Source organism: Verrucomicrobiia bacterium, from assembly GCA_035946615.1.
In the GTDB taxonomy this organism is placed as follows: domain Bacteria; phylum Verrucomicrobiota; class Verrucomicrobiia; order Limisphaerales; family UBA8199; genus DASYZB01.
This window is the reverse complement of record DASYZB010000050.1, coordinates 1-42166: the sequence shown is the minus strand read 5'-3', so window position 1 is coordinate 42166 and position 42166 is coordinate 1. Positions and strand designations below refer to the sequence as shown.

General features: G+C 57.8%; 38 protein-coding genes. 12 read left to right on the top strand and 26 right to left on the bottom strand.

Annotated features, from left to right (window positions below; all coding sequences use genetic code 11):
• The first annotated feature begins 291 nt into the window (after positions 1-291).
• The 3 genes from VG146_08330 to VG146_08320 all read left to right on the top strand — a co-directional run bounded on the left by VG146_08330 (position 292) and on the right by VG146_08320 (position 3839).
• Positions 292-954 (top strand): carboxypeptidase regulatory-like domain-containing protein, encoded by a 663-nt coding sequence (locus VG146_08330; protein ID HEV2392356.1) that lies wholly within the window; start codon positions 292-294, stop codon positions 952-954.
• A 9-nt stretch (positions 955-963) separates the two neighbouring features.
• The gene (locus tag VG146_08325; GenBank protein ID HEV2392355.1) at positions 964-2178 is read left to right on the top strand and encodes a hypothetical protein; all 1215 of its coding nucleotides are present in this window, start codon (positions 964-966) and stop codon (positions 2176-2178) included.
• Positions 2179-2423: 245 nt separating this feature from the next.
• Positions 2424-3839, top strand: a complete 1416-nt coding sequence (locus tag VG146_08320; GenBank protein ID HEV2392354.1) for a TIGR03118 family protein — start codon at positions 2424-2426, stop codon at positions 3837-3839.
• 234 nt (positions 3840-4073) lie between these two features.
• Here the strand turns inward: VG146_08320 and VG146_08315 are convergent, their stop codons facing one another.
• From VG146_08315 to VG146_08305, 3 genes are all read right to left on the bottom strand, one after another.
• Entirely contained in the window at positions 4074-4217 is a 144-nt protein-coding gene (locus VG146_08315; protein HEV2392353.1) for a hypothetical protein, read from the bottom strand.
• Between the two features lie 69 nt (positions 4218-4286).
• Complete coding sequence (locus VG146_08310; GenBank protein HEV2392352.1) at positions 4287-5165, bottom strand: c-type cytochrome domain-containing protein; 879 nt, start codon at positions 5163-5165, stop codon at positions 4287-4289.
• Positions 5166-5436: 271 nt separating this feature from the next.
• Positions 5437-6387, bottom strand: coding sequence for a chromate resistance protein ChrB domain-containing protein (locus VG146_08305; GenBank protein ID HEV2392351.1), 951 nt, complete (start codon positions 6385-6387; stop codon positions 5437-5439).
• A gap of 264 nt (positions 6388-6651) precedes the next feature.
• On the opposite strand from VG146_08305, the gene VG146_08300 reads away from it, so the two are divergent.
• A complete protein-coding gene (locus VG146_08300) occupies positions 6652-8358 on the top strand; it encodes a c-type cytochrome (protein HEV2392350.1) in 1707 nt (568 codons plus the stop codon).
• A 126-nt stretch (positions 8359-8484) separates the two neighbouring features.
• Here VG146_08300 and VG146_08295 read toward each other — a convergent pair whose 3' ends face one another.
• From VG146_08295 to VG146_08280, 4 genes are all read right to left on the bottom strand, one after another.
• Positions 8485-8733 carry a hypothetical protein gene (locus VG146_08295; protein HEV2392349.1) on the bottom strand — a complete coding sequence of 83 codons (249 nt, stop codon included), beginning with the start codon at positions 8731-8733 and terminating at the stop codon, positions 8485-8487.
• A gap of 416 nt (positions 8734-9149) precedes the next feature.
• Positions 9150-10598, bottom strand: a complete 1449-nt coding sequence (locus tag VG146_08290) for a DUF1501 domain-containing protein (protein HEV2392348.1) — start codon at positions 10596-10598, stop codon at positions 9150-9152.
• A gap of 8 nt (positions 10599-10606) precedes the next feature.
• Positions 10607-13084 (bottom strand): PSD1 and planctomycete cytochrome C domain-containing protein, encoded by a 2478-nt coding sequence (locus tag VG146_08285; GenBank protein ID HEV2392347.1) that lies wholly within the window; start codon positions 13082-13084, stop codon positions 10607-10609.
• A gap of 136 nt (positions 13085-13220) precedes the next feature.
• The gene (locus VG146_08280; protein HEV2392346.1) at positions 13221-14390 is read right to left on the bottom strand and encodes a hypothetical protein; all 1170 of its coding nucleotides are present in this window, start codon (positions 14388-14390) and stop codon (positions 13221-13223) included.
• A gap of 155 nt (positions 14391-14545) precedes the next feature.
• On the opposite strand from VG146_08280, the gene VG146_08275 reads away from it, so the two are divergent.
• The 4 genes from VG146_08275 to VG146_08260 all read left to right on the top strand — a co-directional run bounded on the left by VG146_08275 (position 14546) and on the right by VG146_08260 (position 20502).
• Positions 14546-15784 (top strand): hypothetical protein, encoded by a 1239-nt coding sequence (locus VG146_08275; protein ID HEV2392345.1) that lies wholly within the window; start codon positions 14546-14548, stop codon positions 15782-15784.
• 3 nt (positions 15785-15787) lie between these two features.
• Positions 15788-17482 (top strand): endonuclease/exonuclease/phosphatase family protein, encoded by a 1695-nt coding sequence (locus tag VG146_08270; protein ID HEV2392344.1) that lies wholly within the window; start codon positions 15788-15790, stop codon positions 17480-17482.
• 398 nt (positions 17483-17880) lie between these two features.
• Positions 17881-19536, top strand: a complete 1656-nt coding sequence (locus tag VG146_08265; protein HEV2392343.1) for a class I SAM-dependent methyltransferase — start codon at positions 17881-17883, stop codon at positions 19534-19536.
• Between the two features lie 147 nt (positions 19537-19683).
• Positions 19684-20502, top strand: a complete 819-nt coding sequence (locus VG146_08260) for an SDR family NAD(P)-dependent oxidoreductase (GenBank protein ID HEV2392342.1) — start codon at positions 19684-19686, stop codon at positions 20500-20502.
• On the opposite strand, the gene VG146_08255 is transcribed toward VG146_08260, so the two are convergent.
• The 4 genes from VG146_08255 to VG146_08240 all read right to left on the bottom strand — a co-directional run bounded on the left by VG146_08255 (position 20503) and on the right by VG146_08240 (position 24774).
• On the bottom strand, positions 20503-21672 hold the full coding sequence (locus tag VG146_08255) for an LptF/LptG family permease (GenBank protein ID HEV2392341.1): 1170 nt from the start codon (positions 21670-21672) through the stop codon (positions 20503-20505).
• 74 nt (positions 21673-21746) lie between these two features.
• The gene (locus VG146_08250; GenBank protein HEV2392340.1) at positions 21747-22505 is read right to left on the bottom strand and encodes a SprT family zinc-dependent metalloprotease; all 759 of its coding nucleotides are present in this window, start codon (positions 22503-22505) and stop codon (positions 21747-21749) included.
• Positions 22502-23374 (bottom strand): PIG-L family deacetylase, encoded by an 873-nt coding sequence (locus tag VG146_08245; GenBank protein HEV2392339.1) that lies wholly within the window; start codon positions 23372-23374, stop codon positions 22502-22504. The genes VG146_08250 and VG146_08245 overlap by 4 nt, the downstream gene beginning before the upstream one ends.
• A complete protein-coding gene (locus VG146_08240; protein ID HEV2392338.1) occupies positions 23371-24774 on the bottom strand; it encodes an ROK family protein in 1404 nt (467 codons plus the stop codon). Before VG146_08240 ends, VG146_08245 begins: the two co-directional genes overlap by 4 nt.
• Positions 24775-24876: 102 nt before the next feature.
• Between VG146_08240 and VG146_08235 the strand changes: the two genes are divergently transcribed.
• Together VG146_08235 and VG146_08230 are read left to right on the top strand one after the other, a co-directional pair.
• Entirely contained in the window at positions 24877-25104 is a 228-nt protein-coding gene (locus VG146_08235; GenBank protein ID HEV2392337.1) for a KTSC domain-containing protein, read from the top strand.
• Positions 25105-25266: 162 nt separating this feature from the next.
• Complete coding sequence (locus VG146_08230) at positions 25267-25491, top strand: hypothetical protein (GenBank protein HEV2392336.1); 225 nt, start codon at positions 25267-25269, stop codon at positions 25489-25491.
• Positions 25492-25515: 24 nt separating this feature from the next.
• Here the strand turns inward: VG146_08230 and xylA are convergent, their stop codons facing one another.
• From xylA to VG146_08160, 14 genes are all read right to left on the bottom strand, one after another.
• The gene (gene xylA / locus VG146_08225; protein HEV2392335.1) at positions 25516-26841 is read right to left on the bottom strand and encodes a xylose isomerase; all 1326 of its coding nucleotides are present in this window, start codon (positions 26839-26841) and stop codon (positions 25516-25518) included.
• 58 nt (positions 26842-26899) lie between these two features.
• The gene (locus tag VG146_08220; GenBank protein ID HEV2392334.1) at positions 26900-27649 is read right to left on the bottom strand and encodes an RsmE family RNA methyltransferase; all 750 of its coding nucleotides are present in this window, start codon (positions 27647-27649) and stop codon (positions 26900-26902) included.
• Positions 27650-28777: a molecular chaperone DnaJ gene (gene dnaJ, locus VG146_08215; GenBank protein HEV2392333.1), complete on the bottom strand. Its 1128-nt coding sequence runs from the start codon at positions 28775-28777 to the stop codon at positions 27650-27652. It lies immediately after the preceding gene.
• Positions 28778-28786: 9 nt separating this feature from the next.
• Positions 28787-29332 carry a nucleotide exchange factor GrpE gene (grpE, locus tag VG146_08210; protein ID HEV2392332.1) on the bottom strand — a complete coding sequence of 182 codons (546 nt, stop codon included), beginning with the start codon at positions 29330-29332 and terminating at the stop codon, positions 28787-28789.
• Between the two features lie 286 nt (positions 29333-29618).
• The gene (locus VG146_08205) at positions 29619-29942 is read right to left on the bottom strand and encodes a PilZ domain-containing protein (protein ID HEV2392331.1); all 324 of its coding nucleotides are present in this window, start codon (positions 29940-29942) and stop codon (positions 29619-29621) included.
• 70 nt (positions 29943-30012) lie between these two features.
• Positions 30013-31050 carry a beta-ketoacyl-ACP synthase III gene (locus VG146_08200; GenBank protein HEV2392330.1) on the bottom strand — a complete coding sequence of 346 codons (1038 nt, stop codon included), beginning with the start codon at positions 31048-31050 and terminating at the stop codon, positions 30013-30015.
• 81 nt (positions 31051-31131) lie between these two features.
• Positions 31132-32181: a phosphate acyltransferase PlsX gene (gene plsX / locus VG146_08195; protein ID HEV2392329.1), complete on the bottom strand. Its 1050-nt coding sequence runs from the start codon at positions 32179-32181 to the stop codon at positions 31132-31134.
• Positions 32182-32219: 38 nt separating this feature from the next.
• Complete coding sequence (gene rpmF / locus VG146_08190; GenBank protein HEV2392328.1) at positions 32220-32408, bottom strand: 50S ribosomal protein L32; 189 nt, start codon at positions 32406-32408, stop codon at positions 32220-32222.
• Between the two features lie 21 nt (positions 32409-32429).
• Positions 32430-32918 (bottom strand): YceD family protein, encoded by a 489-nt coding sequence (locus VG146_08185; GenBank protein ID HEV2392327.1) that lies wholly within the window; start codon positions 32916-32918, stop codon positions 32430-32432.
• 3 nt (positions 32919-32921) lie between these two features.
• Entirely contained in the window at positions 32922-33416 is a 495-nt protein-coding gene (gene coaD / locus VG146_08180; GenBank protein ID HEV2392326.1) for a pantetheine-phosphate adenylyltransferase, read from the bottom strand.
• A gap of 64 nt (positions 33417-33480) precedes the next feature.
• Entirely contained in the window at positions 33481-35811 is a 2331-nt protein-coding gene (locus tag VG146_08175; protein ID HEV2392325.1) for an adenylate/guanylate cyclase domain-containing protein, read from the bottom strand.
• A gap of 81 nt (positions 35812-35892) precedes the next feature.
• Positions 35893-36741: a FecR domain-containing protein gene (locus VG146_08170; GenBank protein ID HEV2392324.1), complete on the bottom strand. Its 849-nt coding sequence runs from the start codon at positions 36739-36741 to the stop codon at positions 35893-35895.
• Between the two features lie 162 nt (positions 36742-36903).
• The gene (locus VG146_08165; GenBank protein ID HEV2392323.1) at positions 36904-38841 is read right to left on the bottom strand and encodes an O-antigen ligase family protein; all 1938 of its coding nucleotides are present in this window, start codon (positions 38839-38841) and stop codon (positions 36904-36906) included.
• A 13-nt stretch (positions 38842-38854) separates the two neighbouring features.
• Positions 38855-40225, bottom strand: a complete 1371-nt coding sequence (locus tag VG146_08160; protein HEV2392322.1) for an aconitase family protein — start codon at positions 40223-40225, stop codon at positions 38855-38857.
• Positions 40226-40480: 255 nt separating this feature from the next.
• Here VG146_08160 and VG146_08155 point away from each other — a divergent pair, with 255 nt between their 5' ends.
• The gene (locus tag VG146_08155; protein ID HEV2392321.1) at positions 40481-41068 is read left to right on the top strand and encodes a hypothetical protein; all 588 of its coding nucleotides are present in this window, start codon (positions 40481-40483) and stop codon (positions 41066-41068) included.
• Positions 41069-41077: 9 nt separating this feature from the next.
• Positions 41078-41317: a hypothetical protein gene (locus VG146_08150; GenBank protein ID HEV2392320.1), complete on the top strand. Its 240-nt coding sequence runs from the start codon at positions 41078-41080 to the stop codon at positions 41315-41317.
• A gap of 12 nt (positions 41318-41329) precedes the next feature.
• On the opposite strand, the gene VG146_08145 is transcribed toward VG146_08150, so the two are convergent.
• Positions 41330-42166 (bottom strand): hypothetical protein (locus VG146_08145; GenBank protein HEV2392319.1); only part of this gene is annotated, 837 nt, incomplete at its 5' end.

The following is a 42166-nucleotide window of genomic DNA, read 5'->3' as shown; positions in this document are numbered from 1 at the left end:
CCAAACGCACCCAGCCAGCGCAATCTCTACCGTTGCGGAAAATGAGCTGAAATTCTTAAAGTCGACCCGCCGTAGGTTCTTCAGATCCTTCGGAAAACCGAAGGTTCACGCTCGAATTTTGTCGCTTGTGGGATGCCAGTGGAAAAAACCGGTTTCGTGCGGGGATGCTCGCTCAGTCCCGCCTCGCCATCCAGCGTTTGCTCGAGAACAGGACCCCACGGAATTCTAAAACAGACTCTAAACCGCTTTTTTTCTATTATTTCCCAGCCGTCCAGTTGTATTTCTTTGGTCGTGAAGCACCGCGTCGCGTTTAAAGTATTATGGTCCGCCCTTGTCCTGGCCTGTGCGGGCCAGACCCACGGCCAATCCCTCATTGAGGGGAAGGTCACTTTGCCCAAGCCGCAGCCGGCGATGGAGCCACCCCCGCACTATGAGGGCCAAATAGGCCAAGTGGCCCCGCCAGACCCGCCGGTGGCAGTGGTTTATCTCGAGGGCGCATTCCCAACGGCCAGTACAAGCCCCGCATTCGTTACCAACCAGGTGTTCCAACTGGGAATGCAGTTCCACCCTGCCGTGCTGCCAATCCAGGTCGGAACGACTGTGGCCTTTCCCAATGAGGATGATTTCTATCACAACGTATTTTCGTACTCCAAGCCAAAGCGTTTCGATCTGGGACGCTATCGCAAGGATGACCGCCCGCCCCCGACAATCATCTTCGATAAACCCGGCGTGGTGAAGTTGTACTGCGAAATCCACCATTACATGCGAGGAGTCATCCTGGTCCTGGACACCCCCTATTTTACGCGCACCCAAACCAACGGCCTTTACAGATTAGAGAATCTGCCTCCAGGCAATTTCATGCTGAATGCATGGATTGACGAAAAGCACATTTTTAAGAAACCTGTGACGCTCGAGCCCGACCAGAGGCTGCATGTGGATTTCCAGTCGAAGTAAAGACAATTTATGAAGGGGGCTGCCCTGCTTTTATGGCTGATCGTCTTCGGAGCCACTGCTCGAGCCCAATCCTGGTTGGATGTGCTGCAGGATTCTTTGAGTCTCAAGAGCCCAAACGGTTTCTTCCAATCGGATTTAACAGGCCTGTTGGATTTGGAAGGCTATTACGTGGACCAGAGGCCCCCTGGATTGCTCTTTGAGAACGAAAGCTTCTTCAATCCCAGGCTCAGCCTCTTCCTGGATACAAGCCTGGGCCCCCACTTGTACTCCTTTGTGCAGGTGCGATTGGACCGTGGGTTCGACCCGGGCGAGAAGGACTTCGACGCGCGCGCCGATGAATACCTGCTGCGCTGGACACCGGGCAGCGACAGCAGGATCAGTTTCCAGTTCGGCAAGTTTGCCACTGTGGTGGGGAGTTGGGTAAAGCGACACGATTCCTGGCAGAACCCGCTGATTACGGCTCCACTGCCTTACGAAAATATCACAACCATTTCGGATGAATACCCTCCAGTCTCTCCCGCAGACTTCCTCGCCCGGCGCCACTTGCCCGATATGAAAGACGAGTGGATTCCTGCAATTTGGGGGCCGGTTTATGCAACGGGCTGGGGACTTTTGGGCGTTGTTGGGAAAATCGATTATGCATTCGATATCAAAAACGCATCCATTTCATCGCACCCGTATTCATGGGAGTTGGGCGATTCTTTATGGCAATACCCCACCCTCAGCGGGCGTTTGGGGTTCCGGCCAAATCCGGCGTGGAACCAAGGAATGTCCTTCAGCATCGGCCCTTATCTTTCGCCTGAAGCCGCGGACGCATTGCCGCCAGGCAAAGGCATCGGTGACTATAACCAATTCACCTTTGGCTATGACCTCAGTTACGCCCACCATCACTGGGAATGGTGGGGCGAGGTCTTCCTGACTCGCTTCGAGGTGCCCAACATCGGGAATGCCGATTTGCTGGCCTATTATTTGGAGCTCAAATACAAGATCAACTCGGGACTCTACGCGGCGGCACGCTGGAACCAGGAGCTCTATGGGACAGTTAACAATGGCGCCGGCGGACAGGAACCGTGGGATAACGATATGCTCCGGATTGATTTGGCCCTGGGCTATCGTTTCAATCGGCATCTCCAAAGCAAAGTCCAGTACAGCTTCGGTCACCGCAACACCTCCCTGCAGCAAGGAGAACAATTGTTAGCCGCCCAAGTCACTCTGAAGTTTTAATCCACGGCGCGAGTTCGGCTCACTCCTTATCAACTCGGACTCGATGCGGCACTGCCACATTTTCTTTCTGACGGCTCCCTGCAATGTGAAGTAACCCTACCAAACGTGGTGCTTAACGGCCTTAAGCAATTCGTGATTATTTGGATTTCGGGGAACCCGACCCCTCCCCGGCGCATCTCAGTGAAAAGGGCCGGGTTCGCGCTCTGCCCTCCAAAACGCTAATAAACATTTCCGATGATGAACGTATGAACACCAAAACACCGCTGCGCGCAGTCTTCTCATTAGGATTATCACTGGCAGTTTGCGGCCTCCTCAACGTGCCGCCTTGCCTGCATGCGGCCACCGTGAACGTCAGCGTCGTTGATTTCGCCTTCACTCCGGCGAGCGTGACCATCAATCAAAACGATGAGGTCACCTGGAACTTCAGTTCGGCCAACCAGGCCCCTCACTCGAGCACCAGCGACGGCGGATTATGGGACTCGGGCATTCTCGGCGCCGGCGCCGGCTTCAGCCACACCTTCAACTTGAGCGGCAACTTTCCATACCATTGCACCGTGCACCCGTTCATGACCGCATCGGTCACCGTGCAAGCGCCTCCTACCCCGCCGCCTCCTACAAATAACCCTCCCCCGGTAAGTACAGCGAGCGGCTACGTTGAAGGCAAGCTGGTCGCCGATATGGCCGGCAATGCCTTCCGCACCGACGCGCGGCTTGTCAATCCCTGGGGGCTGGTCGCCGGCCCGGACCTGATCGTCATCAACGACAATGGCACGGGCATCACGACCGTGTATGGCCCCATTGGCCAGCTCTATAGCTTTGATATCCAAATTCCCGCGCCTGGCGGCGGCACCTCTGCCCCTTCCGGCCTTGTCCTCAATGATACCTCCGCCTTCGTCGTCAACAATGCCGGACACCAGGCCCCCAGCCAGTTCCTCATGTCCACTGAAGACGGCGCCATCATCGCCTGGAACCACCAGATCAACGGTTCCAATGCCGTCATCGCCGTGGATAACTCGGCCTCCGGCGCCGTCTATAAAGGTCTCGACATCGCGCGCGACATGAACGGCAATCCTCAAATCTATGCCGCCAATTTCCATGTGGGCGTTGTGGACGTCTTCGATTCCAGTTTCCAATATGTCTCCTCGTTTACCGATTCGAATCTGCCGCCCAATTTTGCTCCATTCAACATCCGCAACGTCCAGGGCTACCTCCTGGTCAGCTTCGCACTCCAAAAACTGCCGGACGCCCACGACGATGCAGCCGGTCCGGGCAACGGCTTTCTGGACCTCTTCGATACGGACGGCACGCTCCTGCGGCGGTTCACATCCCAGGGCGCGCTCAATTCGCCTTGGGGCCTGGCCGTGGCGCCGGCGAACTTCGGCGAATTCAGCAACGCCCTGTTGGTCGGCAATTTTGGCGACGGTAAAATCAGCGCCTATAATCTCCTGACGGGCAAATGGCTGGGGTACCTCAAGGATACCAGTGGCAACGATGTCGTCGTTGATGGGCTGTGGGGTTTGAGCTTTCAGCGCTCATCCTGGGAAGACTCATTCAATGTCCCCCTCCCGCGACTCTACTTCTCCTCGGGCCCGAATGCGGAGGCCGATGGGCTTATGGGCTACCTGCGCCCGTTGAACACCCATTTTCCCGCAGCGCATTGAACTACCTGGTTCAGTTCGCCACACGGGCACGATAGAAACGGGCGGGAGCGGAAACGATGCATCAATTCAATCTGCGACCGGCGGTCGAATCCTTCGGCGCCACTTTTGGTCTGCAGGATGAGGAGCGTCTGTCGGTGGCAATTATACCTTCAGCTTCACGGGTGGCACGCTGAAATCACATCCGCAACCCCAACCGTTACCGCCAGCCCCAAGAGCAAGACTCATGGAATGGCTCTAACGCTTAATGACATCATAATTATAGTCGAACCAGGAATTGAATTTATGAGAAAAATTCGAGTGGCCTTTCTTGAGTGTCCGGCTCGCCCCGTACCAATTCGCCAGCGCGTTATACGGGCTGTGGCGCCATCCGATACTCACAATGAATTTTGGCTGACAAACATCTGGCCTATGAAAGCCATCTTCATCGTTCGAGTGGATTCTTCGCGATTACCTTGCTAACTCGGGCTGCTTTGAAACGACCTCCAGGAGGCGTAGGATTTCCGGCTTGGGTTGCAGGTCGTGAATATCTTCAGTGGCGGGCGCGCCTGCGTTGATCCACCACTCGATCAACGCAATCTCCTGGGCCGTCGGTTGCGGCTGGTCTTGAGGAGGCATGTGATCATCTGCGTCCAAAGGCAATAACATGCGCTGAACCGCCAGGCTGGCCTTGGCTTGGCCGGGTTTGATTACAGTACCATCCTGACCGCCTCGCAGCAAACCTTCCAAACTATCCAGTCGCAGGTCCGCCTTGTGCTTTTCCCCTCGGTGGCAGGCCACGCAGCGTTCTTGCAGAATCGGTTCGATAATGCCCGCGAAAACAGGCTGCCTGGTAAATGAGGCGCTGGGCCTTGCAGCTTCCCGAACCCTCGGTTCGCCCAGTAACGCTCGCAGAGGCCCGGGAGCATAGCGGGTAAGAAAACCCCGTCCGTGGGTAATCGAGCCGCCCAGATGACCCGTAACGGCGAGCAGCCCAAGTGTTGCAAACAGCGCAATGCGATAAGACCAAATCCGCTGCCATTGCCGTAGCAGGAAGGTTATCAGGCATGCTGCGCTTAAGGCAAATCCCAGCCGCCGATGCCAGTCCAGCAGGTGCCGATCGTAGCCACTGGCATGCCCCAACATCCAGCCACTCGCGGCGGAGACCAAAACTGTTCCGCAAACAAAGCCCAGGATCCATCGGCTGTTTTGCGCCGCGTCTTTCCAGCGAGTGAAAATGCTCACCAGTTCCAAAACTCCCAGCAGCACCAAACCGCCGATGGGCAGATGCACCAGCAGCGGATGGAAGTGGCCCAGGAACAACAGCAGGTTGCTTGGGTCGTGCCTCAAATGGAAGCTTTCCTGGTGCGCGGTGCTCGCTCACGTGGGGCGAAACCGCGTAATTGTTTCATGAACAGGCTTTAGCACCACGCGTGCCATAATAACGGCGCCCAAACTCCAACCCCATTTGAGCTGCCGCGGGTCAAAAAAGATACCGCATGGTGCGAAATCGGAATGGTTGGTCCGATTTCGGAACGCGATAAAGGACATGCCGCAGAACTAGGGCAGGCTACCCGGTCACTCTTTCGCGTGTAATCTATTTCAATCTATTTCATGAATCTCATTTGCGCAGATTCCGATAAAGCCCTTCAAAACAGTCCATGCCTCTATCCAGCAATTTGCCATCAGGGATTCCAGTGTGTGCCCAGCCGTTCAGCACGCAATTGATGCCAATGCACTCGTTGCTGTGGAACTTTTCGTCCTCCAGGTCCGCGTCATGAACCATTTCGGCCATTCTGAGCACGGCTCGGTCCACAATCCCAAAGCGCTTCACCAGCGTCTCGAATGTACAATCCTCTCCATGATGGGAGAAATCCACATCGGCCATATCGAAGGGGAGCGCTTTGGGGTGCTCTGCCGGGTCCATACCAAAGACAAATCTGGCTTTGTCATCGATAAATCGGCGAATGAGCCACGCCGAGCCGGCGCGATCAATACCAGGCCGTGGGCGAGTCAGCCAGGTCTTGCCGACAAAGGCGCTTGAATCCAACTTCCGCCCGACCTCGCTCCTTTTTCTTGGAGCCAGAGCCTTCTTGACCCGTTCAAGCGCTACCTGGGCATCGTGCACCCCGGGCGAGTTGAAATAGTCGATGGCGCGAATCTGTCTGAAACGCCGTTGACACTTTTCCAACTCCGCTGAGAACTTGGCCTCGGCTCCCTTCTTGTGCCAGACCAGCGTGGCGCGGCTCGCCACAGCCAACTCCTTATACTCTTGGGTGCGGGCCTGGTTGAACATCCCTCTGACCTCAAGGTCCGAGATCCCGTCGATCTCCCCCACTCGAACCAGAGTTGCTTCGCCGCCCGCGTCACGAACCTGCTTCGATAGCCACTGACACCGCTCGTATTGTGCTGGGTCGTCGGGCAAGACGTAGCCTGAGGTCTTAAGCTGGACCGCGCCGAATGTCTTGAGCTTGCGCCACAGGTTCACGCGTTGGCTATTGCGCGAAGCCGGCAGCGCATAGAGCAGGAGCAGCCACTGCGAAGTTTGTGTTTGAAACAATCGTTTTGTCATGTAATATGTATTACGCAAAGATGATCGGCAAAGAGTTCACCACAACCAGGAATTTCACGCGTCTATTTTCCGTTCAGAAATTCGAGCTGAAATATGCCCAAATGTCAAAGACTGCATTGGGCTCGATCCTCCGGATAATAGCTTTTCGGTCAGTCCAAAAAGCAAGAGAATCCATTTGTTGGGACCGATCATTTGGAAGTAGGCTATCAAGATAGCAGGAGCGGCGCAACCGCCGCCAGTGTTCGGCGGCGCGATTCAACTAAAGTGAGCGATTCGAATAAAGTCGATGCCAATTCTGACCTCCGGACATCCCGAAAGCGTCCGGCTCTTGGCCTTGTTGCCTTTGCCGTCCTTTGCATTTTAGGCGTTGTCGCCCTATATCACTACATCGTTACGGGCGGTTTGAGGGCCCGCCAAACCCCCTCGGCCCTCGAAACTGCCCTGGCACAGGGGTTGGTGAACTTCAGTATTCCCAACCAAGAAAAGTCCCGCAGGAATCCGCTCAATGAAAGCGCCACCGGTCCGGATACGGCTGCCGGGCAGGGATTATATCAAAAACATTGCGAAGTTTGCCACGGCTTTGATGGCGGCGGGAAAACTGTTGCCAGTGGTGGATTGTACCCGCCGCCGCTTGATCTGCGTCACGTTGCTCTTGTGAGGCGCAAACGGACGGATGGCGAACTCTTTTATTTTATTCGCAATGGCGTTCGCAACACCGGCATGCCCGGGTGGCAATTGACGGAGCAACAGATTTGGCAGTTGGTCGCCTATATTCGCGCTCTGCCCGAAACTGTTACGGCGGATGCGACTGCGCCAACTGACGAACACGGATTTACCACGCGCACCGCTCATTACGTCGGCTCGGCTGCGTGCAGAAAATGTCACGCCAGCATTTACGAAACCTGGCGCACAACACCCATGGCCAATATCGTGCGTAACCCGCGAGAGCATCCGGACGCAATCATTCCCGATCTCTCAACCAAGGACCCGTTGGTGAGTTTTACGGCCGCCGACATTGCCTTTGTTTACGGCAGCAAGTGGAAACAGAGATATTTCAAGAAGATCGGCGACGACTACTATGTGTTGCCCGCGCAATGGGACGTCACGCATCACCAATGGCGCCCCTACTTTGTCAAAGAGGACTGGTGGGCGCCCTTATATCCGCCTGATAATTTTAGGCGTCCGACCAGCGCGCTTTGCGACGGCTGTCACTCAGTGAATTATGACATCAAAACCAAGACAGTGACAGAATGGAATGTGGGTTGCGAAAAGTGTCACGGGCCGGGGAGCGACCATGTGCAGCATCCGACCAGTTCCAATATAGTCAATCCGGCCCGCCAAGGCTACGTTCCAGCCAACGATGTTTGCATCCAATGCCATTCCCAGGGCCGAGCGTTGGAGAATCCAATAGCGGGAAAGTATTATGATTGGCCCGTGGGTTACGACGTGACGCGGAAGCTGAGCGACTTCTGGAAATTAGAAGACCACAAGCTCGGAGACACATCATTTACCCATTTCGGTGACGGAACCGCGCACAAGAATCGTATGCAGGGCAACGACTTCGTCACGAGCCTGATGTATACGCATGGGGTTACATGTTTCACCTGCCACGACGTGCACGGCACCGGGAATAGCGCGAATCTGCGAAAGTCAGCCCGCGTTCTTTGCCTCGATTGCCACGGCCCTAATTCTCCCAATGGGCCTCACGCCGCCACAATCGAGCAGCATACACATCATAAGGCGGACAGCGCAGGCAGCGAGTGTATCGCGTGCCATATGCCGAAGATCGCGCAGACTATCGCCGACGTGAATGTCCGCAGTCATACCTTTCGCTTTGTTTATCCCGCCATGACCGAAGCTCTCCACATTCCAAATGCGTGCAACAACTGTCATTCTGACAAAACGACAATGTGGGCTACGGCTGCTCTGAAGACATGGGCGGATCGTTCACCGTGGCGCATCGGCCAATGAATCGAAACTCTTCACTTTCGGAACGCAATAAAGGACATTTGGCCGAATCCGCTTCATCCGGGCCGGTGCGCGCGTAAGGTGTATCCTCTGTTGTCCTGCTCGCGGTCGGTACGCGACCGACACTGGCTAGAACACAGGCGGCGGTAAGCGGCCCTTTCGGTGAGCAAGCAGGGCCAGCTTGAGGTGGGGAGGTGGTTCGATGCGGCGGAAACTCGCCTGGATCGCCTCTTGGAAAAGCTGGTGTCGCTCAAACCAACCGCCTAATTCGGGGTCATTCCGGGCAAATTCAATCGCTTCGGCAATTTGGGGGTCTTCCGCGTCCGTGGACCCAGGCCGATACAACAGCAGAACCTCCTTTGCATCTCTCCGCGTCATGCCCTCTCCCCCTGCCTGCGGGCCGGCGCATGCCTTTTTTCGGATTGAGCCATGTTCAAATTCTCAGGTCATTGCTGTTCCAGAATCGCTCGGCCAGAAGCCAGCTTTCAGACCAGGTATGACGGTTGTTTTCTGTTCGTGACCAATTACACAGCAAATCGGCGTGCGGCGCCTATTTATGCAGTTTACGCAACCAAATCACAACCTTGCAAAGTTGGCCGCTACTGCCCTTTGTATGAGTGCTGAAAGGCCGAAAAGTTTCCCAGTGGTCACCAGCAAGTGTCTGCCCCAGGACTGATAAACACTTGAGTGCGGGTTCTGGCTTCACTCGCTTGCGCTTTCCACGATTTGGCAGGGGCTGCGCACACCAGGAAAATGACAGTCACCATACTGGCTTCGAATCTAATGACGCCGTCTCACGTTAAAATGCCCCTGACAATTTGGCCTTCGACATCCGTCAGGCGGAAATCGCGTCCTTCGTACCGGTAAGTGAGGCGCTCGTGGTTGAAGCCGAGCAGGTGAAGGATGGTTGCCTGGAGATCGTGCACTGTTACCTTGTCTTTGGTAACGGCGAATCCGAGTTCATCCGTTTCACCGAAAGTGATGCCCCGTTTAATGCCGCCGCCGGCCAGGAAAATGGTAAAGCAATCCGGATAATGATCGCGCCCGAGAATGTGTCCCGTCGAAGTGCGCCCTTCCCGGAACGGGGTGCGGCCAAACTCGCCGCCCCAAACAATCAAGGTTTCATCCAGCAACCCTCTCTGGCGCAGGTCCCGGATGAGCGCCGACACTGGCCGGTCCGTTCGCGCGCATTTCTTGGTCAAACCATCCCGGATATCCTCGCTTTCGCTCACCCCGTGAAAGTCCCAGCCCCAATCGAACAACTGCACAAAGCGCACGCCTTGTTCCAGCAGCCTGCGCGCGAGCAGACAGTTATTGGCGAAGCTGGCCTCGCCGGGCCTGGCGCCGTAGGTCTCGAGCATCTCCTTGGGTTCGCGTGAGATATCCATCACTTCCGGGACGGAAATCTGCATCCGGTAAGCCAGCTCATACTGAGCGATGCGGGTGATGGTTTCCGGGTGGCCCAGGTCGCGGGCCTGTTCTTCGTTTAAATCGCGTAACAAATCCAAGGTCTTGCGCCGCATCGACCGGTCCATGCCCGGGGGGTCCGATACGTACAGGACGGGGTCCCCCTTGGAACGGCATTGCACTCCCTGAAAGACCGAAGGCAGAAACCCGCTGCCCCAGGCGGCCGGACCGGCACTGGGTTGAGTCCCGCTCGAAATGAGGACCACGAACCCGGGCAGATTCTCGTTCTCGGTTCCCAAACCGTAAGTGACCCAGGACCCCATTGAAGGGCGGCCTTGGCGGGGCGAACCGGTAAAAAGTAAGAGTTCGGCGGGTGTGTGATTGAACTGGTCGCTATTGAGCGAACGGATGACGCAGAGTTCGTCAGCGACCTCATGCAGGCGCGGGATGGCGTCAGACATCCAAATCCCGCTGCGCCCATGCTGCGAGAATTGGCGGGGTGTTCCCATAAGCTTTGGGACGCCGGTGGTGAAGGCAAAACGCCGTCCCTTGAGGTACTCGTCCGGGCAGGGCTTGTCGTTCCATTTCACCAACTCTGGTTTGTAATCGAATAAATCCAGGTGCGGTGGTCCGCCCGACATGTGCAGGTAAATGACTCGTTTGACCTTTGGCGCGTATTGAGGAGCTTTTGGAGCGAGCGGGTTGGGAGCATTCGCCCCCTCGGCCTCGTGTTCGAGCAGACTGGCAAATGCAATGGCTCCCAAACAAAAATGACCAGTGCTTCGGAGGAAATTTCGCCTGGTGACCTGCTGAATGGTTTCGAATCCCGGGTCCATAAATTAATTCAAGGTTTCATCAGGGTCTCATCCAAGTTTAATAGCACGTTAGCCACAACGGTCCAAGCGGCCAGTTCTGCAATGGGAATGCCTTCCGGGGCTGGTCCCAGGGGTTTAGTGGCGATTGTTTGGGCCTTCTGCGGCGTTCGGGCATAATCGGCGCGAGATTCATCAAAGAATGCGGTCAGCTTGCCAAGCTCGGATTGGTGTGGCTGTCTGGCCAGGCACAATCGAAAGCCATAGCCGGCTTTGGCCGCGACAGAGCCGGGCGCCTGGGCCATGCGCCGGGCCAGGGCCTGGGCCGCCTCGATATAAACCGGATCGTTTAAGGTGACCAGGGCCTGCAAAGGCGTGTTGCTGCGGGGACGGCGCAAAGCACAGATTTCCCGGCTCGGGGCATCAAAGGTGGCCAACGAGGGATAAAGACTGGTGCGACGCCAATCGATGTAAATGGCCCGCCGATACCGATCCTCCCCCTCGCTGGTGCTCCAATCCAATGAGCCGCCAAAAGCCGCGCTCAGACCCAAGGAGGGGCTGGGCGGACGAACCGGCGGCCCGTACATCTTGCGGCTGAGCAAGCCGCTGGCAAACAAGGCCTGGTCCCGCACTTCCTCCGCCGTTAGCCGGAAACGCGGTCCACGCGCCAGCAACAGATTATCCGGGTCGCGTTCAAGCAATTCCGGTGTAACGCGCGATGACTGGCAATAAGTAGCCGAGGTGACCAGCAGCCTTAAGAAGGCCTTGATGTCCCACTTCTGGGCCAGCAGTTCCGTCGCCAGCCAATCGAGCAACTCCGGGTGCGTGGGCAGGTCCCCCTGTGAGCCGAAATCCTCGCTCGTTCGCGCGATGCCCGTCCCAAAAATCTGTTCCCAGAATCGGTTTGCAATCACGCGTCCAGTCAGCGGGTTGTCTTCATCCACCAGCCAGCGGGCAAGACCCAGACGGTCGGGTGCGGCGCCTTTGGGCAACGGAGGAAAAACGGCTGGAACGCCGGGTGTTACTTCCTCGGCAGTTGCGCGGAAATTCCCTCGGATTTGCACGTGGGTTTGGCGCCGCTTATCTCCGGTCAACTCGCGCATAATCGGCACGGTATTGGGCCTAATATCCGCCAATTGCTTCCTGAGCTGCGCCAGCCGTTCCTGCTTGGGTTTGAGGTCCGCCGGAACCTGATTGGTCCCTGGGTCATCCAGCGTAATTCCGAGTTCTTTCTCGAGCTGCGCGAGTTCGCTTCTCAGTTTCGCCTGCTCTTGCTTTTGCTCGGGTGTGGGGAGCTCCAGCACGGGGACCTCATCGCTCCGGTCGGCATCCTCGGTATTATTGAAGATGGCAAAGAGCCGGAAGTACTCCTGTTGCGAGATGGGATCAAACTTATGGTGATGACACTGGGCGCAGGCCATCGAGGTGGCCATCCAGACCGCCATGGTGGTGTTGACGCGATCTACAATGGCGGCGTTGCGGAATTCCTCACGGTCGGGGCCCCCTTCATGATTGGTCATCGTGTTCCGATGGAACGCCGTGGCAATTTGGTCCTCTTCGGTCGCGTCAGGCAGCAGGTCGCCGGCAATCTGCTCGATGCTGAACTGGTCAAAAGGCTTATTGCAATTGAATGATTTAATGACGTAATCGCGGTAAGCCCAGATGACTCGGGGCGGGTCGTCGGCATAACCGGCTGAATCGGCATAGCGCGCCAGGTCCAGCCACATGCGCGCCCAATGTTCGCCGTAGGCGCTGCTTGCCAGCAGGCGGTCCACAAGCCGCTCGTAAGCGCCTGGCCTCTTATCGTTTATGAACGCCTCCATTTCCCCGGGTGTGGGCGGCAGGCCAGTGAGGTCCAGCGAGACCCGCCGAATCAGGGTCGCCCGGTCCGCAGGCGGGCTGGGCTTGAGCCCTTGCTGCTCGATCCGGGCGAGGATGAAGCGGTCAACCGGGTTGCGTGGCCAGGTTTTGTCCATCACTTCAGGCAGGGCCGGACGCGTGGGCTTAACGTAAGCCCAGTGCATCGCGTAAGGAGCGCCTTGGGCAACCCATGAGCGCAGCGTCTCAACCTGGGCGGCATTGAGCTTTTTGCCCGAGTCTGGCGGTGGCATGTGCCGTTTCGGATCGAGAGCGGTAAGGCGGGCCACCAGCTCGCTTTTGTCCGGGGCGCCGGGAACAATCGGCGTCAACCCCGATTTTGCCGGCTGCAAAGCTACCCCGCGCAAATCAAAACGGAGATTGGCTTTCCTGGCCGCGTCGTCCGGTCCGTGGCATTTATAGCAGTTTTGGCTCAGGATCGGGCGGACCTCGCGGTCATAATCGACCTTCAAGGAAGCCGCTGGGGAGGGCGCCGCGACACCCAACCGGCAACTCAGAACAATCGCAAGCCCTGCACGAGGCCAGAATCCCGGGTTTGGCCAGGGGCGCTGCATGCCGCGACAGCCCCTTGGAATGCGGCAGCCCGCTGCCGCTTTTCGCAGGTAACTGAATGCGACGGGCCTGTTTCTCATGGAGTAACGAACGGCTAATAATCTCCTTCGGCTGGTCTAATAGGTCAAGCAGGGGGTTTTAGGCCTCGCCACTGAAAGGAACCTTAGCCGCAAAAGAACACAACGAACGCAAAGAGAGTAGAAACCTAGCCCTGCCCTATTGTGCCACTACCCGCAAAAACGTCGCGGGCACGCTTGGCACGGGTACTGGCACAACCTGGGGATCATTGGTCAGCGTCACGGATTGAACCGTTTGCCAGATGGCAGGCATGAGCGCAGTGGCTTCCTGCACCTGGTGGACGTGGCCCACGTCCCCATGGATGGTCAGCATCAAGTTATTGGCGCCGATTGCCAGTGAAAGCTGCGGTGGCCGTGGGAGAGAAATGGCGTTTTGAGGGTCATCGCTAAAATCGGGAATCCCGTTCAGATTGGCGTCATTTGTGTCCGTAATCGAGAGCACCCAAACCGCATAGGGATAGGCTGAGTTTTGGGTCCCGTCATCGTCGAACTCGACGTATCCGGCGTAATTGGTTGGGTAATTAGGGTCACGATAAAAATAATGGTTGGTGAAATTGAGGCTTTGCTGGTTGCCGCCAATCATGGCGTTCCAGATGCCGGGTTGGATAACAAGGGCGTTGAAATGGTTGGTGTCGGTTTTATCAAACTCGACGGCCCCTTGAAATGTGTTGTTCGAGCTGGTTTGGCTGAGGGTAACGGTCCCAGTGACCACGTTGGTTCCCGGGATGTACGAGAGGGCGCCGGTATATTCGAGGATATCGAACGTCGAAATGAATGTGCCCCAATAAGCGCCCAGGACGCTGTCGTTAAAGGTCATAATGCAATATCCGCTTTTCGAACCGGCAGGCCGATACCAGGTAGTGTTGATACTGCCGTCATATTCATTAAAATCCGTAGCATCAGTATAAACGTAGGACCCTGTAGTGACCTGGTTCGTCACTCCCAAGGCAACTTCAAAGAAATCGGGGAAGCGATTGCTGTTCACGTCGCTGTCCGCAGGCACGGTCAAAAAAATTGAGCCCGAAGAGGCGTACAGAAGTGTGCTGTCATAAATCCACATGCCGCTGGCGTAGTACTCGGTGCCCGGCAGGGTTATTTCTTCGCCCGGCACCCGGGAAGGGTACAACTCATCCGCGCCGGATGGGAGTCCGCCCATGCTGTTGAGGGTGACCGTGTCGCCGTACTGGTTGGTCCCCTCGTGGACGGCGACCGAAACACAATAGAGCCGCAGTTGCGCAGTCTCAGCGCCAAGGAGAGGCAAAGAAGCAAGGGCAAGAGCAACCAGCAGGCAGAAAGATATCCTTTTCATGATTCGTTCCTGTCGCGAATCCTGAACCCGAATGGCAAAGAAGTCAAGGAATATCCATCCCCAACTGCTCTTCTCCTTGACACCCGGCCCCGGCAAGGGTGAGATAGCCTCGTCCATCCAAAAAGAATGAAGACGGCTTTTGAAAAGCTGGCAGTATGAGACAAGGCATTGGGCGCTGGGCAATGCTGGCTGGTCTCCCGTTGGCAATCATTATCTCCTCGGCCCGTGGCGCCGAAACCACCCCTGCGACACAGAGCGCTGACCTCGCGGCGCAAGAAAAGCAAAAGTGCATTGAGCACCTGAAAATTATTTACAAGGCCATCCAGGCCTACGAGGCTGACCACAAGGACCTGCCGAATTGGCTTTCGGACTTGGTCCCTAAATACCTCGATGACCCGAATGTGTTGCTCTGCCCGGTGTGCCGGCGGACGGGCAAAGTTGAGAGTCCACCCCTGGCAGACCCTAAAATCCCGTGTTCCTACCTGTTCGAGTTCTGTCTGCTGCCTCTGGGCAACTCAGCCCGCAACGCCCCCAACCGCACGCGGCGGGAATGGAAACGGCGGCAGATGGGTCTTTTGGGTTCGGTGGTGCCGATTGTGCGTTGCCGTCACCATGGAGTGGCGCTCAACCTGGCCTTCGACGGGACTATCTATGAAAGCCCGCCCATGTGGGAGACGGTGTTTACGAACCGCATCAATATCGCGAGGCTCACTGCAGCCAGCCTTTTTGCCAATGACTCTCCCACGACCACTGAGCCGCCGGTGGAGACCGCTCAGCCAAGGCAATTCCCGCCGCGCGATGCCAATGCGCCGGAGCGCTTGCTCGACCTGACTCCGTTTTACAATGCGACCTTGACCGAATCCTGGCATGGCCGCACCGCTGGCGCCATCGCCAATAACCTGGCGGAGTTGCCTTCCGGGCTGCAGACCTTCGCGGGTGTGGAATTTGATGTCCGCGGCGTTGTCCAACTGGGAAGCACTTCCCGCTCGGCAACTAATTTCCCTGCTGCGATCAAGGGAATCCCCGTGCATCAAAAATGCCGGCGCCTGCATTTCCTGCATGCAGCCGCTTTTGGAAATGCGCGGCAGGAAGGAAAAGAGATTGGCAGCTATATTATCCATTATGCCTCCTCGCCCATGCGGCTGGAAATCCCCATCGTTTATGGTGAGGCGGTGCGGGACTGGCATAAACTCGAGAGAGAACCTGAACCCGGAAAGGACCTCAAGGTGGTGTGGACCGGAGAGAACGAGTTGAGCAAGAGCCAGGGCCGTTCTTTGCGGCTTTTCCTGACGACTTGGACCAATCTTGTTCCTGACATGGAAATCGACAGCATCGATTACGTCTCCGAGATGAGCATCGCCGCGCCTTTTCTCATTGCCATTACAGCCGATTAATCCGTGAAACAATCCCCGCGCAAAACCGAGGCCCTTCGCGCAACCCGCTGGCAAAGGGTGTTGGGATGCTTAGCCCTTTGTTTGGCAGTGGCCATAACCACCGCCTGTTTTGGCCAGACCCTGCGCCTTACAACCTGGAACCTTGAAGCGCCCAATGCCGGCGCGACAACAAATCGCGATTGGCTCCTCCAGCAGGCTGCCACGCTCAAAGAGCTGAATCCCGACCTGATTGCCCTGCAACACGTCCGGGATTGGCAAACCTGCGCGCAACTGGCTGAGGCGCTCGGGCCAGGCGAATATAATGTCGTGCTCTGCTCCGCCTTTCATGACGCTTCGATCGGAGCCTCAGAAGCCGGCCAAGTGGCATTTCTGTCCAGAGAAAAGGCCTATTTTTCGTGGGCTGAACTGTGGCAACCGCCTGGTGGCAACCCGCTGCGCCCTGGGACGGGCGCACCCCGCCGGCCTTCTGGCGGCGGGAAGCTCCCCGGCGGATTTGCTTTCGTTGCCATGCAAGCCGGTAAGGTGCGGGTTGGGGTTTTGTCCGTCGAGTTCGACAGCGGTCTCTCTGCGGAGGCCGCCGTCAGCCAATTGTTGGCGCAAGTGGATTCTATCCGGCACTGGGAAGCCAACCGGGTGCAGAGCTTCGTAATTGCTGCGACATTTGATGCGCCGGTGGGAAGCGGCGCAGACGCGCGCGAGGAAACATTGCGCCGATTGCTCGATGCTGGATTTGTCGATACCGACCTGGGGAAGGCATCGAATCCAAGAACGACATTGACACCCAACCGCGATCAGCCCGGCATGGCCGCAGACTACATCCTCAGCGAATCCACCGCTTTTCCGCTGGACTTCCGCAGCGCACCCGCTGCCGCGCATTACCCGGTCACGTGCAGCCTGGAATTGGACCCGGCAAAGGTCGCGGCCAGTTTCGCCACGCGCGCCGATGAACTGGAACGCCGCTCGAGGGCCCTTGCCCGTGAGGCCGCGGCAAACCCGGGCGGCCTGGGGGGAGTGGTTGGCTCGCGCCTCCCCTGGTGGCTGGCGGCTGGTTCGGGCGCGCTGGCCGCTTCGGTGGCATTCCTTTGGTTTTTCGCCAGAAGGCCCCAACTGCGCGTTGGCCCGTCTGCTCTTATCCCTGAAACTTTCGATAATCCCCAGGCGGTTTCCTCATCCTACACGGTCGTCATGGCGCCTCTTTCGAGCACCAGTTCGGCTGCTGAACACGCGGCCCCATTGGCGGCGCCCCATCCGGTCATCCACCTGGAAAACCCGGGCGCGACCCAGACCCAATCCGCCTGGCAGCAGCGCGCATTGGCCGCCGAAGAAAAAGCAGAACGCACCCAGGCGCTCGTGCGGAAAGGCATGATTCCGCACCTGCAACGTTGGCTTAAACAGAAAGTGCTGCGCAGGCTGGTAGCCGACCGGTCAGAATTGCTCAACGCGCAGCAGGCCGCTACTCACAAAGCGCGCGCAGTGGATGAGCGGCTCACGCGGATCGAGCTGCAAATCAAGCAGCAAAACCTCGCCTACGAACGGCGCCTCGAGGAACTCACCCTCGAACTCCTGGCTGCCAAGGAGGAGAATCGCGAACTCATCCGCGCCAGGATTGTTCAAGTCAAAGCCGAAATGGAAGCCGCGCGCGCAAGGGCCCTGGCCCAGGCCAATGCCCCCGCAGAGCCAAGCCAGGGAGAACCATGAAGCCCGGTCATGTGGGCGCAACGGGAGGGATTTCGGAACAGTTCGAGGCAAAATGAATGAAGCGATAGTTGGCGTGAGTAGGTGTTAGTAACCGTGATTGCCGCTTGAAGGCATTGATCAGGCACTGAGAAGACCAAACGAACCAAAGCGGCTTCGCAGTCTTCTCTGTGCCTGTGCCTCTGTGGTGAAAAGGGTTGCCAATGGGCATCAGCCAGGCGGAGCGCCCCTGGAAAATGCGGCTGCTCTTTGCTGCCCAGTTCTCAAAGAAAAGCGGAGGCGGCGCTTGACGGGGCCATAGCCGCATTGAGAGCATAAACGCGCTCAGAATATGATCCGGGTTTGGCACAAGAACGGCTTTGCTTATTGCGGCGCTGCTGAGCCTAACACCTTCCGATTCCATGCCTACCGCATACGATAATGTTCCCTACCCGAGCGCGGTTTATCCTCAGACGCATCCGGACCGACTCGCCACCATCGGCCATTTATTCGGCCTGACACCGGCGCGGGTGGAGAGCGCGCGGGTGCTCGAATTGGGATGCGGCGATGGAACGAATATCACCGCGATGGCCCTTACGCTGCCGCAGAGCCAGTTCTGCGGATTGGATTTGGCGAGCGCGCCCATCCGCAAGGGCAAAAAGGTCGTTGCGGCGCTGAATCTGGCCAATGTGCGCCTCGAGCAAATGGACCTGTTGGAAACCCCGGCGGACCTGGGTCAGTTCGATTTCATTATCGCCCACGGGCTCTACTCGTGGGTGCCTCCCGAGGCGCGCGAGAAGATACTGGCAATATGCCGGGGGCACCTGGCTGAGCAGGGCATCGCTTACATCAGCTACAATTCCTATCCGGGCAATCACCTGCGGGACCTTGTCCGAAGCATGATCCGCTTTCATGTGCGGCAGTTCCCTGAACCACAGGAGCAGGTTCGACAGGCGCGCATTTTGATTAAATTCCTTGCGACGGCCAAAGCCAAGGAGAGTCTTTGGCAACAGGTTCTGCGCCAGCAATTCGACCGTATCCAGCGTTATGTGGATGCTGGATTCTTTCATGACGACTTGAGCGCCGCCAACCAGCCATTCTATTTTTACGAATTCGCCGAAGCAGCCGCGCGCCACAAACTGCAGTTCCTGGCTGAAGCGGATTTGACGGACATGCAGGTTGCAGGGCTGACAGACGAAGCCCAGGGCGTCCTGCGCAACCTCGAGCAATGCAACCTGGTGGCGCGGGAACAGTATCTTGATTTCATCGAAGGTCGCTCGTTTCGCCAAACCTTGCTCTGCCACGAAGAACGCGCTCTCGAGCGGGACTTGAAGCCGGAGCGGGCGCAGGCGTTATGGATTGCGGCAGACAGCCGCCCGGCAAAGCCAAAGGCGGGCCTTACCGGGCCGGCAATTGAGGATTTCCAACGCGGCAAAGCCGTCATCGCCACCAGCCATCCGGCCCTCAAGTGCGCCCTGGGCCTCCTGGGCGAGGTTTGGCCCCGGCGCGTGCATTTTCAGGAGTTGCTTGAGCAGGCCCGTTCACGCGCGGGACGCGAGGACGGCGGGCCGGCGGTTTCGATACAAATGGATGCGCAGGATTTGGGGGAATTTCTCCTGCGCTGCTACATGGTTGGGTTCGTCGATTTGCACGCCCATCCTTCTGTGTTTGTTACCAAACCCTCCGCGCGCCCCGTCGCCAGCCCTTTGGCCCGGCTCCAGATTCAGCAGGGCCCGGTGGTGGTTTCGTTGCGGCATCTGACCCTCAAGATCGAAGACCGCCTGGGGCAGGAGTTGCTCAAGTTGCTTGATGGCACCCGCGACCGCGAACAGATTGCGCGCCAACTGGCAGACCTGGTCCAATCCGGCAAGGTCCCTTTACCGGACCAGGGGGCGCCCGTAACGGCGCCCGAACAAATGGAAAAGCGACTGCGTGAAGGCCTCGATCACAGCCTGCAAAACCTGGCAAGGCTGGGACTTCTTGTGAACCCAGTGCTGGTGGAGAAAATTGCCGGGACGATTATGAGCCGCAAAAGAACACACAGAACGCAAAGGAAAGGGGATTTGGACCGCAGATAATGCAGATGGGCGCCGAGGGGAAATGGCAGCTTAGATTCTTTGTTTCGCACAACTTCCGGGTGAAGAGACTCCTTACTTCGTCCCTGTAAAGGTTTGGAACCGACCTTGTCATTGGCCATGGTTCTCAGGCTGTGCTATTCATCACTAATGAAAACGGACCTGAAAGGGAAGTGGGTTTTAATCACGGGCGCTTCCAGCGGATTCGGCGCGGCTGCGGCGCGGGCGTTCGGCGCCAAAGGGGCGCGATTGTTGCTCGGAGCGCGGCGCCTCGAACGTCTCGAACAGGTGGCGACCCAGGCGCGCCAGGCAGGAGGGGCGGAGGCGCATTTCCATCAGTTGGATGTCGCGCAGACGCCCAGCGTCGAGTCTTTCATGGGTTGGGCGCGGGAGCGGATAGCCCAGAGAGAAGGGCAGGCGAGCGGGCCGCGGGGTTCGGGCGCCAAGCTCGACGTGCTGATCAACAATGCCGGCGGAGCCCACGGTTTGGAAACCGTGGCCGAAGCCAAAGACGAAGATTGGGAAGCGATGTTTCAATCCAATGTGCTGGGTCTGCTGCGGGTCACCCGCGCCGCCCTGCCGCTGTTAAAGAATAACCCGGGCAGCTCCATTTTGAATATTGGGTCTGTGGCCGGTCATGTCGCTTATGAAGGAGGGGCCGCCTATTGCGCGGCAAAAGCCGGTGAGCTGCAAATCACCCGTGCGCTGCGCCTCGAACTCAATGGGACCGGGATTCGTGTGGGAACGATTGATCCGGGCCTGGCAGAAACGGAGTTTTCGCTGGTGCGTTTCAAAGGGGACGCGGCGCGCGCGGGCAAAGTTTATGAGGGAGTTCATCCGCTCACAGCAGAAGATATTGCCGAGGTCCTGGTTTGGGTGGCCAGCCGTCCGCCCCACGTGAACATCGATGAATTGCTGATTAAACCGGTGGACCAGGCCGCCATTCACAAGGTGTACCGCAGGAAATGACTAAATCCCGCGATTTGCCCGCCAGAGCAGGAAAGCGCCGACAGATTCAAACAGGAAATTCGGCAGCCATACGATGAGTTGCGGCAAATATTCCGGACGGGTTTGAAAGGCCTGGCCGAGGACGATAAAGCTGTAATAGACGGCCACGAGGAGCAAGGCAATCCAGATGCCGACGTTGGTCTCACGCCGTTGCACGCGGATGCCAAGGGGAATGCCGATGAGCGTGAATCCGAAACAAGCGAATGAAAACGCCACCTGCCGGTGGATTTGGAAGATAATCGGGGTGATGACTTCTCTGCGCCGGTCTTGCAACTGCTTCTTTGCAGCCTTCCGTTGCTCCGGGGTGAGATTCTTCAATGCTATGGGGAAACTGATGCGGCGCTCCAGGTCGTGGAGTTCATCCCAAAGCTGCCCGAAGGTCATATCGTCGATCTTGGGCTGAAACGAGGGGCTTTTCGCCGAATTGAGATCGAGGTAAATGGGGATTTCGCCGAAGTTGCCCGCGCTCCTCGAGTCGGAGCCCAGCGTAACGAAACGCGCGTTATAGAGAGTGAGGTCAATCCGATTTTTGGCTTTATCAATCTCCATTTTCCCGGTTTCGGCGTGAATCTTGCGCGTCACATTGGTCTGGTTCTGCAATTCAAGAATCAACACGTCTTCGAGGTTGCCTTTGCGATTTTTACCGACATAAAACATGTAGCCGGGGAAATCCTTAATGAGGCGGCCTTCGGGCAGATAAGTGGTCGAAAACTCTCTCTCGAGCTTGAAACGGATTGCGGTGTAGGCGACCCGGCAGCGGGGTCCGAGTTCCATGTTGATGAGAGCGCTTAGGCCGCACAGGACCAGGCTCAGCAGCAGGATGGGTGAGATGAGCGAGAGCAGGCTGATCCCGCTGGCGCGCACGGCGGTAAACTCCTGGTCGGCGCTGAAGCGGCCAAAGATCAATAGCGTGGCGGTGAGCATGCCCATGGGCAGCGCGAAGACCCAGACGAAGGGCACCAGCAACCCGATGGCTTGCGCAACCACACCGAGCCGCACCTGGCCGCTGACCAGCCAGGGCAGGATTTCCTTAAGGGCATTGCCCAACAGCAAGACGAAGGTGAACACCATCACTGTCATGACCAGCGACGCGAGGATCTGACGCGTCAGATAGATGTGCAACGTCTTCAAAACGGGGTTTAGGATCGGAAGCTTCAGGCCAAATCTCAAGGCGGATTCCGATTAGACAGCGAAAAGATTCGGTGCTAATGACAGCGTCGCAGCAGTTTGGCGTTTTGTTTGAGCCATTTCTCGGCCTGCTCAAATGAAGGGCAAAGCCGCGCCACCTCGCGCCAAAAACGGCGCGAGTGGTTCATCTCGAGGAGATGCGCCAGTTCGTGCAGGATGATATAATCGCGGACGTGTAAGGGCGCCTGGACCAGCCGCCAGTTGAGCGAGACCGTTCCACGGCGCGAACAGGACCCCCACCGGGAGCGTTGGTTGCGAACGCTGACACGGCCAAACGTCAGCCCGTTGGCAGCCGCAAGTTCGAGCACCCGCAGGGGTAGTTCGCGAGCGGCCATCTGCCACAGGTGGCATTCGATTTCGGGGCGCAGATCGCCCCCTGGATTTTTGACGCGCACGACCTCCCCGGCAAAACGAATCAAATTGGCTTCAACGTTGCTCTCTGACTCTAGGGTGACAAGCTCTCCCCGGAACAAGATTTGCCTGCCGGCAGGCCATGCGCTGCTTTGGGAGCTTTCGGGGTTCGCTCGCGGCAGGTGTTTATCAATCCAGGAGATATTGCTGTGAGCGAACCGCCTTGCCTCCACAGCCGAGCCGCCCCGCGGTATCGTCACGCGCGCCGAACCGTCCGGGCGCAGGCGCAGGACATATCGCCGCGCGCGGTGGTTAGGCACCAGCCAGAGCCGCACATCCCGGCTTCCTACTCGCAGACAATCTGGTTTCGAATCAAACCCGCTCCAACTCAGCGGCCCCGGCGTTAGCGCAAACTGTTCCTTCATGCGAAAAGCTGGCCGATATTGGTCGGGCAGGCGGTCTGCTTGCCGCCTTCAAAGAACCTTTCGGCCTGCCCTTGGCTCCATTTGCGCAGGCGGTATAAGGTCGCGAACGCAAAGTCCGGGGCCGCTCCGCCCTGGCCTCCGGCTACTTCAGCCCCGCGGCGGACGTTGTCCATCATCCAGGCGGGCAGCAGCAGGTGATAAGGGTTGCGTCCTACTTCGCCGACATGAAAGCTGGTGGCTGCCATCATGTCTCCCAGGTCCTGCTGGCTGATTTCAACCAGCAGGTTTGGATCGCTCATCGCCCCCCAAAACTCCGTCTCGACCAGAAAACATTCGAAGCTCGAAGGCATTTGTTTCAGAGCATCCATCGCCAGGAAATGGGTCCCGATATGCGTGCTGTTCCAATCGCCTTCGTGGGGGAATATGAGCACTTTGGGCAGGTTTGTTTCTATAATCTCGCGAATGGCCCCCACGCAGGCCGACCAATGGGCGGGATCGCTTTCTCGAGTCTTGGGATGAATGTTTTGAAGCCCTGCGCCCGAGGGCGGGCGCACCCCGGCCACAACCAACCCGAAACCCAGGTAGCGGCATGCGTTGGTTACTTCCTGCAGCCGGCCCGCGTGGCGCTCTTTTTTGCTGCCGAGCGTGACGGCTACGTTGATGACATTCATTTGCGCCTCGCGCAGCAAACGCACGGCGATGCCGCCCGAGATGCATTCGTCATCCGGATGCGGCGCCAGGAAGAGGGCTTTGGGGGCGTCTGCCGCGAGAGCAGGACGCCGCGCCGGCTCGAAAGTCCCCAGGGGAAAGGACCTGCCTTGCTTGAGCAGGTGGGCATAATCATTGACGAGTTTGTGGTAGGGTGTCATAGGGGTCCAGGCAAGCTCGCTGCGGCCACGGCCTGGCCATGGCGTTTTTCCGCTTCATCCGGAATATGAAATTGGAGCCTGTTCGACAACTCGGGGAACTCCGCCTGGAGCACTTGCCTGGCAGCGGCGATCATGACCTCCCCCCCGGGGCCGGAGGTGACGCGGCCAAGAATCAGGATGTTTTCTAAATCGTAAAAATCAGCAAAATGCGCAACAGCGTAGCCGAGGAAAGCTCCGATTGTTTCGTAAATCTTCCGCGCCCGATAATCGCCCTGGCTCATCAGCGTCTGAACGTGCTTTAACTTCTCCGGCAAGGGAAGGGCGGAGTCGGTTTCAATCCCCGCCAGGGCGAGCAAACGTCCGACGCACTGTTGCGAGAAGTATTGCGAGCCGCAGCCGTAATCCCCGGACCATTCGTCAATCGCCGCGCCGGGATTATAGTCCACCGGCACAAAGGCAAGCTCGTTTATCCAATTCGTAATGTTCCCCTCGGCATTCACATAACCCCCAGCGGTGCTGGTGCCCAGGGCAATACCCAAAACCCGGTTCTTGCCTAAGGCCATCGAGCCGGCCAAGGCCGTTACCTCGCCATCGTTCATCACTTCAAAAGGAACGTCCTGCCATGCTTTTCTGATTTCCAGGAACAACGTTTTCACCCGTTGATTGAAGACATCGGCGGGAACGCCGCGAAACAAGGAGGCAACTTTAACCTGGTTATGCAGGTAAATGCCGGCCGCGCTGCCGCCGATGGCATCCACACGGGGCATGTGGCCCGCCGCCTTGCGCAGCGAATCCATAATCCCTTCGTAGTGGTAGCGCGGGTCCGTCTGGAAGTAGGGGTCCCACGCCGTTTCCTCGCTGAAGACCACTTTCCCATCCATAACAGCCGCCACCTTTCGATCGCTCCCGCCCAGATCAAAGCCAATACGGCAGCCCTCGAGATGGCGCCCCAGGACAGTCCCGCTGTGACGCTCAGCAGGGAGTTCCTTTGCAGGGACGATTTCGAGCGGATGCTCGAACATGCGCTCGCCGACTATATTGGAATCAAACTGACCAGAAGGTGTCTCGCGGTAATAAGCTGACAGTTGGGCTGCCAAAGCTGGCGGTCCTGAAAAATGGAGCCGGAACCCACCTCGCATCCACAGCAATGCCTTCACCAAACGCTCGATGTAAATAAAATTAGCCGCAACCAACGGGTGATTTTCGGGTAAGACCCCGGTATGGAACTGCGAAACATTGCCACCGGTTTGTTCGAGAGCCAGCCCGACCTGGACCGGATGGCCACTGGCGCGGACCAGTTGTCCAAAGGCGCGATTGGCCAGGACGGCCGGACGAAACGATGGTTCCAACACGGGCGTTATCCGTGGGGCAACCAGAGCCAGACCGTGGTTGAGGTTCATTAAGCCGAGACGTTCTAAACGAGCGGAAGCATCAGGGCAAGCCTTGACAAAGCAGGCGGGGCGAAGTATGAACGAAGCGACCCACAATATTGAGGAGAGCTTATGGATACGCAAATACATGCCAAGTTGGTGTCTGTGGAAGCTGACCTGCTCGAATCGATCGGTTATGAGGATGGAACGCGCATTTTGTACCTCAAGATGCGCACTGGAGAGACGCTTCGGTTCGATAACGTGCCCCGGTTCCGTTATCAGGGGCTTTTGGCGTCGCCGCGCAAAGACGCCTATTACAAGGCCTTCGTCCACGGCCATTTCATTTCCAGGCAGGCTTAGCTTAGCTTATTAATTTGCCGACGCCTCTCCCTCTCCCCTTCCGAAGGGGAGAGGGGGCCCTCCCTGTAGTCTATGCCCCGGCCCCATGTATAAAAGCTGATGCGGAGGCAGCCCGGTTGACCAGGATGGCGTCAGTAATCCAGGATAGCCACCACACGAAATATGAAAACGAATTGGTTCAAACGCGTCGGCTGGTTCTATCTCCCAGCCTCCATTCCAGGCAAAAGCCTGTGCCTGCTCTCGGCCCTTTTCTGCCTCACGGTATTCCGGGCAGCGGACCGGCATTCCCATTCCGTGACCGATACGCTTTACGGCGTCATTCCATTCTTTGTCTGCACTTTTCTGCTGATAGATTGGATTGGCGCGAGGTCAACAACCCAGCGATGAGAGGTGTTCCATCAAGGAAGGCCCTCAGATGAACTCGTTTATGAGGTTTTCGAGGAATTCCTGGCGGCCACTCGTGTTGCGCGTGATGTCTCCTTTTTCCAGCATGTAGGCCTCCAGTTCTTTAAAGCCGGCTTTGCCCGATTCGATTTTGGCCCCAATCCCGCTGTCCCAGGAATTATAGCGCTGCTGAACAAACTGGGCCAGGCGCCCATCCTTTCGAATCGCTGCCGCGATTTTGAGGCCCCGGGCAAAAGCATCCATCCCACCGATGTGCGCGTAAAATAAATCTACCGGCTCAAAACTTTCACGGCGCACCTTGGCATCGAAATTGGTGCCGCCGGTTTTGAGGCCGCCCATCTTGAGGATTGAGAGCATGATCTCGGTGGTCAGGTAAATATTAGTGGGGAATTGGTCCGTGTCCCATCCAAGCAGCAGGTCGCCGGTATTGGCGTCGATTGAGCCGAGCGCCCCCGCGGCAATGGCCACCTCCAACTCATGTTGCATCGTGTGGCCGGCCAACGTGGCGTGGTTGGTCTCCAGGTTCAGTTTCAAATCCTCCATCAGGCCGTATTCCCGCAAAAAATTCAGGCAAGCGGCTGCGTCCGAATCGTATTGATGCTTGGTCGGTTCTTTGGGCTTGGGCTCGATATAGAATTGGCCTTTGAACCCGATGGACTTTTTGTGAGCCACTGCCATGTGCAGGAACTTGCCCAGGTGGTCCAACTCGCGTTTCATGTCCGTATTCCACAAGGTGCTATAGCCCTCGCGTCCGCCCCAAAAGACGTAGCCCTCGCCCGCCAGTTCATGAGTTACCTCGATTGCCTTTTTTACCTGCGCCGCCGCGTACGCAAATGCATCGGCATTGCAACTGGTGGCCGCGCCGTGCACAAAACGCGGATGCGCGAACAGGCAAGCCGTGCCCCAGAGCAACTGCACACCCGTGCGCCCCTGCTCCTCCTTGAGCACCTTCACAATCCGGTCCAGGTTTTTATTGGTGTCCCCCAGGTTTTTGCCTTCGGGCGCCACATCCCGATCATGAAAGGCATAAAAGGGCGCGCCGAGCTTTTCGAGGAACTCGAAGGCGACTCGCGCGCGGGTTTCGGCCATTTGGAGTGAATTGGTGCCGTCCTCCCACGGGCGAACGGCTGTGCCCACACCAAACATATCTGACAACTGCCCGCGAATGGTATGCCAGTAGGTCACCGAGAAGCGCAGGTGCTCCTTCATCGACTTGCCCTCAACCCGTTCCTGCGCGTTGTAATGCTTGAATGCGAGGGGGTTTTTTGAAGCTGGCCCTTCGTACTGGATTTTGGAAATACCCGGGAAGAATTCTTTGGATGTCTTTTTCATGGATTGCCAATTCGTTCGGAGCCGAAACTAAAGACCCGAGGCGGAGAGAGCAAGTCACTTAAGCAGCGCGCAGTTCGTAATTGAGGATGGAAAGGCAATAAATTGCGGCTGTCTCGACCCGCAGCACCAGCGGCCCCAGGCTAATGGGCAACGCACCGGCACGAATGATCAAATCCATTTCATCCCTGGTGAAATCTCCTTCGGGCCCGATCCAGACAGAAACACAGACGGGGTTGCGTCCATTGTTTTGCTGGAACTGGCGGAAGTATTCCCGGGGGTGCTTGCTGCCTTTTTGCAGCGAACCCATCAGGGGCAATTCGCATGCCTCTTTGCGTTCGAGGAATTGGGCCGGGGTGACGGGGGTCTCGATGCGCGGCAGCCACGGCGAGCCGCATTGCTTGAGCGCCTCGACGGCAATCGCCTGCCACTTCAAGGCCTTGCGCGCGGCTTCGGCAGCATCCAAATGAGTGACAACCCGCTCAGTTAAGAGCGGCACGAGCCGCCAGGCGCCCAATTCAGTGGCCTTTGCGATGATGGCTTCGATGATTTTGCCCTTGGGCAAGGCTTGCACCAATGTGATCTGAAAAGGCGGTGGAGGCGACGAGCGCCGCTCGAGCACTTTGAGCTTGAGTTGCTCCTTTGCGACGGCTTCCACCCCGCACAGGCACTCCTGGCCGGCGCCGTCCAGCACGAGCACTTCTTCCTCCGGCTCGACGCGCAGGACGTGTTGCGCGTGATGCGCCTCGCCGCCAGTCAGAAAGAGAACGGGGCCGCGGCAGGTGTGGGGCGGCAAATAGAAACGATGCACTTATTGAAAGAGCTTCTTGGCTTTCTCAAAGAAAGTTTGGCTCAAAGGGCTTTCCTTCCCGTTGCAAAGGGCGGAGAATTCTTCGAGCTTGGCGCGCTGGGCGGAGGTTAGATGAGTCGGCACCTCGACGTTAATGCGCACATGGAGATCGCCGTAGCCATAGCCTTGGATATTTTTGATCCCTTTGCCTTTGAGCCGGAACATCGTGCCGGGCTGGGTGCCCGGCGGGATTTTGATGTTGCTCTTGCCGTTGAGGGTTGGAACGTCAATGTCAGTCCCGAGGGCCGCTTGCACAAAACTCACCGGCACCTCGCAGAGGAGATCATCGCCGTCCCGCTGAAAAATTTCGTGGGGCCGGGCATGGAGGACGACGTAGAGGTCGCCCGAGGGCCCTCCGCGCCAGCCCGCTTCGCCGTTGCCTGCCGAGCGCAAGCGCGAGCCCGTATCGACGCCGGCGGGAATCCGCAGGGTGATTTTCGAAGTGCGCTCGCGCCGCCCGCTGCCCCGGCAGGCCTTGCACGGTTTGTCAATAATCCGCCCGGCGCCCTGGCAGTGGGGACAGGTCTGCGCGATGGAAAAAATCCCCCGCGCGCTGATGACCTGGCCGCGCCCGCCGCAGGTCGGGCAGGTACGGGCGCGCGACCCGGCTTCAGCCCCGGAGCCCTGGCACACGTCGCAGCGGTCAGGTTTTGTAACGGTGATCTCCTTCTCACAGCCATGGGCGGCTTCCTCGAAAGTCAATTCGAGGTCATAACGCAGGTCATCACCGCGCTGGGGCTGGTTGGGGTCGTGCTGGGCGCCGCCAAAAAGGTCCTCGAAAAAACCGCCACCGCCGAATACTTCGCGGAAAACTTCGAACGGATCATGGAACCCTCCGGCCCGCCCAAAACCGCCGGCCCGGCGGTCGAACGCGGCATGGCCGTATTGGTCATAAGCAGCGCACTTTTGCGGGTCGCTGAGCACCTCGTAGGCCTCGCCGAGTTCCTTGAAGCTTTCCTCAGCCGCTTTGTCCCCCGGATTTTTATCCGGGTGGAACTTCACGGCCAATTTTCGGTAGGCCTTTTTGATTTCTTCTTCACCTGCCCCTTTTTGCAGCCCAAGGACCTCGTAGTAATCGCGTTTGGTCATCGGCATTCTCTAAGCGGCAGGGTGCTTGGAAATCACCACGCTGGCTGGGCGCAGGAGCCGGTCGCGCAGCTTATAACCCTTGCGCAATTGTTGAATGACCTGGCCTTCGGGCACGCCGGCAGCTTCTTTTTGGGAAATCGCCTCGTGCAGGTTCGGGTCGAACGCCTTTCCGGTGGCATCCACCTCCTCCAGGCCGGCGTCGGCCAGTGCGCTTTTCAATTGTTGATAAACCATGCTGATGCCCGTTTGCAGCGATTGGACTGCATCGGCGGAGTTATTTTGCGTAGCGGCCAGGGCCATGTCAAAGGTATCCAGTATCGGGATAAGCTTCTGCAACAGGCTCTCGTTGGCAAACTTAATGGCATCCTGCTTTTCGCGGGCGGCGCGCTTTTTATAATTATCGAAATCGGCGGTAGTCCGCAGCAACCGTTCCCAATGTTCGTCGGCCTTGGCAGCCCGTTGTTTGAGTTCCTCCAACTGTTCGGGCGTCAGGGTGGCAGGCTCGACCGGCAAGAGCGGTTCAGGTCCGGCTGCCTGTTGTCTTTGATTTTCCATTGCAATGTCCTTCATGGATAGAGACTTCCTCAGATACGTTTCAGCCTTAGACAATAGACGAAAGAATGCCGCCCAGCAACTCCGGGGTAATCTCAGCGCGCCAATGACAAGGTCGGTTCCACACCCGTGTAGGAGACGACGTAGAAAGTCTCTGATAAAGATTGTCGGCCAAGCGCCTTCGCTTCACCCGCAAGCTGCTGATCAGAGACTCCTTACGTCGTCTCCTACACTCGGAGGTGAGAGATAAGGGCTTGGTGGAACTGAGCCCTCCGACAGACCAATTAAATCAGGCGGGCGAAAAGGCCATCGCCACCAAGCGCGCTTCGGCCTGCTTGGAGAGCCCGGTAAAGACCATCGAGACATGATAGCCGGCATGCTTGTTGCCGGTGCAGGCGATGACCACTCCGTTACAATGGACCTTGCCTCCTTCCCGCGGCGATTGCAGCGTGAGGGTCATTTCCGCCCATGGCGAAAATGGGGTGGCGCTGCGAAATTCAATGCCATTCTTATGAATGACAACTGAATCGGGGGAAAGGGTCAAACGCGTCTGACGCGCTTCGACTGTGACGTGTTGGAGGGAACCGGGAATTTCAGCTTTTCTGGCGCTCATACAGCAGAGTTAGTCTAGCATATTCTGCGCAGGCGTCAATTCAGTTTCTTGCGTAAATGGAATGATTTAGTTACCACTCGATGACCGCCGCCCCCCAGGTCAGCCCGGCCCCAAAAACCACCAGCAGCAACAAATCCCCAGCCTGAATGCGCCCGGATTGGACTGCCTCGTCCAGAGCAATGGCCACTGAGGCCGCGGACGTGTTGCCGTATTTGTGCAGGTTGACAAACATTTGCTCAGGTTTTGCTCCCAGCCGTTCCCCCACAGCCCCGATAATCCGCAGGTTGGCCTGGTGGGGCACAATGAGTTTGATGCGGGTGATATCGATCTCGCACCGCCGCAAGGCCTCCTCGGCCGCCGTCTGCATTGCCTGCACCGCGTTCTTGAAGGTTTCTTTGCCTTCCATGCGCAGATAATGCATCCGGGCATTCACCGAATCGATTGTTGCCGGGCAACGGCTGCCTCCGCCGGCCATAAAAAGCAGGTTGGATTTGCGGCCGTCGGCCCCCATGACCGCCGTCAGCAGCCCGTGCGAATTGGCACGATTGCGCAACACCGCCGCTCCGGCTCCATCTCCGAACAAAACGCACGTGTTGCGGTCCTGCCAATCGACTATCGAGGAGAGCTTTTCGGCGCCAATCACCAGCACGGTATCGTAAGTGCGGGACATGATGAATTGCTGGGCGACTTCCAGCCCGTAAATGAAGCCGGAGCAGGCCGCCTCGAGGTCAAAAGCAGCGGCGCGGTAGGCGCCGATCTTGCGCTGAACCAGGGCGGCGGTGGAAGGGAACGGCATGTCCGGCGTGATGGTTGCCACGACAATCAAATCGATCTGCTCGGGCGTGACGCCGGCTCGTTTCATGGCGCGCAGGGCCGCCTGGGTGCCCAGGTCGGAGGTAAACTCGTCTTTGGCGGCTATATGCCGCTCTTTGATGCCCGTGCGAGTCGTAATCCATTCGTCGGATGTGTCAACCATCTTCTCCAGATCGGCATTCGTCAGGATGCGCGCAGGGACATAGGAGCCGACTCCCGCAATCGAGCAGGTCCGGCCCTGGAAATTGTACTTGGCTCGAGGGTTTTTGAATTTGGGTTTAGGCAATGGGCTCATGCCGGCAATGGCCTGGCGCGGTGGTTTAGGGTTTTATTGTTATGCGCTCATCGAGGGAGGCATCGCGATCAGATGGCCAGGCTATTTCTCGGAAAGGACAGCAGAGGCGGGAATCTCAGTGGGGGCCAGGAGTTCGTTGGCGCGGGCGATTTCCGCAGCCATTCGCTGGTGGACCTGGTGTTGGAGGTTGTCGGTGGTGACACGAATGGCGCTGGCGATAGCGCGTTCGCGGGCGGACCCATGGGCCTTAAGAACAACCCCGTTAAAGCCCAGCAACGGCGCTCCCCCATAAACCTCAGGGTCCATGCGCCGGCGGATGGCGCGAAAGGCGTTTCGAGCCAGCAACGCGCCAAGCTGGCGTTGCGGGCTGGCGGTCAATTCCCGTTTGAGCATGGAAAACATCGCCAGCGCCAGGCTCTCACAAGTCTTCAAAACAATGTTCCCCACGAACCCATCGCAGATGACCAAATCCACGTGATTCTTGAACAGGTCATGGCCTTCGACGTTGCCCACAAAATTAAGTTCAAGCTGTTTGCACAGGCGGAAGGCCTCTAGAGTCAGCTCGTTGCCTTTGCTTTCTTCGGTGCCGATGCTCAGGATGCCGACGCGGGGGTTTTTGCAGCCGAGTATCTCGCGGGAATAAACGCTGCCCAGCACTGCATAATGAGCCAGGTGGATGGGCTTGCATTCAATATTTGCCCCGGAATCCAGCAATACAAAATGATGGTCGGGGGTGGGAATAATGGCGGCAATACCGCCTCGATCCACTCCCGGAATGCGGCCCAGGCGGAACGTTGCGGCTGCAAAAATCCCGCCCGTATTACCGGCCGAAACCACCGCATCGGCTTTGCCGTCATGGACCAGTTCAACCGCCCTAACGATCGAGCAGTCCTTTTTCCGCCGGACGGCAGCGGCGGGCTTATCATCCATGGTGAGCACTTCACTGGCATGAACTACTCGGACCCGATGGTCGCGGAAGCCGCCCCGGGGAAGAGCGGCGTGGATTTCAGACCTGCGCCCGACCAAAAACAAAGCAGTGATGCGCTTGTCGGCCTGAATGGCTCGGAGGGCCCCTTCGATGACCACACCACAGCCGTGGTCGCCGCCCATCACATCCACTGCAATCCGCATAAAGAGCAACCCGGCCCCTTGCCGGCCAGAGGCCGGAATCAGGTTCCGGCTATAACGGTGATGATTTGGCGGCCTTTATAATAGCCGCAGGCGGGGCAAACCCGATGCGGCACGTACGGCGCGGCACACTGGGGGCAGGTGCTCAACTGGGGCAAGGTCAGGACACTATTGTACGCCCGCCGCATGCGTTGACGGCTCTTGGACGGTTTACGTTTCGGGACTCCCATAAATAGATACTTTCTCTAATGTTAAAACTTCAGCTTATTTAACTCATCCCATTCAGACAAGCCCTTTGAAGCCTGCCCGGCGCTGCTGGGGCTCCGGGCCGCGCCCGGAGCCATTCCTGGCAAGCCACGACACTCCGGGTCGCACAACGGATGTTGCGGAAACTCCAGGAGAATATCTTCCCGAATGCGGGGCGTCAAGTCCACGTAATCGCCCTGGAGCGCAACGGCCTCCTCCCCCTGGAGGTGCAGGTGGGCCACCCATTCCAAGAGCTCGAACGGGCGGGAGAAAGTCTTCAGACAACGGACACATCGGCACTCCAGCGGGAGGCGCAACTGCCCTTGCAACAGAAGACCTTCTTCAAACTTTTGCGCTTCCAAATCATACGCCAACGGGCCGGTCACCCGTATCATCTCGTCGCCCGTCTCGATGTCCAATTCTTCGGGCGGCAACTCTCCCTCGATGTGGACGTCATCAGCCTCCAAATGTCGCAAATTAACAAGCAACGGCATAAATCACCTCACCGCCGGCAACGGATTTGCCTTCGAGGCCAGGGCCGCCCGCACGTGCGCCGACACAAACGCGCTGACGTCGCCCCCGAGGCTGGCAATCTCCTTGACGATGCGGGAGCTGAGGAATGTATAAGTATCCTTGGGCATCATGAAAATCGTTTCAATCCGTTCGTTCAATTTACGATTCATCAAAGCCAGTTGGAATTCAAACTCGAAATCCGAAACCGCCCTTAGCCCTCGGATGACCGCCTGCGCCGACCGCTTCTCTGCGTAGTCCACCAGCAACCCGTCAAAGCTGTCAGCCTCGACCTGGGGAAAATGACCGACAGCGCGCGCAACCATTTCCACTCGCTCTTCGAGACTGAAGCAGGGGCGTTTGCTTTCGTTCCGAGCCACCGCGACGATGACGCGGTCGAAGAGTTTCGTCGCTCTTTGGACGACATCCAGATGGCCATTGGTCAAAGGATCGAAACTTCCCGGGTAAATCACCGTGCGCATGAAAGCAGCTTAGCAGCAGAGGGGGGACAACCACAAACAAAAGCAGGACCCAAGGACTCGACCTTCAGCCCTTCTTTGCGGTTTCCTGCTGAGGCAGCGCAAATTCCTCTTCGATACGGCGGGTGCCGGAGAGTCTCCAGGGGACCTCATAGACCTGCACTGGGGCGCGGATACCCTTTACGGTAAGGGGTGGCAAGGGAACGCAGGATGCCCCCAAAGCCGGGTCGTCTCGTTGCAAGTGTGCCCAGGTGGATTGGCTGATGAAAATGCGGCCACGTTCGGAGGCGCTTTCGAGGCGGCTGGCCAGATTGACTTCCCGGCCAAAAACAGTGTAGCTGCCCTGGCGCACGACCGACTTGGTTTCTGCTCCCATTAAGCCGACGGTTGCCATGCCCGTGTTGATGCCGGTGCCAACAAATAGAATCGGCAGCAGCGGGACTGGGGGCTGGCCTGCAGCGGCGCGGGCCTGGTTCTCCAAGGCGATTGCTTTGTTCTGCGCCGCGCGCTGAAGGTTAAGGTCGTGAATTCCCCGCTGCGCCTGCACTGCCGCCCGGACGCACGCCAACGCATGCTTCGAGTGGGGAGTCGGCGCGCCCCAAAAGGCCATCACGCAATCGCCTATGAATTTATCCAGAGTCCCATCCTGCTGCAGAATCGTTTCTGCGACCAATCCAAGATAGAGATTAATTGTCCGGAGAGTCTCCCGCGCCTGCTCATCGAAGCAGGTCTCGGCGGCCTGGCCTTGCAAGCCCCTTTGGCGGACATGCTCTGCCACCTGCTCCTGGCTGGAGTCGGTGAATTCGGTGAACCCGCGCACATCGGCAAACAACACGGTAATTTCGCGGCGAGTGCCTCCAAGGCTCAGAGCCTGAGCTTGGAGCAGTTCGTTGACAATCTTAGGCGAGACGATGGTTGAGAAAATGGAGCGGACGCGCTTGCGTTCTGCGGACTCGAAGACGACCCGCCAGGTCACCAGGCAAACGTGGGTCATCAACCAGGCGCCTCCCAGAGGCAACACGATGGGCAACCAATAGCGCGTGCGAAAATAGAGGATGGAAGCGAAAACAGCATAAGCCAGGCTCAGCAGCAGGACCAGCATGGAGGCAAGCAGCACGCGTAGGCGCAGTGTCACGATGGTCGCCCCAAGCCCAAGCAACACTACCAACCCCAGCTCCACTCCCAGTGGAGCGCGCCGCACAAACCGGCCAGTGATTATCGAGTTGGCCACGTTCCAGTGTTTGCTTACCAGCAGCGTGTCTGGACTCAAGGGCGTCGCTCCGCGGTCGGTCAGATTATTGCCGACAACTGCGCTGGACCCGATTATCGCCAGTTTGCCGCGCCAACGATTGAGAAACTGATTTGTGGCGCCCAATAGCCGCTGTCGGTACTGCTCAAGCAGGTCCTGGATCGGCTCGCGCGTGAGCTGCGGGCTATTGACCGTCAGGCACCAATCAATGAGCATATTGCCCTGGCCATCGACCGGGATCACTCGCTCGAGGCCCGCCCGATTCCGCAGGGTGATGCGCCCATGGGGAAGGTCGATTTGGGCATTGGCCAAGTCTAATCCTAGCTCGCGCGCAGCCAGCACGACGCCCATGTGCCAAACGCGTTCCTCGGTAAAGGGCCTGGCCTTTCGCGCGATGCCGGGCGGGAGGTTGTCGCCCCAGAAATCCGCGACCTCGAAATTGCCATTGGCATCCAGAGGCACGACGATAGGCTCGCCCCCCGCCCGTGGCAAAACGATCCGGCGGGGTTCAATGCGCGCCTTGCGCAGGTCCACTCCGAATCCTGGGTCAGCCTCTAATTGCAAAAACGCCGGATGCCATTCGTGATAGAGACGGAAAACCTTTGCCCGGCGCAGGATGCTGTCCAAATCCTTATCTGTTGAGACATCGCCCACGGCCCAGGCATTGGTGGCGAAGAGCGCCGGAGGGGTAATTTCAGGTGTTTGCGCGATGATGACGTTCCCGGCCCGCCGCATTTGCTGGGCGAAAAAGTCGTCAGAATCAGGTCCCACACTCCCGTCGGCCATCTGAACGGCGGGATGATCGGGACGCAACTCGCCGAAGAGAACATCAAAGGCGATGGCCCGTGCCCCCTGGGTGGCTAATTCCTGCACTATTCGTCCGTAAACCTGGCGGGGCCAATACAGACCGAACCGATACCCTAACGACCCATTCCACACGCGCTGAACGCTGTCCTCGTCGATGAAAACAAAACCGAGGTTGGTGGCGACCGTGGGATGGTAGCGCACAGCAGCACGAACCCGCATATCGAAGGTCATCCGTTCCAGCCGCTCAAACAGGTCCGCTCGCCGCCAACTCGCCCAGCATACCAGGATGATTACCCCCAAGGCGACCAAAGCGGGAATGCGCTGAGCGGGCGTGAACTTCACCAGTTAACAATAAATAAAAAAACCAGAGCAACACAAGGTTGCTCTGGTTTTGAGAGATATATCTTTGCGCCTTATTGAGCGTCAAAACCCAAATGTAAAAACCGGCTCGGGAAGGGGACCTGTGCCCGAGAACCCTACCGGTGAGATCGGCGTCACAGCCAGATTATTGGCGAGGGTGATAGGGGTTGGAGTAGTCACCACGCGCATCGCCAAGCCGATGTTCTCGAATGCGCCCATCTCAGTCGCTGAAACCGGGGTAATCTGTCCCGTGCGCGCGTCGTACTGCTGGCCACCCATGATGACTTGAGTTGTGACGTTACCGGACTTGGGGTCCACCCAAGCAAGAACCATCGAGCCGACGAAAACCTTGACTACGCCTTCAGCGGAGATGTCATAGAGTGTGCCGCGAACACCCGCCACGCCATTGGGCAGCTTGACTTCGTATTTCGAGGCGGCAGTCATTTTCTTTACGTTGCCGGTGATGCGGCCCATCTTCAGGTCGAGCTGTGTTTCGCTGACCACGTCCGCTCCGGTGCGCATCGATGTCAACTTGTCGATTCCCAAAGCCGAGTTCTGCCAAACCCTGACGACGTTTTGCTCAGCCGAAGGCTGATAGGCCATAGTGGCCATCGAGTCAGGAATGTAAGGACGATAAACGACCGGTTGTGGAACCGGGGCATTGGCTCCGCCCAAAACCAGATCGACGTAGGAGCCTTCTTCGGTGCCGGTCTGGACGGTCGTGCCGGGCCGCAGGACCATTCCTGAATGCAACGGCTGCCAGACATTGCCGCCGGTGCTGTAACGGGCTGGGCCTTTGACCCGAACCACCTTGGCCACGCCTTCGACGGTCTGGGCCGCTAATGTGGAGACCATTGCCAGGGCAACCGCGCTGGCAACCAAGCCGCTAAAGAGACTTCGAGTGTGTTTCATAAGTGTGCTGCTCAAATAATGAACCCGTCTATTTGTTGGAATTCTAAACGAGATACGCAAGCTGTCAACCACTTTTCAAACTTTTTTTTGGGCCTTTTTCCAGCCGGAACTGGCCGATTTTTGCGCCGATGGCAGAAAAATGGAGGCTGAAAGATAAAAATGTTATTTCTCTGCCTCCATCTTTCTGCCAAGCCGGGCGCTCAATTCATTGGTGGCGGCATCGAGCAAGCGCATATTGGCTATCTGGAGGTAATTCTGCGCAATCGGGTTGTCGTGCCATTCAAGGCGCAGCGAGCGTTCGAACCACGGTTTAGCGGCTGCGAAATCCCCCGCCTGAATGTAGTGCAAGCCGATATTATTCAGGTTGAAATAATTGTTCGGGTCCAGTTCCTCAGCTTGGCTGAAATAAGGGGCGGATTCGGCCTGGCGGTCCAGCCAATCCAGGCACCAGCCATAACCTGAGTAGTTGCGGCTATCCCAGGGATTGAGCTTCATCCCGCGCTGATACCAGGTCATGGCCTGTTCTGCCAGCGTGCGATAATTCGCTCCCTGCTGTCCTTGATAAAACTCCCCCCCCTCCTGGCTTTCGCGGCGAAAGGCCTCGCCTATTGAAAGGGCGGTTTCCGGGTTCATTGGGTCAGAAGCAAAGGCGCGGGAGAGCAAATCGATTTGTTTGGCCGAGAAAACGGGGGCCCGTTCGGCCCGATCGAGCCATAGAGCCTCAGTCCCGAGGCGCCAGGCCTGTTGGGCGACATAAGCGCCTCCCAAAAAGAGCAGGGCGCTGGCCAGGACTCTGGACCACACCTTCAGAGTGAACCAATAGCGCTCGGTGGCGAACCGCAGGTGGCTGCTCAGCAAAGCCATCAGGGTCACTGCCAGGATCGCATTGGCGGGGATATGCATGTTGAAATCAACAAACGAATGGACCAGAATTGCCACCAAACCCAAACTGGCCCCCAACACAAAAGCGAACTTGTTGCTGCCGGATTTGCCCCCCAATTCCCCGCTCGACAATCGCACCGAGGAGCGCGTCTTCCAAACACCAAAAAACAACAGCGCGACCGCGGCAAGAACCAGAGCCAGGCCGGTCACACCCCAATCAACCAGCGTGTTGAGGTAATCGTTATGGGTACGCACGGGGCTCAACTGCACGCCCTCGGGGCGGTACTGGTGGAAGCGCGCATCAAAGTGCGCCGGCCCCACTCCCCACCAGGGATGGTCCTGCCACATCCGCCACGCCGGCGCCCAAATCGCAAACCGCATGTCGTCATTGACTTTATTCGAAGCCGACATGGTTTGTTTGATACGGGATTGGATGAAAAAGCTTTTAGGCAGGAGAAAGGCTCCAACGCCGATGGCAACCACGGCCAGAACAAGGACAGGGAGCCGATAACGCCGGCGAAAGGCCAAAGCCCCGAGCAACAGGGTCAGGGCCACGCCGGTCGAGACCCAGCCGCCTCGGGAAATGGTGACGGCGATGCCAGCCAGAATCGCCAGGCTGGCGTAGCTGAGCAGGATGCGAGTCACGGGCTTGAGCCGGCCCACCAGGGCGTAGGCCAGGCCAATCGGCAGGAGCATTTCGAGAAAACCGGCCAGGTCATTGGGATTGATATAGGTCCCCGAGCCGCGGTGTGGGTAGGCTTTTGGCAAGCCCCAAACATAATTCGAGTCGGTGAGGAACTGGTAAACGGCGTAAAAGGAAATCGCCATCGCCAGAAAAACCAAGGCAAAGCTGATGATCTGAGTTGTTTCCTGCCGGTGCAGATTGTTCAAAATAGCCAGGAACAGGAACGCATAAACCAGCACGTGGAGCACTTCCTGGCGGGCGACGTATTCAATATCGGCGGTCAGGTAACGTCCCACTGCATAGAGAGAAAAGGCAATGACCGCCCAGCAGATGGGCGGCCAGAGTAATTGCGGGCGGGGGCTGACCCAGAGGCGGATTGCCCAAAGCGCCATGACTCCAAGGGTCAACCCCTCGATAATAGCAAAATCGAATCCGCGCACCGCGCCGATGGCCAGGGGACCAAAGGTCAGGATGGCCAGGACCAAGTACAGGACACCCCGCTCGCACCATCGATCGACAGTTTCTTGGCTCATGGCGCGGCGGCAGTCAGCTCAGGTATTCGCGCGGGTCGGTGATGCGTCCGGTCAGGGCGCTGGCAGCAACTGTGGCCGGTGAGGCAAGAAACACCTGGGATTCCTTGTGGCCCATCCGGCCAGGGAAGTTCCGGTTGGTGGCGCTGATGCATTTCATGGGCGAATTCATGCGGCCAAAGGTATCGACCGGCCCGCCCAGGCAAGCGGCGCACCCGGCGTTCTCGGTCATCTGCACGCCGGCGGCGACGAGGATTTCCCAGATCGTTTTTTCCCCCCACCGGGCCGTCTGGAGCTGATGCACGATTTCGGGTGTGGCGGGGACGCCGAAGGTATCAATGGCCACCCGTTTGCCGCGCAGCACGCGGGCGAATTCGAGGAAATCGCTGGTCTTTCCACCGGTGCATGAGCCGATGTAGGCGCGGTCGAGTTTGATATGGCCCAATTCCTTGGCGAGCTTGCGCTGGCCCGGGTCGGGGTGGCAGGCAACGGTTGGTTCGAGCTTGGAAAGGTCCACGATCAACTCATAAACAAATCGTTCGTCCGGATCGCGTTCAACCGGTTCGTAACTGGTTTTGGTTCCGTTGAGCTTGTTGCGATAATCCACAAAGGCTCTGGTCTGGGAATCGAACTCGAAAATCCCGTTTTTGCCGCCCGCCTCGATGGCCATATTGGCGATGGTCATGCGGTCGTCGATGCTCAACGAGGTGGTGCCGGGTCCATCGAACTGCATCGCGCGATAAGTGGCCCCATCGAAGCCAATGGCCCCGATGCAATGCAGGATGAGATCCTTGGCCATCACCCCCGGTTGCAATTGGCCTTCGAGCCGGAAGTGCATCGTTTCAGGAACCTTGAGCAACAGCTTGCCGGTGCCCATAACGAACCCGGCGTCCGTGTTGCCAATGCCCGTGGCAAACTCGTTGAAGGCCCCAGCCATGCAGGTATGGGAATCCGTCCCAAAAAGAATTTCTCCGGGCCGGGTATGGCCTTTCTCCGGTAAAGCCGTATGGCAAACGCCGGCATAGCGCGACCCAAACTGGCGCTGGAGAGGCCCCTTAGACGAATCGAACACCCAATGCCCGGTGGGGTCATCGATCACATCGTAGAAATAAGTGATCCGCTGTTCCTTTACGAAATCGCGCAGGATGTCCACGTTGCGATTCGATTTCGAATCCGACGTGAAAATGTAGTGGTCAGGGATAATCACCACCTTGTTGCGGTCCCAAACCGTGGCTTTGGGGCCGAATTCGCGTTTGAACACGCCAATCGTGCCAGGACCGCACACGTCATGCGTCATGAGCACGTCGGCCTTTACCCAAATATTGTCTCCCGCCTCAACGCGGGCTTTGCCAGCCGCACGGGCAAGGATTTTTTCCGTGAGCGTCATAAAATGTAAATACGTCTAAAATTGCAAACCGTCATGCCGCCACGGGATGCCCCGAGTTGCCATCCGCCGAGTGGCCCCAAGCAGCCAGCCTACCCGAGGTGCGGCAGGACTTCAACAGGGAAGCGTGGGTGGCGTGGCGAGTGGAATCGCGCCTTGCAAATAAAGGCGGCTTCCATTTGAATTAGGGCTGAATGAAACCTGTTCGCGGGGGGTGCGCGTGGCCGCGATAAACCGAACTAATTGTAGAACCTAATCATGAAACTGATACACCAAAAGCAAAGGACATTTAGCCCCTCGAATTCGAGCTTTCGTCCTGGCGCATCATTCAGAAAGGCGCAGGGGCAGACTGTTCGAGTTCTCCTCCTGCTGGGCCTGGGGGTGCCTTTCTGGCAAGGCTGCACGGTTTACGTCCCGCAGCCCGCCCCGGTGGCAGTTGTCCCGATGCCCCCGCCAGACGAGCCGCCGCCCGTCGTGGTGGAGGAAAGCGCGGTAGTAGAGTTCGTGCCGCCCCCGGTTGAGGTGGACTACGTCTTTATCGGCGGACGTTATTGTTACTGGCACCCCGAATATCATCGTTGGTTTTATCGGCCATACGGCTGGCGGCCTGGCTACGGGCTTCGGGTGAGGCGCGCTGCGGATTTTCGAGAACTCAACCGCTTTCACACGCCCGAGGCGCGCCCGCACCCATTTGTGGGGCACCCCGCACCCGGTCGTCCCGAGCCGGGTCGTCCCGAGCCGGGTATGGAGCACGCTCGTTTCGCGGCCCGTCCGCAGGAGCCGGTTCGCAAAGAGCAGCAAAAGCCTGCGCCGAAAAAGGAAGAAAAGAAACGGGATGACAGGTAAAGCGAATCTATGACCCGTGGGGCGCCTCTGAACACGACGGCAAGAATTGGGGTGGTCCTGATCGCGGTGGGAATCCTTTCCCTTGCCCTGAGCTGGGTTAAATTCCAGACCCAAGAAGAAGTGTTCCGGTTCGGCAATTTCAAGGCAACCGCCACGACCGAAAAGACCATTCCCGTCCTGCGTCCAATTGGCATCGCGCTAATCGGCGGTGGCATGCTTGTGGCCTGGCTCGGCTTTCGACAGAGATAGGCGAAGCGAGCGTTACGGAACCAGCCTGATCCGGTAGAATCTGTTTCCGGCGGTTAGTGGTGAGGTGTCGGTAAATACGGCCTCAGTTCCGTCTCCTATCAGATTGCCTCCCGGCAAATCGACCCAGCTTCCCGGTGTCAGATCGGATGAAGCCTCCACCGCATAGCCCTCGCCCGTAAAGGTGCGAAACGACAACTCGGGACTCACACCGTTCATGCGGATAGAATCGATTTTTAGGTCGGCCACAAGCGCGTAACTCGATTCGTTTCCCCCGGCGATGGCAAATACCCGCCGTAACCCAACGGGAATCGAAATCTGCCCTAAGGCGTTCAGCCCCCAGCCGACCACAGTGCCGTCGTTCTTCAAGGCCAAGCTATGAAAGGGTCGGCCCGCAACAGCCACAACATTGCTTAAACCAGTCGGCACATTAGTTTGCCCGAAATCATCATTCCCCCAGGCGGTAATCGTGCCGTCATTAAACAACGCCAGAACGTGATCGGGGCCTGCAGCAATGGCCACCACATTGGTGAGCCCGGAAGCGCCACTGATCACTCCATCCACATCGGATCCCCAGGCAACAACGGTCGAATCTGACCGGAGCACAAGCTCGAAGCTGTAACCTTGCGCGACTTGAACAACATTGCTCAAACCCTCCGGTACGTTGGTCTGGCCATAGGTGTTATCGCCCCATGCGAACACCGTGCCATCGTTTTGCAAGACCAATGCGTTACCCCCGTAATTAGCAATTGCAACTACGTTGGTAATTCCGGGAGGCAAATTAGTGCCTAACTCGCCCCACGGGGTCATTGAGCCATCGTTTCGGAGAACCAATTGGGGCTGACATTTTGG

What these genes read in the sequence shown, in the direction of transcription:
- VG146_08235 (HEV2392337.1), top strand. Translation starts at nt 24,877, where the DNA reads ATGGATACGCAAATACATGCCAAGTTGGTGTCTGTGGAAGCTGACCTG.
- VG146_08230 (HEV2392336.1), top strand. Translation starts at nt 25,267, where the DNA reads ATGAAAACGAATTGGTTCAAACGCGTCGGCTGGTTCTATCTCCCAGCC.
- VG146_08185 (HEV2392327.1), bottom strand. Translation starts at nt 32,918, where the DNA reads ATGCCGTTGCTTGTTAATTTGCGACATTTGGAGGCTGATGACGTCCAC.
- VG146_08305 (HEV2392351.1), bottom strand. Translation starts at nt 6,387, where the DNA reads ATGACAAAACGATTGTTTCAAACACAAACTTCGCAGTGGCTGCTCCTG.
- VG146_08245 (HEV2392339.1), bottom strand. Translation starts at nt 23,374, where the DNA reads ATGACACCCTACCACAAACTCGTCAATGATTATGCCCACCTGCTCAAG.
- VG146_08200 (HEV2392330.1), bottom strand. Translation starts at nt 31,050, where the DNA reads ATGAGCCCATTGCCTAAACCCAAATTCAAAAACCCTCGAGCCAAGTAC.
- xylA (HEV2392335.1), bottom strand. Translation starts at nt 26,841, where the DNA reads ATGAAAAAGACATCCAAAGAATTCTTCCCGGGTATTTCCAAAATCCAG.
- VG146_08290 (HEV2392348.1), bottom strand. Translation starts at nt 10,598, where the DNA reads ATGGACCCGGGATTCGAAACCATTCAGCAGGTCACCAGGCGAAATTTC.
- VG146_08320 (HEV2392354.1), top strand. Translation starts at nt 2,424, where the DNA reads ATGAACACCAAAACACCGCTGCGCGCAGTCTTCTCATTAGGATTATCA.
- VG146_08275 (HEV2392345.1), top strand. Translation starts at nt 14,546, where the DNA reads ATGAGACAAGGCATTGGGCGCTGGGCAATGCTGGCTGGTCTCCCGTTG.
- VG146_08265 (HEV2392343.1), top strand. Translation starts at nt 17,881, where the DNA reads ATGCCTACCGCATACGATAATGTTCCCTACCCGAGCGCGGTTTATCCT.
- grpE (HEV2392332.1), bottom strand. Translation starts at nt 29,332, where the DNA reads ATGGAAAATCAAAGACAACAGGCAGCCGGACCTGAACCGCTCTTGCCG.
- VG146_08250 (HEV2392340.1), bottom strand. Translation starts at nt 22,505, where the DNA reads ATGAAGGAACAGTTTGCGCTAACGCCGGGGCCGCTGAGTTGGAGCGGG.
- VG146_08295 (HEV2392349.1), bottom strand. Translation starts at nt 8,733, where the DNA reads ATGACGCGGAGAGATGCAAAGGAGGTTCTGCTGTTGTATCGGCCTGGG.
- VG146_08165 (HEV2392323.1), bottom strand. Translation starts at nt 38,841, where the DNA reads ATGAGCCAAGAAACTGTCGATCGATGGTGCGAGCGGGGTGTCCTGTAC.
- rpmF (HEV2392328.1), bottom strand. Translation starts at nt 32,408, where the DNA reads ATGGGAGTCCCGAAACGTAAACCGTCCAAGAGCCGTCAACGCATGCGG.
- VG146_08240 (HEV2392338.1), bottom strand. Translation starts at nt 24,774, where the DNA reads ATGAACCTCAACCACGGTCTGGCTCTGGTTGCCCCACGGATAACGCCC.
- plsX (HEV2392329.1), bottom strand. Translation starts at nt 32,181, where the DNA reads ATGCGGATTGCAGTGGATGTGATGGGCGGCGACCACGGCTGTGGTGTG.
- dnaJ (HEV2392333.1), bottom strand. Translation starts at nt 28,777, where the DNA reads ATGACCAAACGCGATTACTACGAGGTCCTTGGGCTGCAAAAAGGGGCA.
- VG146_08205 (HEV2392331.1), bottom strand. Translation starts at nt 29,942, where the DNA reads ATGAGCGCCAGAAAAGCTGAAATTCCCGGTTCCCTCCAACACGTCACA.
- VG146_08285 (HEV2392347.1), bottom strand. Translation starts at nt 13,084, where the DNA reads ATGAGAAACAGGCCCGTCGCATTCAGTTACCTGCGAAAAGCGGCAGCG.
- VG146_08325 (HEV2392355.1), top strand. Translation starts at nt 964, where the DNA reads ATGAAGGGGGCTGCCCTGCTTTTATGGCTGATCGTCTTCGGAGCCACT.
- VG146_08170 (HEV2392324.1), bottom strand. Translation starts at nt 36,741, where the DNA reads ATGAAACACACTCGAAGTCTCTTTAGCGGCTTGGTTGCCAGCGCGGTT.
- VG146_08155 (HEV2392321.1), top strand. Translation starts at nt 40,481, where the DNA reads ATGAAACTGATACACCAAAAGCAAAGGACATTTAGCCCCTCGAATTCG.
- coaD (HEV2392326.1), bottom strand. Translation starts at nt 33,416, where the DNA reads ATGCGCACGGTGATTTACCCGGGAAGTTTCGATCCTTTGACCAATGGC.
- VG146_08160 (HEV2392322.1), bottom strand. Translation starts at nt 40,225, where the DNA reads ATGACGCTCACGGAAAAAATCCTTGCCCGTGCGGCTGGCAAAGCCCGC.
- VG146_08280 (HEV2392346.1), bottom strand. Translation starts at nt 14,390, where the DNA reads ATGAAAAGGATATCTTTCTGCCTGCTGGTTGCTCTTGCCCTTGCTTCT.
- VG146_08150 (HEV2392320.1), top strand. Translation starts at nt 41,078, where the DNA reads ATGACCCGTGGGGCGCCTCTGAACACGACGGCAAGAATTGGGGTGGTC.
- VG146_08260 (HEV2392342.1), top strand. Translation starts at nt 19,684, where the DNA reads ATGAAAACGGACCTGAAAGGGAAGTGGGTTTTAATCACGGGCGCTTCC.